This is a genomic window from Clostridium sp. AF02-29 (assembly GCF_934835585.1).
GTDB classification, from domain to species: domain Bacteria; phylum Bacillota; class Clostridia; order Lachnospirales; family Lachnospiraceae; genus Otoolea; species Otoolea fessa.
This window is the reverse complement of the sequence record NZ_CAKVZK010000010.1, coordinates 1-57671: the sequence shown is the minus strand read 5'-3', so window position 1 is coordinate 57671 and position 57671 is coordinate 1. Positions and strand designations below refer to the sequence as shown.

Below are 57671 nucleotides of genomic sequence, written 5' to 3'. Positions count from 1 at the left end.
CTGCGAACTGAAGCGGGTCGATGCCGTAAGCATCACGGTAAGCAGTTACGAAGTCCTGGCTGGACTCCTCGTCTACGGAGAACGGAGTCAGAAGCATCAGACCTTCTGCTAAGGACTTATCAAAGCCATCAACGCTCAGGATACCGTCCATACCATCACAGCCGAAGAACTGCGGATGGAAATCTTTATCGTTTGCCTGTTTCAGGATAACAGATGCCTCCTGATAGTAGATCGGCAGGAATACCAGATCAGCGCCGGACTCTTTTGCTTTATCAAGCTGTACGGAGAAATCGGTATTGTTATCAGATGTAAATGCCTCGCTGGCTACTACCTCCAGACCCTGATTCGGTGCCTCTGCTACGAAGGACTCGCGGATACCATCGGAGTACTCGCTGGAGCTGTCGTAGATGATAGCGATCTTGGTTGCCAGTTTGTGCTCGCCGATGTACTGAGCGGATGCACGTCCCTGATCCGGATCAGAATAGCATACGCGGAATGCGTTGTCGCCGGAAATACTCTCAACAGCAGATCCGGACGGAGTCAGCTGGAACAGGTTATCTGCTGCTGTCTCTGCTACAACTGCGATACACGGCTTGGAAGTAACGGTACCAAGAAGCATCTGCATGTTCCAGTCTTTTAAGGTATTGTATGCGTTGATCGCCTTCTCCGGATCATTCTCATCATCCTGGAAGTTGAACGCTACCTGGTAACCATTGATACCGCCAGCCTCGTTGATCTCATTGATTGCCAGCTCAGTACCATTCTTTACAGCCTCGCCGTAAGCGCCAGCCGCACCGGTGATCGGTCCGATACCGCCAATTTTAAATACTTCGCCGTCAGCTCCCTCTGCGCCCTGTGCGTCTTCTGCCGCTGATTCAGAAGTGCTCGCATTTCCAGAGCCACCGCAAGCGGTCATAGACATCGCCATCATGGCTGCCAGTCCAAGACTAACTACTCTTTTTTTCATAATATTCTCCTCCAATTCTATGCTGCAATGGAATACAGCAACTATTTGAATGAGGCAATTATAAATTTTACCCCTCTAATTGTCAATACAAAAACCACTTAAAAAAGAGGGAATTTAGCGGATTTTCGACTTTTTGCGCTAAATTCTCTCTTTTCCAGATCTTGTAGTTATATTAGATATTCTTACGGGTTATAGTAAACACTTTTCACAAGTTTTGTCCGTCTGACACAGACACCTGCATTTTCCAGAAAAACATAGTAGATCTCATTGCTATTTTTCCGAATTTTATCACTCAAATTCAGAAAAACGGCTGCCGCCTGAATTATCCTTCCCACGGAAGATCGCTCGATTCGATCCGCGGATCGCGCATCATCAGATCCGCCAGCGCCTCTTTCGGAGATTTTCCGTCAAACAGCACCTGATTGACCTGGGAAACGATCGGCATATCGCAGCCGTATTTCTGTGCCAGCAGAAGACCGGCTTTCGCAGAATAAACGCCCTCGACAACCATCTGCACTTCCTTCATCGCCTCATCCATCGTGTATCCCTTTCCAATCAGGATACCCGCCCGGCGGTTGCGGCTGTGCATGCTCGCACAGGTTACGATCAAATCACCGATGCCGGATAATCCGTAGAAGGTCTGCTGTTTTCCGCCCATTGCAATACCCAGACGGGCAATCTCCGCAATTCCGCGGGTGATCAGCGCCGCCTTCGTGTTATCGCCGCATCCCAGCCCATCCGCTGTACCGGCTGCCAGCGCAATGACATTTTTAAGAGCCGCACCAATCTCGACGCCCAGCATGTCCGGGCTGGTGTAAATGCGGAACACCGGACTCATGAACACACTCTGCATGAACTCGGCAGTCTTTTTGCGGTGCGCCGCTGCCACACAGGTAGTCGGAAGTCCCCGGCTCACCTCCTCGGCATGGCTCGGTCCGGAAAGGACGGCTACCTCCGCCAACGGAAGTTCCTCCTCGATGACCTGCGACATCGTCATAAGACTCTGCTCCTCGATTCCCTTCGCCACATCCACGACAATCTGACCGTAACGCAGGTATTCCTTCATCTTCGCCGCCGTACTGCGGACATAGACGGACGGAACCGCCATAATCAGCATATCCTTCTCCGCCATCGCGGTGCGCAGATCAGCTGTCATCTGGATCGGATCCGGAAGTACAACCTCCGGCAGATTTTTGTGCCGTCTGGTGCGGCTCATTTCCTGGATCTCTGTATCAAATGCGGACCAGATTGTCACATCCTGCCCATTATTGTTCAGAAGCACCGCCAGGGCTGTGCCCCAGGTTCCGGCTCCGATAATTCCTACTGCTGCCATCCTGATACCTCCCGACCTGCTTTTCTCTCTTCTTCTCTCTACAGGTCAATGTTATTTGGAAATTTTTATACATTCCCACTACTTATGACGTTACTGTTCATGCATACGTGCCCAGTAACGGAATTTGCCGTGGCTTCGCATTTAAATACGGCAAATTCCTGCTGCCACCACGTTTTCTTACGGCACTTTCGGTTCCAAAAGTGCCCACCTGTGAACAATTACCTTATGGCAACTATGTAAAGTGTTGTTAAACTTCTCTCATGATTTCTTCGCGCCCAGTTTGTTTTCTGTGCCGGACAACAGACGCCCAATATTGCTCCGATGGCGCCAGATCGCCATGCACATCAGAATCGCGCCCAGTGCATAGAACTGGATGCGGTTCGGCGTGCTTACCCGGTAGGAACCCATGCTCTCAAAGATCACAAGCTCTGCAAAAAAGGTGATCGACACAAGAATCGAACCAAGCGATACATAGCGGGTCAGGAACACCGTCACGGAGAAAATCACGAAACAGGTCAGCGTAATCCGCAGATCCATCGCTGTCATGATGCCCGCCATGCAGGCAATTCCCTTGCCGCCCTTGAATTTCAGGTAAAACGGGAAATTGTGACCGAGTGTGACTCCCAGACCCGCATACAATGCAAGAAGATCCACGTCCGCATTTTCCTTAAACAGCAGACGGCAGACTGCCATTGCAAACACTGCCTTGAAAAAGTCCCCTAAAAATACGATCGCGCCCGCTTTCTTTCCCATCACACGCAGGACGTTCGTAGAACCGGCATTTCCGCTGCCGTACTGGCGGATATCCATATGATTCGCCTTTCCATACAGATAGCCGGACTGGATCAGACCAAAGATATAGCCAATCACAATACAGATGAGACGTTCCATTATTGATCCTTCCCCTTTCTCTCGCGGATCAGGAATTTTAAGGAAGTTCCCTTGAATCCGAATGCGTCACGGATCTTGTTCTCGAGATACCGTGTATATGAGAAATGCATCAGTTCCTTATCATTGACAAACACAACGAATGTCGGCGGTTTGACCGCTACCTGTGTCATATAGTAGAGCTTTAAACGCTTGCCCTTGTCAGACGGCGGCTGCTGCAGTGCCACTGCCTCTGCCAGGATCTCATTGAGAACGCCGGTTGCAATACGCAGTGTCTGATTTTCGCGCACCATGTCGATCATCTCAAACAGCTTATTCATACGCTGTCCGGTCAGTGCGGATACGAACACGAACTCCGCATACGGAATAAAGGACAGAACGGTCTTAATCTTATTGGTGTACTCATAAATAGTCTTATCGGTCTTATCGATCGCATCCCATTTATTTACTACGATGATAATACCTTTTCCACGCTCATGTGCGATACCGGCAATCTTTGCATCCTGCTCGGTTACTCCCTCTTTCGCGTCGATGACCATCAGAACCACATCAGCTCTCTCAACCGCCGTTACGGTACGGATGATGCTGTAGCGCTCCAGCTCCTCCTTGATCTTGCTCTTGCGGCGCAGACCTGCCGTATCGATAAAGACATACTCGGTACCGTTGCGGACAATCTCTGTATCGACTGCATCGCGGGTCGTACCGGCGATATCCGATACGATGACGCGGTTCTCACCCAGAAGCTTATTTATAATAGAAGATTTACCTACGTTTGGTTTTCCGACAATCGCCACTCTCGGACGGTCATCCTCTTCCTCGTCGCCGCTTCCCTCCGGGAAATGTGCCACAACTTCATCCAGCAGATCGCCCAGTCCCAGACGGGAGGCTGCCGAGATCGCTACCGGATCACCGATACCGAGGTTGTAGAACTCATAGACATCATTGCCAAATTTCGCCGGATTGTCTACTTTATTGACCGCCAGAACAACCGGTTTTCTCGATTTACGCAGCATATCCGCCACCTTGGAATCCGAATCGGTCATGCCCTGACGCACATCTACGATAAACAGGATCACATCCGCCGTCGCGATCGCGATCTCCGCCTGCTCACGCATCTGGGACAGGATAATATCCTTCGTATCCGGCTCGATACCGCCAGTATCGATCAGGGTAAAAGCATGGTCTAACCAGGTACAGTCCGCGTAAATACGGTCACGCGTTACACCTGGAGTATCTTTTACAATCGAAATCATATCGCCCGCAAGGACGTTGAAAAGGGTGGATTTTCCCACGTTTGGACGTCCAACGACCGCCACCACCGGTTTCTTTTTCATATTTATGCCTCCATTTATTTTCATGCTCCGCAGCTGGTTTGTAAATCCACAGCTGCTATTTTTATTGTCCAGTTACTTGTTTCATTCATTGTGATGCATTTCACATCCAGACGCTTTCTTTCTGTGTGTCCGAAAGCACGTTTTCCTCTATATTTCCAGCCATCACATTTCTTTCTCATCCTCCAGATCTGAGTCTTCCTCTTCAAAACAAACGACTTCGTCCGGGGCATCCTAATCCAGGTCTTCCGGCTCATATGCGTACACCTGTACGCCATCCAGATCTTCTTCCTGCCAGTTATCATCCATCTGAGCGGCAAATTCCTCCGGATCCGGCTCATACTCACCATGCCTGGAGCTTTCCTCCTTCACAGGAGCCAGAATTGCTTCCACAAAATCACGTCCGCTTGATTTTACAATATCCACCGGAACTTGTAAAGCATTTTGTACATCCGTGCGGGTCAGATCATCCAGAAATGTCTCCTCGCCGCTTCGGAACATGGCGCTTGGAAGCAGCAGGCGGCTGCCAAGCGGCTGTTCCTTTAACTGTGCAATCAGATCCTTTGCCGTGATCAGCCCCGCCACCGTGATCCGCTCACCAAAGAAGTCATTGCGGATCGCATATACATGTACCTTTTTCCCCGGGAACTGGCGGCACACGCGCTCTACATACTGCTCAATATACGGGGCAGCCAGCCGTCCCGTTGCAATCGAAATCTCCTCCGGGCACACCTCGCCAGCCTCTCCCGGATGCAGCTGCTCCAGCGCCTCGGCTATCTCCTCCTCCATCAGGCGAATCATGCCGACCCCATTTTCCAGCTGGATATAGCCATCATAGCGATCCGCTTCCGGAAGCGGGCGCCCGGCGCCCATGTAAAACTCATCGCTGGCGTGAATGAAGTGAATACCGTGTTCCGCATAGATCTTCTTCTGCCATTTCTCTATCAAATCAATGGTATCGCCCAACTGCTCCGGTGTAAACGGCTCAAGCGGATACAGACCATCGCGGTACTTCGAGAGACCGACCGGCACGACCGAAACACTCTGCATCGCCGGAATGTATTTCGTCAGATCACGGATCGAACGGTCTAACTCCGCCCCGTCATTGACGCCCCGGCATAAAACGATCTGACCATTCATCGGGATATCCGCCTCATACAGGCGGTCGATTTTCTGGAGTGCCTCACCGGCAAAGCGGTTATGAAGCATCTTGCAGCGCAGCTCCGGATTTGTCGTCTGTACTGAAATATTGATCGGCGCCAGCTTAAACCGGATAATCCGCTCAATATCCTTATCCTTCATATTCGTCAGCGTGATATAGTTGCCCTGCAGGAACGAAAGTCTGGAATCATCGTCCTTAAAATACAGTGTCTCACGCATGCCCGGCGGCATCTGGTCGATGAAACAGAAGATGCACTTATTCCTGCAGGAACGATAATCGCTCATCAGACCATTTTCAAAGGTAATCCCCAGATCCTGATACTCATTTACGATATCCAGTTCCCACTCCTCGCCGTTCTTCTTGCGGACCAGCAGCGTAATCTCCTCACTGTTTATCTTATATTCATAATCAAAAATATCCTCTATCTCATCTCCATCGATCGTCAGAAGGACGTCCCCCGGCTCCAGCTCCATTTCCTCCGCAATCGAGCCCGGATCGACCGATTTTATCAGATGACCTTTTTTCATTTATAAAATCCTCATTTCAAATATTTTTAAACCCTAAGAATCCAGTATTATATTAACAGTAATCAGCTTTTTTGTAAAGTTGTGCTTCTGATTCGCAGATGTGGATTTTATTTCATAGGAAAATGCGTCCTATGAAATAAAAAACGCTCCGCGAGGATGCGCACTCGCGCGAAGCAGAAACATGTCGCAAGCGACCGCGCTCGGCGCGAGAATGTGCTAAGGCACATTCTTTTTCAAAAGCAAGCCAAATATTTGATTTTTTTTGTAATTTTCTCATTTGCTATTGACGTTTCTTATCGTAAAATGGTATAAAATAGTTGTATTATGTCCTGCAAATGGCAGACAAACTTGTACGCTCTGCCCGCATGCATCGAAGGACCTACACTGTTTGGAGGTATAATCATGTCGAATGACTACGTGTTTAATGACACGCTTCCGGTTGCGCCGCTTAAAATTGCCGCACTGGAGAGCTGCCGGGATCTGGCTGAGAAAGTCAACTCCCACATTATCAATTTCCGCCGCAACGATATTGAAGTCCTGAAAAAGCGTCAGGAAAATTTACAGTACCGCGGCTATGATGCTGATTCCTACATGCTTGACTGCGCGTGCCCGCGTTTCGGAAGCGGTGAAGCAAAAGGCATCGTCAATGAGTCTGTCCGTGGTACCGATATTTACGCCATGGTCGATGTAACCAACTACAGCCTGACCTACAAAATGAGCGGATTTACCAATCATATGTCCCCGGACGACCATTATCAGGATTTAAAACGTATCATCGGCGCATCCATTGCTACCGCACATCGTGTCAATGTTATCATGCCGTTCTTATATGAAGGACGCCAGCACAAGCGCAGCGGTCGTGAATCCCTTGACTGCGCGATGATGCTCGAAGAACTGATTCAGATGGGCGTAAGCAACATCATTACTTTCGATGCACATGACCCGCGTGTACAGAACTCCATTCCGTTAAGCGGTTTTGATAATTTCATGCCGACCTACCAGTTTATCAAGGCATTACTGAACCATGACAAAACCTTAAAGATCGACAAGGACAACCTGATGGTTATCAGCCCGGACGAGGGCGCTATGTCCCGCGCCGTATATCTGGCAAACAACCTGGGTGTTGACATGGGTATGTTCTACAAACGCCGCGATTACTCCCGTGTTGTCAATGGACGTAACCCGATCGTTGCCCATGAGTTCTTAGGTTCTTCCGTTGAAGGAAAGACCGTTCTCATCATCGATGACATGATCTCCTCCGGCGAGAGCATGCTGGACACCTGCCGCGCCCTCAAAGAGCGCAAGGCAAAACGCGTCGTTGTATGCGCTACCTTCGGTCTGTTCACCAACGGACTTGAGAAATTCGACGAATTTTTCGCAAAAGGTTACCTCGACTGCGTCGTAACCACCAACTTAAACTACCACACGCCGGAACTTCTTAAACGTGACTGGTATGTAGAAGCTGATATGAGCAAGTTTATCGCTGCAATCATCAACTCCCTGAACCATAACGTATCTCTGGAGAACGCACTGACACCGACTGCGAAGATCCAGAAGCTGATTAAGCGGTATAACGAGGGACAGATGTAATGAGAATTGACGGCTGATAAACGGCTGTAAATTTCAAAAAACTCCTGCATAAACAGATAAATCTTCATTCTGTGTATGCAGGAGTTTTTCTGATTTCATAGGAAATTGCGTCCTATGAAACAAAAAATTATTAATCTACTTAACCCGCGATTTGCAATTCAACCCATACCCGATCATTCCGCCAATCATTCCCCCTATAATATGAGTCATATGGGAAATATTGTCCCGAATCGTAATACCATCCCAGACCTGCTGCCCTATAAACAGAACCGCCACCAGAATGAACGTAACCGGTATTTCACCCTCGCGAAAATTTGTAAACGAAGATAATAGTATAAAGGCAAACACAACTCCACTGGCACCGCACAATGCGGTCGCCGGAAAAAGGATATAATTCGCCAGTCCAGTCACAAACGCTGTCACAAAGATAACCTCCAGAAGAACCCTCGATGAATATTTTTCTTCCAGCATCGGTCCAAGTAATAGCAGATAACTCATATTACCGATTAAATGTGACCAGTCCGCATGTCCAAATATATGTGCAAACATCCGGATCCACGTCATCGGTGACAGGAGGGAAGAATGGTATGTCATAAATAGAAGCATCCCGCTTCTTCCGCCCGTGAGGTAGTTTAATAACGTGGCAGCAAAACTCACAGCCACTATGCTCAGCACAACCGGAGCATTCCATGTAATTCGTAAATGTTTCTTCATAAGCATCCTACCTGGAACCCGCTTTTAATAACGCGTCCTTTAACTCTGTCTCAATCTTGACAAGTTCTTCCTGTGCCTCTACGCGCTTCTGGGAACCTTCTTCATGAATTTTTACAACTTCATTGATCGATGTAATAATGTCCTCATTGATCTTTTTCAGCGTCTCCACATCTACAATGCTGCGCTCAGACGCCAATGCCGCATCGATCGCCCCCTGTTTCAGCGTTTCCACATTTTTTCTAAACAGTTCATTCGTCATTTCATCCAATGCATTCTGCGCATTTAATGCCCTGGTCGTATGCTCAATCCCCAGCGCCAGAACCATCTGGTTTCTCCATGCCGGAATTGTATTCAGAATATCCGAGCGGAGCTTATCCACCACTTCCTGATCCGCATTCTGCAGCAGGCGGATCTGCGGGGCCATCTCTTCAGATGTTGCTGATAATGCAATCTCACATGGGAACTTTGTACTTTCGTATGCTGCCGCCTGCTTTACGAGTGGATGCATCTGTGTTAAGAACGTAACATCTCGCTCATCTTTTGCAGTTGTACTATCAAATGTAACCTTTAATAGCGGAGCACTTGATTTCAAGTATACATTCCATAATTTTAAAGCACTATTGGTATTTACAACCTCAACCGTCTGAAGATTTTCTAAGAGTTGCTGTCTCTTTTCTCCAGACAAACGAAGTGTTTTCACTTCTGATTTTCCTCGAATATATTCCTCTTCTCCAAGTAAATCATCCATAAAAATGTTAACCATATCATAGATGCCTGATTTCCGCGACCCCCAGCTATCACAAATTCACCTTCTCCCATCCTCTCTCTAAATACCCATTCATCTTCCGTTTCAGTTCCTGATTCTCCTCCGCCTCCAACAGCGGATCTTTATCCATTAATTTCTTCACTTCATCCGAAACTGCCTTCAATATATCTGCATCTGCAAATATATCTGCTAAATGGAATTCGAGATCACCGCTCTGGCGGACGCCAAATAGGTCGCCGGGGCCGCGCAGTTTCAGGTCTTCGGAGGCAATGTAAAAGCCGTCGTTTGACTTGTTGAGAATATCCAGCCGCTTTCCGGCGTCTTCTTCGCCGGAGGCGTTGACCATGATACAGTAGGACTGGTCTTTTCCTCGACCGACACGGCCGCGGAGCTGATGGAGCTGCGCCAGACCGAAACGCTCGGCATTTTCGATCATCATAACGGTGGCATTCGGGACATTGATTCCGACCTCGATGACCGTGGTGGATACCAGTACATGAATCTCATTTGCCGCAAATGCTTCCATGATCGCATTTTTTTCTTTTCCCTTCATCTTTCCGTGCAGATATTCCACCCGGATCGACGGGGACAGGGCGCGGCGCAGCTCTTCGGTATAATCGATGACGTTCTCTGCCTCCAGCATCTCGCTCGGCTCGACCATCGGGCAGATGACGTATGCCTGACGGCCGGCGCGGACTTCATTTTCGATGAAACGGTAGGCATTCGGGCGAAATTCACGGTTCACGACACAGTTCTTGATCGGCTGCCGGTTTGCCGGAAGTTCATCGATGATGGAAATATCAAGATCCCCATATAAAATAATCGCCAGCGTCCGCGGGATCGGCGTCGCACTCATGACAAGCACATGCGGCTCGCCGCCTTTTTTGCTCAGCATTTCCCGCTGTGCCACTCCAAAACGGTGCTGTTCATCCGTGATTACCAATGCCAGATTGTCGTACACCACTTTTTCCTGAATCAGCGCGTGGGTTCCAATCACGATATCTGCCTCATGATTTTCAATCGACTCTCTGGCAAGCCGTTTTTCCTTCGCTGTCATCGAACCGGTCAGAAGCACCGGACGATATGTGATTCCCAGCGACGCAAACAATTCGGTCATCGACTCGTAATGCTGGCGCGCCAGTACCTCCGTCGGCACCATCAGCGCCCCCTGATATCCATTTGCCGCCGCCTGCAGCAACGCCAGAATCGCCACAATCGTCTTACCCGAACCAACGTCGCCCTGAATCAATCGGGTCATGATATGCCCGCCGGACAAATCGGCGTACACCTCCCGGATTACCTTTTTCTGTGCCCCGGTCAAAGCATATGGGAGGCGCTCTTCCACCGACGCCATTTCCCCAGAAAACGTAAATGGATATGCGCTCTTTTTATCTTCTTTTTTGTCTTTGAGCAGGCGCACTGACATCAGGAATATGAAAAATTCATCAAACACAAGACGTTTCCGGGAAAACATCAGTTCTTCCCGGTTTGCCGGAAAATGGATGTGCTCCAGCGCATAGTTGATTTCCGCCAATCCGTACTTTTCCCGCAGACCAGCCGGCAGATATTCCCGTTCCATCTGGCGCATCGTGAGGGCTTCCGTGACTGCCTTTGCGATCGTCTTATTGCCAAGTCCCTTCGTCTGTCCGTAAACCGGCTGCATAGACGACACGACTTTCGCATACTGTTCCGGGCGGTAGATCTCCGGCTGCTCCATCGTAAGTCTTCCCCGTTTTTTTACCACACGGCCACGGAAAATAAAGCGTTCCCCCGCCTTGAGCGTCCCGCGCAGATAGGGCATATTGTACCATGCCAGCGCCAGTGTGCCTCCGCTATCCCGCAATCCAGCCGTCGTAACCTGCAGGCGCGCTCCATACCGCACCACATCCGCCGTTTTTGCCAGGATTCCGCTGACTGCCGCGATCGTATCTTCCTTCAGTTCCGCGATCGGCTGCGGTTCCTTAAACTCATCATAAGCACGCGGATAATAATGGAGCAGTTCTTCCACCGTTTCCACGCCTATTTTTTGAAATAGCTTTGCCGTCTTTTCACCGATGCCCTTGACAGCGGTTATATTCTGCTGTTCCATTTATCTCCTCCTGCTTTTCAGAATATTCTCCGGAAAATCAGCCACGCGGACAGTTACCGGACAAAAAATCCGGGAATACATTGGAATGAAAGAGAGGCAGGACGCAGGGATCTCTCCCCTGACCTGCCTCATTTCATACTTATGAATTATTTTGTTTTATACGTCAAATGTTTTATCTGCGCTATCACATAGAAAATTCATTTTCTCGTTATCTGCATTTTCTCAGCCAATAGTGCAGATTCATTTAACGCATTTCAATCACTTTAAACGACCTAAATCTACTCTACCGAAATCATATAATAGTAAATCGGCTGCCCGCCATTCTGGCATTCAAATTCGCAGGATGTAAATTCTTTGCGGGCTTTCTCACAGAATGCCTCTGCGTCCTCTTCCGTGACATCCTCACCATAATAGATCGTCACAAGCTCAGACTCATCATCTACCATCTTACGAAGTGACTCCATCGCGGTCTCCTCGATATTCTTGCCAACTGCCAGCATGCCGCTGTCGCCGATCCCCATGATATCGCCCTCTGCGATCTCCATACCATCGATCGATGTATTGCGGACTGCGTAGGTAATCTGACCGGTCTTAACGTGGCTCATCTCCTCGGTCATCTGTTCCATATTTTCTTCCGCCGTCAGATCCGGAGCAAAATTAATCAGCGCCGTGATACCCTGCGGAACCGTCTTGGACGGAACTACATATACCTTGGTATCTTCTGACAAGCTCTTTGCCTGCTCTGCCGCCAGAATAATATTTTTATTGTTCGGCAGAATGTAAACTGTCTCGGCATGGACTTTTTCGATTGCTTCCAGCATATCCTCCGTACTCGGATTCATCGTTTGTCCGCCCTCGATGATATAGTCAGCGCCGATGCCCTTGAAAATCTCAGAAAGACCTTCTCCGACCGATACGGCGATAAATCCATATTTCTTGCGTGGTTCTTCCTTCTTCTCTTTGGCTTCCTCTTCTGCCTTCTGCTGTGCCGCCAGACGTTCGGAATCTTTGATCAGTTTCTCCTGATGTTCCTCACGCATATTGTCAATCTTGATGCGGGACAGGGAACCGTAGGTCAGTGCTTTCTGAATCGCCAGACCTGGATCGTTTGTATGAACGTGAATCTTGACAATATCATCATCTGCCACAACTACCAGGGAGTCGCCGATCGTGCTCAGATAATCTTTCAGTTCCTGCTCTGTCGTCTCATCCGCCGGTTTTTCTGCATTGATAATAAATTCCGTACAATAACCAAAACGGATATCCGCTGCCTGCGTGCTTCCGGCGCCTGTTGCTGTTTTTGCCGCTCTATTTCCCGATACAGACGGAGTAACTGCCGCGTCGATATCCACGACTTTTCCTTTTAAGCCCTCAATACAGCCCTTGATAACCTGAATCAGACCCTGTCCGCCAGAATCCACTACACCTGCCTCTTTCAGAACCGGAAGCATCTCCGGTGTCTGGCTTAAAACATATTCGCCGTACTCCAATACTTTCTCTGAAAATTCAAGTACGTCCTCGGTCTGCGGTGCCAGTTCTGCCGCTTTATCCGCCATTCCCTTGGCAACCGTCAGAATCGTACCTTCCTTCGGCTTCATAACTGCCTTATAAGCTGTCTCCGTCGCACGGTTAAATGCGTCTGAGAGAACACTCGTCGTAATGACATCTACCGTCTTAATCTCTTTCGTAAATCCGCGGAAGAGCTGTGAAAGGATAACGCCGGAATTGCCTCGTGCGCCACGCAGGGAACCGGAGGAAATCGCTCTCGCCAGCGCCTCCATCGTCGGATTTTCAACGGCTGCCACTTCTCTGGCGGCTGACAGAATCGTCATCGTCATGTTCGTACCGGTATCTCCATCTGGAACAGGAAATACGTTCAGCTCATTGATCCATTCCTTGTTGGCCTCCAGGCCCTTTGCTCCAGCCAGAAATGCATTCTTTAACATCCCGGCATCTATATAATTCATGCCCACAGGGTTTGTTCCTCCTTAATCTATCACTCTTACGCCTTCAACATAAATGCTGATTTTCTCAACCTTCATGCCAGTAAACTCTTCTACTTTATATTTTACACTCTCGATCAGGTTGTCCGCAACGGTAGAGATGCTGACCCCGTATGCCACGATTACGTGGAAATCGATGCTGAGTGCATTGTCCTTGATGGCTACGTTGATGCCGTGTGTCAGGCTTTCTCTTTTAAGCAGTCTTACCAGACCATCTTTCATACTGACAGCCGCCATGCCAACGATACCGAAGCATTCTACTGCTGTCGTTCCGGCGTACATTGCAATTACTTCCGGATCGATCTGGATCGAACCCATTTTATTGTCGATGCGTCCTTTCATATTGACAGCCTCCGTTTCTTTACTTGTTTTTGTTTGATTCGAATTTTATGCCATGATTTTTTACGGGCTGGACATGCGGAGCCGGAACGGCTCCTGTGTCGGCGCGTGGGATGAAATATATGCGTCTCTCTACCCCGTCATGCAGCTCGATTCCGCTTCGCTCCATCTCGCTCACGGGCTTCGCCCTATGGATAAAAATGTCTGAAATACGGCTTATGTGCAAGCACAACACCGTTTTTCAGCCTTTTTTATCCGCATGACTCATGGCTTACGCGTATATTATACACCACCCACGTTAAAAAGGAAATAGAAAATAGACATCTGTCGAAAACTTTTTTTATTTTTTTTGGTTTTTCACTTGCATATTTTCCTATTTTCTGCTATTATACCTTTGTTATGGATTTTAATAGGAAGTCCAATGATCGGTTAAGGAGGTGCTACGATGGCTAAGTGTGCAATCTGCGAGAAAGCTGCTCATTTTGGTAATGCAGTGAGTCATTCACATAGAAGATCTAACAAAATGTGGAAAGCTAACGTTAAGTCTGTTAAGGTTAAAACTAATGGCGGAGCTCAGAAGATGTATGTATGTACTTCTTGCTTAAGATCCGGTTTAGTTGAAAGAGCCTAAATCGAGTTTAACTGGCCTCAGGTGTCTGCCTGAGGCTTTTTTCTTGTCCTTAGCATAATGAACGACAAAAAATGTTGGAAATATGCTTTTTGAGCACATTCCAACATTTTATATAAAACTTTTCCTTCAAAACACCTTAAAACAAGTTCAGCAGCGTTCCATACAGCTTCTCATTTCCCATCACCACCAGCGCCAGTTCTTCTTTTGCCTCGCTGAGCTGATAAAAAAGAGGTCTCACATCGCGCTCTGTCGAGCGCAGATATCCCATTTCATCATAATAATATCGCCCATCCAGCCGATGCACCATGCGATCGACTTCTCGCGTATGGCGAGATTGTATTTCTACGGCAGAATCGGATTGCTTTTCCAGTTTTTCCTGCCAATCGGATTCCTGGCACTCATATCCCTGACGGATGTAATCATTCAGCAAATTAGCTGCTTCTGACTCATCGTTGGCATAAACCACCGCGACATGGGGATAGTGCCGCATTCCGCGTCCGTGCGGCAGGTGCATCATATTTTGTATAAAATAGGAAAGTTCTGCATTCGCACGGATCCGATTCGTCAGGTGGAATGTCTGGATTCCCGGCTGCTCCCCCAAGAGCTTTATTGCACCCAGATCCAATTCTTCCGGCGAAATCATATCCTCACAGTTACTGGAAAAAATAACCGGACGCGTTTTGCCGATCTCCAGCAAAATTTCCAATGTATTGGGCGACAGAAGGTGTGCCTCATCTACTAAGATCGCGCTGTATGCTTCAAACCTGATTTCCGCTCCCGTTTGAACACTATCCTCCGCCAGGTACTCCACCCGCCGCAGCCGCTCGTGCAGCACCTTCCACTCTTTTCCCGCTTCACCGCAGTGGATCATGCACACCCGCTGCCGCCCGGAGAGTTTCATCGCAATATCATATAAAAGCAGCGTTTTTCCCGTCCCCGGAAGCCCGGTAAACCAGAAATATCCCGTCCGGTCTGCCCGGATTTTCTTTAAAATCTGGCGTTCAATATCCCTCTGCTGGTATGTCAGGAAATATTCTTTCTTTAAGAACCGTCCCGGCTCTGTGAGCGGCGAAATCAGGTACAGCTCCGCCTGAAACAGGTCTTCGATATCGCCTGGATAATCAGCACTCTCCTGTTGCAAATCCCGGCAGAGCTGTTCCCAGTCCGCCTCCACAATGCGGTCATGATTCGTCAGACGCACCAGACGGTTCTGGCTGCTAATATAAGTGTACGAACGAATCGGCTTTCCCAGCGCCGCCAGATAATACCGGTTTTGTATGAGCTGCTTGCGGATCGCCTCATCCGACACCTGTCCGCTCTTTAATTCAAGGTTTAAAATTTGTTCTTCCTTGATCTGAAGCAGATCAAACTCTTTCCCCAGTCTCGGAATCTGAAACGAATAGAAAAAACGCAGTGCGTACACCGCCTGCATATGTCTCTCCAACTCCGAAACAAGCGCTTTCATGCTGTCCAGCTCCCATTCCCGTATTTTCAGAAATACATCCCGCCCCGAAAGCTGTCGTTCCAGCTTTTGAAGGTATTCCGTATTCTGATTTCGGGTAATCGTGTAAATAGAGATTGCTTTCATACCTGTACCGCCTGCGTTCCTTTTCGCCCTTTCCAAACTTTATAGATCCCTCTTTTTGCCGCAGCACTCCATGAGCGCCGCCAGCACCTTATCCATCTGCAGTGGTTTTGCCAGATGCACATTCATCCCAGCTGCCAAGCACTGCCTGGCATCCTCTTCAAAGGCATTTGCCGTCATGGCAAGAATCGGAATCTGCCTTGCATCCGCCCGTGGAATCGCCCGGATCGCGCGTGTCGCAGCCAGACCATCCATCACCGGCATCATCACATCCATGAGAATCGCATCGAACGTCCCCGGAGGTGCCGCCTCAAAGCAGTCTACTGCCTTCTTCCCGTTCTTCACAATCGTGACATGGGCACCCGCATCGGTCAGAAGTGTTTCCGCGATGTCTGCATTCAACTCATTGTCCTCCGCCAAAAGCAGCTTCAAACCGTGAATATCTCCTGACGGCGCTGCTTCTTTAACCGGGAACTCCTCCGGCGGCGGTGCAATCTCAAATGGAATTTCCACCACAAACGTCGTTCCAATGCCGACCTCACTCGTCACTTCGATGTTTCCGTGCATCTGTTCAATCAGCCCTTTGACGATCGTCATGCCAAGCCCAGTTCCCTGGTAAACACTACGCGCATCATTTTTCTCCTGTGCAAACGGGTCAAAGATGTGATCCAGAAATTCCTGGCTCATGCCAACTCCCGTGTCCGAGATCGTCCACCTATAGACGCACCAGCCGTCCCGTACATCCTGCGCCTCCACCCTGGTACTGATTTTTCCGCCCGGACGATTATATTTGATGCAGTTTCCATAAATATTCAGGAAAATCTGGCGCAGATGGAGCTGGCTGCCATAAATATACGGATACGGAATCTCCGCTTTTCTTTTATCATACTCCCATTGAATGCCCGCATCTACCGCGCGCTCGATGATGATGCTCACGATATCGCGCGTCATCTCTGCCAATGAAATATAATCATGTGCCAGAATGATCTTTCCCTCTTCCAGCTTGCTCATCTGCAGCACATCATTGATGAGGGACAGCAGATGCCCCGCCGCCACCTGCATTTTCCGGTGATTTTCCATCACCATCTCCTTATCATCAAAATGTGCCTCATCGATTTTTAAAAGCCCGATAATGCCATTGAGCGGTGTCCGGATATCGTGACTCATGCGGCTTAAGAAATCTGTTTTCGCCCGGTTTGCCGTCCGCATTTCATCAAATGCCGCCTGCAGGCGCGCGTGCTCCTGTTCATCCCGCGCGTGCATCTGCGACGTATCCTGCAGAAGAATGATCGCATGAACCACCGGCATCTCACAAGAAAGCTCCGTATCAAACACGATCGTCTGCGTCATCAGAACTGTTTTCTGTACCCAGCAGATCGTTCCATCTTCCTCCTGGATACAGTATTCCACGGAAATATGTTTCTCCCCTGCCTCAAACCGCTTCAACAGCTTAGCCGGATCATCTGCCAGACGATAGCTTCCCAAGGTCTCCTGGGTGACCATCTTCATATATTCACTGCAATAATCACGGTAAGAACACGGCAACGGATAGTCCATAAATAGCTCCCGGCATTCCTCGTCTTTTCCATTCAGGACAACACTCTTCTCCAGAATATCCTTTGTCAAATTAACTGTATATATCATATCCGACAGATCCAGGAGTGCATCCACATAGCTGTCATTTTCCAGAATCGACTGTTTGAGCTGTTCATAATAAAGCGTCAGCTGTTCCTTCGCATCTGCCCGCCCTTCTGAACTTTTCCGGATCGTCTCAAATGCCAGCAGGAAATGATGCAGCTTTCCTTCCTCATCCCAATCTACCGGGATCAGCGTCAGGCGGCTGTAGAGTCCCTGACCGTTCGTGTCATACTGCAATTCGAGTAGATCTCCCTCCGCCTGCAGCTTCCCGGAAAGCTCTGAAACCTGCAGGCTCTGGCGGATGTTGGCGCGGTCAGCACGAGCCACCCGTTCCGCTGCTATCTGCTCCGCCGCACCGGAATAGCTTCCGTCTGACGCCAGAAAGAAATCAGCACTGGCACGGAGTGCCCGGTAGGTATCCATGTGCGCGTCGCAGTAGAGACAATCCGAAAAGTTTCTCCCGTACCGGTTTAAAAGCTTGAGCAGGTGGAAATCCAGCCGTTTTTCCGCTGCCGCTTCCTCGCGCTTTACATGGTTTTTGTTGATATACATATTTTTATCGGCAAAACTGAAAAGCTCCCGCATCGTGCTGCCCGGAAAATCACTGGCAAGTGCATACCCGGCCGCATAGCTGAGCGGCATATCCGGATGTCCCTTTGACTCCTCTGTCATCGCCTCCCGCACATGGGTGAGGCATTCCCGCATGGCCTCCTCATCCAGACCATGCGTAACGGCAATAAATTCATCGCCGCCGTCCCGCCCTACGAACTGTTCCGCAGGCATGGACGCGCGCAGGCAGACGGCGAACCGCCTGATGTAGGCATCCCCCGCCTCATGCCCCATGCTGTTGTTGATTCGGCGGAGATTATTCAGGTCAAAACTGCATACTCCCACATTCTCTGCCGCCGGTTCCGGATCGTCCAGCAATTCTTCGCATTTATTCTTATTGGGAAGTCCGGTCGCCTTGTCCAAATACACCTTTTTCTGCAGCGCGCGGTTCATCGCCGCAAAGCGCACCGCCTTGATAAATTCATATCCAATCAGAAGCATCAGAACAATAATATCAATCGTGATATATTTTTCAATTACCGTCAGCGAGGATGCCTTCCTCTGGGAATACGCCTCCGCCAGTCCCGTCGCCTCATCACAGATTTCAAAGAACCGCTCGCTCTTATCAATGATCTCTGTATTCTCATAGCCGACTTCCCGGACACGCAGGATTTCATAGTGAAGCGCGGCAAAGTACTCCTCCAACTCCTGCATCTTACTCTGAAACGCCCCGTCATCAAGGCGCACCAGCCCCAGTTCGCCATTGCCATTCCGCAGACCATCGACGAAGGCCTCAATATCCTGAATCATACCATCCTCCGGCTGACCGGAAATTTCCAATTTAATGATACGCTGTGTCTTTCCGCGCACCAGTCCCGCATAATTGACCACACGCGCCGTTCCCTGAATACTGGAGACAATTCCCATCATCACGATAATCAGTGCCGCCAGCACAACCGCCAGCACGCCGATGCAGATCTGTATTATGTTTGAAGTCTTTTTCCTCTTACTCTTATTCGCATTCTCGGAATCCATCGCTCCGTCCTCCCGTGAAAAAGAATGTGCCTTGGCACATTCTCGCGCCAAGCGCGGTCGCTTGCGATATGTTTCTGGTACGCCCTTTTTCCTGCACCTGCCATCTTGTTATTTTACATCTTATATCCCAGAAAGCATCCATCCTCATGCGACTCAATCCGCCCGACCGCCTGCAGATACGAATAAATAATCACCGTCCCGGCAAACTTCATCCCACGCTTTTTGAGATCTGCCGACACTGCATCTGAGAGCGGCGAACTGACTTTGCCTGTCTCATGAATCACCGCGTCTCCTGTCCAGTGAGTCAGATACGCGTCAAAACTCCCATATTCATTCTGAATTTCCCGGAATATCCGTGCATTCGTGACAGCGGCATGAATTTTCAGCCGGTTATGTACAATTCCCGGGGCGGTCCGGAGTGCTTCCTCCTTCGCCTCGTCGTAACCGCACACCTTGTCCAGGTCAAATTCATCGAACGCGGCGCGGAACGCCTCCCGCTTATTGAGGATGCACTCCCACGAAAGCCCTGCCTGAAAGCATTCAAGGATCAGCATCTCAAAGAGCTTCGCATCATCCCGAACCAGCTTTCCCCACTCCTCGTCGTGGTAACGGATATACAATTCATTCTTTGGATTCGCCCAGCGGCAGCGGTGTCTTCCATCGTGCCATTCCATACGTTTATCTCTCCCTGTTCGTCATTTGCTCTCACATTTTTTGCTTATTTATCCTTGTTTTTCATTCAAGAAAACATAAATATGCCATATCTCTCGTTTTGAAGTTCTACATAAGCGGCGCCAGAATCCGCAGTGCCTTCCCCGCAAACCGCCGGATAAACGGATACTTCCGACAGTTTTCCAGAGTAATCCGCTCGCTCTTTGCAAGTGTTTTCTGGAAATCTTCTTCCACATCCATCACAACCGCATTGCGGAAGAAATAGGACGCGCACTCAAAATGCAGATACAGGCTTCTGAAATCAAGGTTGATCGTTCCGACCACCGCCTTCTCATCGTCGCTCGTAAACATCTTCGCATGGATAAAGCCCGGCGTGTATTCATAGATCTGAACACCAGCCCGCAGAAGCTCCGCGTAGTAGCTGCGCGCCAGCAGGTACGCATATAACTTATCCGGTATATGCGGCATGATAATAATGACCTCCACGCCGCGCTTTGCCGCAAACTTGAGCGCCGCCAGCGTCGTATCGTCGAGAATCAGATACGGAGTCGTGATGTGCACATACCGGCGTGAACGCCCTAAAATATCGAGGTACACCGACTCGCCGACATTTTCCCCGTCGAGCGGGCTGTCCGCATATGGCATCACAAAGCCGCCATAGTCCATGCCCTCCGGCATATGAAATGTCTCCGGACACAGAAAACGGCGATATTCTTCCGCATCCCGTTCCGTCACATCCCAGAGCTGCAAAAACATCATTGTAAAACTGTCTACAGCTTTTCCCTTGAGCATGACCGCCGTGTCCTTCCAGTGTCCGAAGCGCACCCGCTGGTTAATATATTCATCTGCCAGGTTCACGCCCCCGGTAAACGCGGTATGACCATCGATCACACAGATTTTCCGGTGATCGCGGTTATTCTGGTAACTCGAGAGAGCCGGACGCACCGGCGCAAAAATCTTGCACTGGATACCTTTCTCCTGCATCGCTTTCTCATAGCCGTGCGGCAACGTGAAGAGATTTCCCATGCCGTCATACATAAACCGGACTTCCACGCCCTCGGCGACCTTCGTCTCTAACACCTGTAAAATCGCATCCCACATCACTCCGTGTTCTACGATAAAATATTCCATAAATATAAAATGTTCCGCTTTTTTGAGTTCTTCCAATAATACTGGAAACATATCATCTCCCAGTGGGAAATAGCGTACCCCCGTATTTTCATACGCCGGGAAACGTCCGTACTGGTTCATATAGCGGACGAGATTGCCGCCGCTGGCGCTGATGCTCTCATAGTGTGCCAGCACCTCCGGATCCTGTAAAAGGTACGGACGCAGTTTTGTCCCAACCTCCTCGATCCGCCGGTTAATGCGGCGCGTGCCCGGCTGCAGCGTCAAAAACAGATAAAACAGCGTTCCAAACACCGGAAATATCAATATCGGCACTACCCAGGACAGCTTGATCGTGCTGTTTCCCTCATCGCTGATAATATAGATCAAAACCAGCGCACTGAGCATCGCAGATCCGCCGTACATATAGATCAGGTACTCTCTAAACCAGTTAAACCCGGCAAAGAGCACAAGAATCTGTATCAGCAGAAACAGCGTTCCCAGCGTGGTACGCCCGAAAATCAGACGCAGCAGTTTTTTCAATTTTTTAAGTATTTTCTCCATTTTCTACCAGTCCATTTCTCTGCCTCATTCATCAGACACCTGCCGTATCATTGAAAACTACAGTGCCATCTCTCATAGTATGGCAGATTTTTGCAAATAAAACAAGAGGTCAGCCGGAGACTGACACAGATTTATGTGTCATCCCGACTGACCTGTCGTTGTAAGCGCTCATTTTAACAACCGCATTGAAACATCTCACGGATACCCGGCATAAAGCTGTTATATCGCCATTCCTGGCATTTTAGTCCTCCAGCGCCTGACGGATATCCTCGATGATATCATCCACATTCTCAATTCCGACACTCAAACGGATCAGGCTTGGATCAACGCCTGCCTCCCTGAGCTGCTCATCGGAGAGCTGACGGTGAGTATGGCTTGCCGGATGCAGAACGCAGGTTCTCGCATCGGCAACATGGGTTACGATGGCTGCCAGTTTCAGCTTATCCATGAACTCGCCAGCTGCCTGACGACCGCCCTTTAAGCCGAAAGAAATAACGCCGCATGTACCGTTCGGCATATATTTCTGCGCCAGTGCATGGTATTTATCATTTTCAAGTCCCGGATAATTGATCCAAGCCACATCTTCACGGCTCTGTAAATACTCTGCTACCTTCTGTGCATTCTCACAATGGCGCGGCATACGCAGATGCAGCGTCTCCAGACCGATATTCAATAAGAAGGAATTCTGCGGGGACGGGATGGAACCGAGATCACGCATTACCTGTGCGGTTGCCTTGGTGATATAAGCCGCCTTACCGAATTTCTTCGTGTAAATAATGCCGTGGTAAGACTCATCCGGCGTCGTCAGACCCGGGAATTTGTCTGCATGTGCTTCCCAGTCAAAATTGCCACTGTCCACGATGCAGCCACCGACGGTCATCGCATGTCCATCCATATATTTTGTAGTAGAATGCGTTACAATATCTGCGCCCCACTCGAACGGACGGCAGTTGATCGGAGTTGCAAACGTATTATCTACAATAAATGGAATACCATTTCTGTGTGCAATCCGGGCAAATTTTTCCAGATCCAGCACTACCAGAGCCGGGTTTGCGATCGACTCACCGAAGATACACTTTGTGTTCGGGCGGATCGCCTTCTCGATCTCCTCTTCCGGCGCATCCGGGTCAACTAACGTAACATCGACGCCCATTTTTTTCATCGTAACGACAAACAGGTTCGATGTGCCGCCGTATACGGTTGCCGAGCAGACCAGATGATCGCCCGCGCCACAGATATTAAATACCGCATAAAAGTTTGCCGCCTGTCCGGAGGATGTCAGCATTGCTGCCGCGCCGCCCTCCAGCTCACGGATCTTATCTGCGACTGCATCATTGGTCGGGTTTGCCAGACGGGTATAAAAATATCCGTTTTCCTCCAGATCGAAGAGTCTTCCCATCTGCTCACTGGTTGAATACTTAAAAGTCGTGCTCTGGTAGATCGGCAGAATTCTCGGCTCTCCATTTTTCGGCTGCCATCCGCCCTGGATGCACGTTGTTTCCATTGAACGTTTCATTTTTCTTCTCCTTCATATGTTTATTTTTAAATAATTATATAGTAATTGAGCCCATTTTTTAGTACGGCTCTTTTACATCACCATATCAAACAGCGAAAGCTGATTGCTCTCCGGCAGCCCCGTCAGAATTCCCAGCTCTGCCATCAGATCACACACCGTCTTCGTAACCTTGGTACGGTTGATAAAGTCCTCTTTCGACAAGAACTTTCCGTCCTCCGCCGCAAAAACAATCGCGTCTGCCGCTTTCTCTCCGAGTCCGTCGATACTGCTTAACGACGGCATCAGCTTTCCGTCTATGATCTGGAAATTGCGGGCTTTTGCCCGGTAAATATCGATCGGCATGAACTCAAATCCGCGCGCGTACATTTCCTGTACGATACGCATATCGCGCAGCGTGTCCTGCTCTTTCTTGGAAAGAGAATCCGACCGGCTCTTGTATTCCGCCAGATGATACTCCAGCTTATCGCGCCCCTGGCACATCAGCTTGTAGGTAAATCCACTCGCACGGATGCTGAAATATGCCGCATAGTACGCCAGCGGGTAAAATACCTTACAGTACGCCACACGCCACGCCATCATAACGTAAGCCGCCGCGTGCGCCTTCGGGAACATATACTTGATTTTCAGGCAGGAATCGATATACCACTGCGGCACATCGTGAGCTTTCATCTCTTCAATCCACTCCGGTTTCAGTCCTTTTCCTTTTCGGACAGACTCCATGATAGTGAAGGAGAGTCCCTCTTCGAGTCCTTTCTGAATCAGATAAATCATAATATCGTCTCGACAACAGATCGCCGTCTGAATCGTCGCCTGTCCGCTCAGGATAAGGTCTTTCGCGTTTCCTAACCATACATCCGTACCGTGGGACAGACCGGAAATCCGCACCAAATCCGAAAAATATTTCGGTTTGGCATCGATCAACATCTGCATCGCGAAGTCTGTACCAAACTCCGGAATGCCAAGCGCCCCGAGCTTACAGCCGCCGAGATCCTCCGGAGTGACACCGAGCGCCTCCGTGTTCTGGAAGAGACTCATGACCTCCTTCGAATCCAGTGGAATATCCTTAACCGGGTCGAGTCCCGTCAAATCCTGCAGCATACGAATCATGGTCGGATCATCGTGTCCGAGAATATCGAGTTTCAACAAGTTGTGGTCGATCGAGTGGTAATCGAAATGCGTCGTGACGGTACGTGTCGTCATATCGTCCGCCGGGTGCTGCACCGGTGTAAACGTGTCAATCTCCTCTCCGAGGGGCAGTACGATGATACCGCCCGGATGCTGTCCGGTGGTACGCCGCACGCCGACGCAGCCGGACACGATGCGCTCAATCTCGCACCGGCGCTTACGGATTCCTTTATCCTCATAATAATGCGCCACAAAACCATACGCTGTCTTATCCGCCAGCGTACCGATCGTCCCCGCACGGAAGGTCTGTCCTTTTCCGAAGATGACCTCCGTATAGCTGTGCGCCCGGCTCTGGTACTCGCCGGAGAAGTTTAAGTCGATATCCGGCTCCTTATCGCCCTTGAATCCCAGGAACGTCTCAAACGGGATGTCGAACCCGTCTTTTTTCAGCGGTTTTCCGCACTTTGGACATATCTTATCCGGCATATCACAGCCCGCCATACCCGAAAACTTCTTTACGTCTTCGGAATCAAAATCGTAATAATGGCAGTTCGGGCAGTAATAATGCGGGCTCAGCGGATTTACCTCCGTGATACCAGACATCGTCGCCGCCAGCGAGGAACCAACGGATCCTCGCGAACCAACCAGATATCCATCCTCATTCGACTTCCAAACCAGCTTCTGCGCGATGATATACATAACGGCGAATCCATTGGAAATGATCGAGTGAAGTTCACGCTCCAACCGATCGACTACCACCTTCGGCAGCTTATCGCCGTACATATCATGCGCGTGGTTGTAGCAGATGGTACGCAGCGTATCATCCGAATTCGGAATAACCGGCGGACACTTGTCCGGGCGTACCGGGGAAATGCGCTCGCACATCGCCGCAATCTTGCGCGTGTTTGTGATAACGATCTCCTCCGCCTTATCGCTGCCTAAATATTCAAATTCCCCCAGCATTTCCTCGGTGGTCCGCAGATACAGTGGTGCCTGATCGTCTGCATCCTTAAAGCCCTTGCTCGCCATGATGATACGGCGGTAGACCTCATCCTCCGGATCGAGAAAATGTACGTCGCAGGTCGCGCAGACCAGCTTGTTCCACTGTTCGCCAAGTTCAATCACTTTGCGGTTCAGATCCTGCAGATCCTCCCAGGTGTTGACCGAACTTTTCTCATCCCGCAGCATAAATGCGTTGTTTCCAAGCGGCTGCACTTCCAGATAATCGTAGAAATTCGCTATTTTTCCCAGTTCCTCCTCCGGAACCCCGCGCAGGATCGCCTGAAACAGCTCGCCCGCCTCGCACGCCGATCCAAGAATCAGCCCCTCGCGGTGGCTCGCCAGCAGACTCTTCGGAATCCGCGGACGTTTTGCAAAATACGTCAGGTTTGACTGGGAAATCAGCCGGTACAGGTTGATTCGCCCGACATCATTCTTCGCCAGAATAATAATATGGTAGGTCGGCATCTTCCGGATCATTTCCGGCGTCATTTTGCTGAGTTCGTTGAGCTGCGTCAGATTTTCGATATCACGAGCCTTTAACATCTCGATAAACTTGACAAAAATCTCTGCCGTCGCCCCCGCATCATCGACCGCCCGGTGATGGTTTTCGAGGGAAATTTTAAGCTCTTTCGCTACCGTGTCGAGCTTGAAGCGGTTCAGGTTCGGCAGCAGAACACGCGCCAGCGAAACCGTATCGAGAACCGTCGGCTGGAATGTGAGTCCCTGCCGTCTCGCATTTTCTTTGATGAAACTGATATCAAACGACGCGTTGTGCGCGACCATGACCGCCCCCTCGCAGAATGCCAGAAATTCCGGCAGAACCTCTTCGATCGTCGGCGCGCTGATTACCATGCCGTCGTTGATGCTTGTCAGCTGTTCAATGTCATAGGGGATTGGCACTTCCGGATTGACAAATGTGCTGAATTTGTCCACTATCTTTCCATCCGTCACGCGCACCGCACCGATCTCAATGATATGGTTCTTGATCGGGCTGAAGCCGGTCGTCTCGATATCGAATACAACGCAGGTGTGGTCTAAAGTCTGCCCTTTCTCATTCTCCGCCAGTTCCTTCATATCATCGACGAGATAGCCCTCAACGCCATAGAGGATCTTGAAGTTTTCGCCCTTATCGACCGCATGGTTCGCATCCGGAAACGCCTGCACACAACCGTGATCGGTAACAGCGATCGCATCCATGCCCCATTGTTTGGCGCGCTTGATGATATCCTTGACCTCGGAAACACCATCCATATCGCTCATCTTCGTGTGGCAGTGAAGTTCCACGCGCTTGACCGGACTGTTGTCCATCCGCTTGCTGGTGAAATCTTCGCATTTCTTGATGCCGGAAACCGAACCGATCGTCAGCTCGCCGTCAAATTTATCAATATTGGCAACACCCTTAATGCGGACAAACTGTCCCGCCTTGGTCGCTGTCTTCAAATCATCCAGCGTATCTTCCCGTGCAAAGATCTTGACGCCGATCGTGTCGGTAAAGTCGGTCACCGAAAATAAAAAAAGCGTGTTTCCGCTGCGGAGCTCCCTTAGCTCGCAGGTCAGGATCTTTCCGCGGATGACAACCTGCCCAACCTCGCCTTCCAGCTCCTCGATCGGGCTCGCCTCCTCATCGAAATCGCGCCCAAACAGCACATCCGGATTGTCGGATTTCTTCATATAGCCCGAACGGCGGTACTCGCCGCCCTTGCCAGATCCAGCATTTGCGCTGCCTGCCTGGTTTCTGCCTCCTGCCGGATTCCCCCCGGCTTTCAGCTTACCAACCGGTTTTAAAACAGTCTTTCCCTCGTCAAATGGCAGATCGACACCGCCAGAGGCAGGTTCTGCCCCCGACGGTTCCATATACGCCTCATTGGCACCTGCTGCTCCGGCAGCCGCGCCGCTTCCGCCTGCCGCCTGCGGCTTCATGTAGATGATCTCCGGCTCAGTATTCTTCTTCTCAACCGGACGGTAGGAAGTCTTCACAACCATCGGCACATTGCAGCGCTCGGTGAAGATTTTCTCCAGAATCCGCACCAGTTCCGGTGCCTTATCGCGCACGATCATCGTGTCCTCCAGCGACAGCTTCAGGTATCCTTCTTCTTCAAAATCCATCTCCGCCTTACGGAACATATTATAAAGAAGGATACTGTAATTTTTCAGCTCCATCAAAATACTGTCCCGGTACACATTCATGAGTTTTTCCGGCGTATACTGGCTGGACAGATGGTATTTCTCCAAAATCTTGATCGTTACCCGTTTGCCCGGAAACAACTGCTCCTTGATGCCTTTTTCCAGATCGTAGATACTCTGCTTGTGCATCAGGCGCGGGCTGTCGATGTAGACGCGGATCACGCTCCGGTCACGGTTCGTCGAGATCTTCTCGATCCCGACCATTTCAAGCAGTCCCCGCACATTTTCCGCAATATGTAAATCTGGAAATACCTCCAGAAATGTTTTCATTCTATCATTCCTTTGCTTTTTTCTCTTCCACCATCCGGTCAAGCTCCGCTTTGAGCGCCGGTAAAAGTTCACTCTCCGGCAGTTTTTTCACAATCTCGCCCTTGCGTATCAGAAGTCCTTCGCCGATACCGCCGGCTACGCCGAGATCGGCTTCCTTCGCCTCGCCCGGTCCGTTGACCACGCAGCCCATGACGGCAACCTTGATATCCAGCGGATATCCCTGTACCAGCGTCTCCACCTGGTTTGCCAGACCGATGAGATCGATCTGCGTGCGTCCGCAGGTCGGACATGAAACAACTTCCACGCCACCCCGACGAAGGCCCAGCGTCTTCAAAATCAGCTTTGCCGACTTGATCTCCTCCAGCGGGCTGCCTGTCAGGGACACGCGGATCGTATCACCGATTCCCTGACTCAAAATCAGTCCCAGACCGACCGCTGACTTGATATTGCCCGCAATCACAGTTCCCGCCTCTGTGATACCGACATGCAGCGGATAATGAGTCTTTTTTGCAATTAGTTCATGTGCTTTTACACACATCATAACATCCGAAGATTTGATGCTGATAACCAGATTGTCATAACCCATCTGCTCAATCAGGGCAACCTTATCCAGCGCACTCTCAACGAGCCCTTCCGCTGTCACGCCGCCATATTTCTCTACCAATGGCTTTTCCAAAGAACCGCTGTTGACGCCGACACGAATCGGCACGCCATACTCTTTTGCCTTGTCAACCACCGCCTGGATCCGCTCTCTGGAACCGATATTTCCCGGATTGATACGGATTTTGTCCGCGCCGCACTCGATCGCCGCGATCGCGAGACGATAGTCAAAATGAATATCCGCCACCAATGGAATATGTATCTGGCGTTTAATCTCCGTCAGGGCAGCCGCCGCCTCCATTGTCGGCACTGCCACACGGATAATATCGCAGCCCGCGTGCTCCAGCGCCAGAATCTGCTCGACGGTCGCCTTCACATCCTCTGTTTTCGTATTACACATCGACTGGATCAGAATCGGATTGCCGCCGCCGATCTGTCGTTTTCCAATCTGCACCACTTTCGTCTCGTCCCGGTATCCCATATCGTTCCTCCCAAACCATTCTTCTCCGACACAAAATTTCCGGCCTTTTTCGAGCGAATCTTTCATGCCTTTGAATCAAATGAATTATCATTACATTAAATTTCTAATATCGTTAAACAATACAAATAACATCAGCGTCATCAACGCCGCCATGCCCGCCATATGGACCATGCCCTCTTTTTCCGGATCAACCGGCTTGCCGCGCAGCATCTCCAGAATGATAAATACAAGCCGTCCGCCGTCCAGCGCCGGAATCGGAAGCAGGTTCATGACACCCAGATTGGCGCTGAGCAGAATACACATATTGGCCAAATTGACAAGCACAATCATAAGTCCGTAGCTCTGGCTCTCCTTGACCGTCGTGCCGATCATCGACACAATCCGCACCGGACCCGCGATATCATTCGAGCTGACCTGCCGCTTCAGAATCATGCCAAGGCTGCTGAACGTCACACGGATCCAATAGCGCACTTCATAGAAGCTATACTGCGCCGTCTGAATCACGGACGCCGGTTTCTGGTAAACGCCGCCGCTGATTCCAATAAGATAGCGTCCCACTTCCTCAGAATAGCGCGGAACCATCTGCGTCGTGTAGGATTTCCCATCCCGCACATACTCCACCGTGGCACTCTTTCCCGGATGAAACTGCAGATACGTCTGCACATCGCGGTACAGATAGGTGCGCGTACCATTTAAACGCTCGATCGTATCGCCCGCCTGCAGCCCCGCCTCCTGTGCCGGATAGCCGTCCTCAACACTGACAACCGACGCCGGATCAAATCCCACACAGCTGATCACGAAAAAGGCGCAAAACCACGCCAGAATGAAGTTGAATACAGGTCCTGCCACCACTACTTTAAAACGTGTCCAGGCAGAAACCGCATTAAAATAAGTCCCTGTTGCGCCCGGAGGCAGCAGGAGCCGATCCGTTTTTCCATCTGTCAGACTCTGGTTCTGATCGCAGGAACTCCCTTTTTCCGTCTCACCCGGCGCATCATACCCTTCATCTTCCCCCAGCATCATACAAGAACCGCCAAACGGAAGCAGCTTCAGCGAGTACCGCGTCCCGCCTTTCACAAAACTGAAAAGTCTAGGACCCATGCCGAGCGAAAACTCAACGACGCAGATTCCGCCCCGTTTTGCCAATAAAAAATGTCCAAATTCGTGAAACAGCACAATCAGGCTGAATACAATCAGCGCCGCCAGCAAACTTATCAATCTACCACCTGCTCTCTATAAAATCATAGGTTTCCTGTTCTGCTGCCAGAATCTCTTCGACCGTCGGATTCTCTTTCACGGTGTGGTGTTCCATCGCCGCCTCAATCATATCAGTGATGGTCAGATATCCGATCTCGCGATCGAGGAATTTCTGGACTGCCCGCTCATTTGCCGCGTTGAACACGGTCGGAAGCGTGCCGCCGCGCCGTCCGGCTTTGTATGCCAGGGAAAGTCCGTGGAAATTCTCAAAATCCGGCGCTTCAAAGGTAATCTGTGCCAGCTTTGCAAAATCCAGCCGGTCGCCCGCCAGGAAGCGGCGTTCCGGATAATACAGCGCATACTGGATCGGAAGCTTCATATCCGGCGTGCCGAGCTGCGCTATCACCGCGCCGTCCTCGTATTCTACCATTGAATGAATCACACTCTGCGGCTGCACAACCACCTGCACCTGATCCATCTCCACGCCAAAGAGCCATCTTGCCTCCATAACTTCCAGACCTTTGTTTACCATCGTGGAACTGTCGATCGTGATCTTGCGTCCCATCGTCCAGTTCGGATGTTTCAGCGCATCTTCGACCTGCACACCCTTCATCTGCTCTCTCGTCCATCCGCGGAACGGTCCGCCGGACGCTGTCAGGAGAATCTTGTGGATCTTATTTCCCGTCTCGCCGTTCAAACTCTGGAAAATCGCGCTATGCTCGCTGTCCACCGGCAGAATGCGGACATGCTTCTCCTTTGCCAGCGACATAATGATATGCCCGGCCGTTACCAGGGTCTCTTTGTTTGCAAGTGCAATATCTTTTCCAGCATTCATCGCTGCGATCGTCGGGCGGATACCGATCATTCCGACTACCGCTGTCACCACAATCTCCGCACCCAGCTCCGTTGCCACTGCGAGAAGTCCATCCATGCCGCTCTCGACACGGATATCCAGATCGCGCACACGGTCTTTCAGTTCTTTTGCTTTTTCCTCGTTCCAGACCGCCGCGATCTTCGGAGAAAACTCCCGGATCTGTTTCTCCAGAAGATCAATATTGCTGCCAGCCGCCAGAGCCGTTACTTCTATATCTTTATTCGCCCGGACCACTTCCAATGTCTGTGTTCCGATCGATCCGGTTGATCCAAGTATCGCAATTTTTTTCATTTCTTATTCTCCTGTTTCTGTATTTTCATACATGCTTTCGTTTTATCGTAAAAACGTCAGTGCAAAATAAATCGCCGGTGCCGTAAAAATCATGCTGTCGAACCGATCCAGCACGCCGCCGTGTCCCGGAATCAGGTTTCCGTAATCCTTGACATTGTGGTTCCGCTTGATCGCCGACGCCGCCAGATCCCCGATCTGGGAAATGACCGCCGCAATCGCACACGCCACCGCACATGCCACCATCGGATTGCTGACCTCGTCCATCTTCGCACCGAAGAAATACGCATAAATGCAGCCTAACAGAGCCGATCCGACCACACCGCCGACGGCGCCCTCGATCGATTTTTTCGGGCTTAAAACCGGTGCCAGACGGTGTTTTCCAAGGAGCATTCCCGCGCAGTATGCGCAGGTGTCACAGCCCCAGGAGCTTAAAAAGATCAGCCAGACAAGGTATTTTCCGTCCGCCATTGCCCGCACCTGATACAGGTAGGAAAGCATAATTCCCAGATAAAAAATGCCGAAAAATGCTACTGTAATCTGCTCGGTCCCATATTTCGGAAACGTGAACACGTAAATGCTCATCAGCACCATCAGGGCTGCAATCGCAAGCAGCGTCACATAATGCTGCCCTTCAAACCACACCAGCCCATAATATCCCAGACATGCCAGATACCCGGCGATGCCTGGCGCTTTTTTCTCAATCCCCATAACCCGGTAAAGCTCAAACATACCGATCAGGGAGATCGCGGCGGTCACACAGTACAGAAGGACACCGCCCTTTGTAACCAGTAAAATCGCGAGTGCTACAAGCACAATCCCGCTTATCAGCCTCGTTCTGAACATGGCAACTCCTCCTTATGCCTTGACTCCGCCAAAGCGTCTGTCTCTTTGATTGAACTGCTCAATTGCCTTTATAAGCTCGTCGCGGTTGAAATCCGGCCACAGGCAGTCCGTGATATAAATCTCACTGTAGGCAAGCTGCCACAGCAGATAATTGGACAGGCGAATCTCGCCGCTGGTGCGGATCAGAAGATCCGGATCCGGGATGCCCGCCGTATCTAAATAGGACGCAACGGTCTGCTCTGTCACGTCCTCCGGCACCAGCTTTCCGTCCTGACAGTCCATCATCATATGGCGCACCGCGCGCGTGATCTCATCTCTGCCGCCGTAGTTGACTGCGATCACAAAGGTCATGCCCGTGTTTGCCGCCGTCTCGTCTTCCAGGCGATTGATGCCCTCGATGATATCGCTGTCAAATCGCGTGCGGTCGCCGATCATTTTGACTCTTACATTATTTTTCTTGGCAATCTTTAAAAGCCGTTTCAGATAAAAACGGAAGAGCTGCATCAGCGCCCCTACTTCTTCAGCAGAACGCTTCCAGTTTTCCGTTGAAAAACCATATACCGTCAGATAACGGATTCCCAGTCTCGCTGCATCCTCAACCGTCTGTTCAACCGTCACACACCCCTGTTTATGACCTACGGTTCTCGGAAGACCTCTCTTCTTCGCCCATCTGCCGTTGCCATCCAGAATGAGGGCGACATGCTGCGGAATTACCAGGTTTTCGATGTCCCTTTCCATCCAGTTTTCCTCCATAATATTCCCTTAATAGCCAGAAAACAGGACCAGCCGGCCATCCGCATCTGCAATGCCGGCCAGCCCTGCTTGAGGCAGCCTGATTTTTACATTTAAACTCTATTGTATTTTTATACAGTCATGATCTCAGCTGTTTTTTCTTCTACTGCTTTATCAACCTTTGCGATCATCTTGTCAGTCAGCTTCTGGATCTGATCCTCGCCATCTGCCAGCTCGTCCTCGGTGATCTCGCCGCCTTTTTCCAGCTTCTTTAACAGGTCGTTTGCATCACGGCGGATATTGCGGACTGCAACCTTCGCGCCCTCGCCCTTTTTCTTAACATCCTTTGCCAGATCTTTACGGCGTTCCTCAGTAAGCTCCGGGAAAATCAGGCGGACTGCACTTCCATCGTTGTTCGGGTTGATACCCAGATCGGAAGTCAGGATCGCTTTCTCGATGTCCTTAATGAGCTTCTTCTCCCACGGCTGGATCAGAATCATACGCGGCTCCGGCACAGAGATATTTGCCACCTGCTGTAACGGGGTCGGTGCGCCGTAGTAATCTACTTTGATTTTGTCCAGTACATGCGGGTTCGCACGTCCAGCACGAATGGATGTATACTCATTCAGCAGTGCGTCATAGGACTTATTCATCTTCTCTTCGTAAACTTTTAATCTCTCCTGCATAAAATCCTCCTAGTTATGCGGTAACCACTGTACCGTTAATTTTTCCGCGCATTGCATTTACAATTCCGTCTTTTTCATTCAGGCTGAATACTGCCATCGGAACGTGATTTTCCATACACATGATGGAAGCTGTGAGGTCTACGACCGCCAGCTGCTTGTCGATCACCTCCTGAATCGTGATCGTATCATACTTCTTTGCATCCGGGTTGATCTTCGGATCGCTGTCATAGACGCCGTCGATCGCCTTAGCCAGAAGAATGCAGTCTGCATCCATCTCAATCGCACGCAGCGCTACGCCAGTATCAGTTGAGAAATACGGATGACCTGTACCGCCTGCAAAAAATACGACCATACCCTTTGAGAAATATTTATTGGCTCTGTCCTTTGAAAACAGCTTCGTCATGGAGCCGCACTCAAATGGTGTCAGAATCTGTGTCATCATGCCTTCGCTCCGGAAGATCTCCGACACGTAAATACAGTTCATGACCGTTGCCAGCATTCCGATCTGATCCGCCTTGGTCCGATCGATTGCATTGCTCTGGCGACCTCTCCAGAAGTTTCCGCCGCCGATCACGATACCTACTTCGATTCCGTCATCGACCGCCGTCTTAACCTGTCTGGCTACTTCCTTGACCGTTGCTTCATCAAACCCGGTTTTCTTGTCGCCTGCCAGCGCTTCTCCGCTCAGCTTCAGTAATACCCGCTTTAATTCCATAATTCGGTTCTCCCTGTCTATATGTACGTTCTGATGTACATTTTATCTGTGATGACCGTAAAAAGCCGCGTCACCTTATCAAAGATATTCTACCACAAAAAATCCGAATGTGCGATAGAATTTTCGTAAATCCTGTGCATCCTTTCATCCTTTTCCCCAAACGCCTTTCTGTATACGGATTCTTCGCCCTGTTTTTCATTTTTTTCTCAAATTTTAGCGCCCGTTTTACTTTTTTCTATTTCACCTTTTCCCGCCGCTCTCATTCTGCCCCCAGCTTCTCATTATTTATCTGCACTTATCCTCTGCAATCTTTTTCTGTGCATTATTTAACAACCTTTCTGGGTGCAATCCATGTATGTGCATTATTTTATTGGATATGCATTTTATAACATTGCAAATTTGAATCATTATATTGTTTGATAAAAATCAATTTCCAGCTACAATAGTTATATCAGTTGTAATTATTTATTATCTCTGAAATAACAATAACGCATGATTCTTTCGGATCGGGGAGGCACTTGAAAAATATGACAGCAATCGATCAAAAACAAATTAACAAGCAGCAGACAAACCGTTATGAAAAATATTACCGTCAGATAGGTCTCAACATCGCTTATTACCGCAAACTCCGCGGCATGAGCCAGATGGCTTTAGCAGAGGCGACCGATTTAAGCCGGACTCATATATCTAACATCGAGGCACCGAACATGAAAACGAGTCTTTCCTTAGAGAGTCTCTTTGATATTGCAGGTGTTCTGCAGGTTGCACCGCGCGCCCTGCTCGATTTCCGTGATGAGAAACCGCAGGATTTTCATGAATAAATCATGATAGAGCACGTAGATTCATGAATTTCTTTAAAGCATGACATTTTAGGGTTCCAAAGATAGATTGGAACCCTTTTTGTGTAATAGGAAATTCCTTGGAATTCCCTATTACACAAAAAGGCACTAACGTGCCAATGATGCGCACTCGCGCGAAGCAGAAATATGTCGCAAGCGACCGCGCTCGGCGCGAGAATGTGCTAAGGCACATTCTTTTTTATGATGTTCAAAAGTCAAAAACATGGTGATCATTTTCCACCTATTTATTCGTCTTCCGGTTAATAAACTCCGTCCTCGTCTTCGAGTAGATAAATTTCTGACTCGCATACAGGCTGTAATAACCAGAGAAACTAAAGCTGACTGCAATCACCAGCACGAAAAACGGCATCGCCTCATAGCCAAAAAGCTCAAAGCCCAGCAGAAGCGTTGAGATCGGGCAGTTTGTGACTCCCACGAAGAGTCCCAGCATACCGCAGGCGGTCATAAGACCGACCGGCTGTCCAAAGAGAAATGCAAAGAAACTGCCAAACGCCGCGCCGATCGTCAGGGTCGGCACGATCTCGCCTCCCTTGAAGCCTGCCTCCAGCGTAACCGTCGTAAAGAGAATTTTTATCAGGAAATCCCATGGAAGTCCCTCACCCTCAAAACATTTTTCAATCAGGGAGACGCCGCTTCCGTTGTAGCGGGTCGAACCGGTCAGAAGCGTCAAAACAATCACAATCGCCGCGCCGGATAAAATCCGCCAGACCGGCGAGGGAAGATATTTTTTGTAGAGATGTTCCGTTGTGTGAAGCGCGATGCAGAAAAGCTCCGACACCAGTGCGCAGCCAGCCGCCAGACCGACAGCCACGATCGCTGTTTCAATACTCCACGCCGGAACCGCACCAATCGCAAACCGCTCCGGCATCAGTCCCCAGAACCTCGCCAGCGCCGCCGCCGTAAAGGCAGAAAAGACACACGGAACCAGCGCTGCATAGTACATAACACCGATGCTGATAACCTCCATTGAAAAGATCGCCGCCGCCATCGGTGTGCCAAACAAGGCGGCAAATACACCGCTCATGCCGCACATGACCGCAATCTTCTTATCTTTCTCATCAAATTTCAGCCATTTTCCGATCTGGGTTCCGATGCTTCCTCCCATCTGCAGCGCCGCGCCCTCGCGTCCGGCAGAACCGCCGCCCAAATGCGTCAGAAGCGTTCCTGCAAAGACTGCCGGGGCAGTCGCAAAACTGATCTCTGTGTTCGAATAGATCGATTCAATCACCATATTGGTGCCCCGGTTATTATCCTCTCCCAGCGCATGGTAAACGCCCAGAACCAGAAGACCGCTGAGCGGCAGCAGAAAGACCATCCACGGGTGGCTCTGAAAGAATGCCGACACCCATAGGACGCATTTTCCAAATGCCGTGCCGATGCAGCCGCTCACAATTCCAATCACAATCGCGCCTTCCGCCCATTTTATAAAATAGGAAATATTTTTTAACACCGGCTCATATTTCTCCCGCTTCATTTCAATTCTCCCCTGTCTGCTCTATCTACACTGCTTTTCATTTCCACCTTAGACATCATAGATATTTTTGGATTTTACCAGCTTCGGACGGTAGCCTGCTTCCTTGAGCGCTTCCACTATCTTATTCTTGTGATCCGTACCAAACGCCTCAACGGTGATCCGCAGCTCCACTGCTGCGTTGCGGTTAATGCTGACAAACTGGTTATGCTCCAATTTGATGACATTGCCCTGTTCTTCTGCCATCAGGGTTGCGACTTTTGCAAGTTCGCCTGGCTTATCCGGCAGCAGTACCGATACGGTAAATACGCGGTCTCTCTGGATCAGACCATGTTGTACGATGGATGCCATTGTGATCACGTCCATGTTGCCGCCGCTCAGGATGGATACGACTTTTTTCTTCTTCACATTCAGGTGTTTCAGAGCAGCCACAGTCAGAAGACCGGAGTTCTCAACGATCATCTTGTGGTTTTCTACCATATCAAGGAATGCCACGATCAGCTCGGAGTCCTCGATGGTGATGATATCATCCACATTGATCTGGATGTACGGGAACAGCAGATCGCCCGGGCGTTTAACTGCAGTACCATCCGCGATTGTGTTGACGCTCGGAAGAGTCACTACTTTTCCTTCTTTCAGGGATTCCTGCATACAATTTGCGCCTGCCGGTTCTACACCGATCACTTTGATCTTCGGATTCAGCAGTTTTGCCAGCGTTGCAACACCGGTACAGAGTCCGCCGCCGCCAATCGGAACCAGAATATAATCAACGGTCGGAAGCTCTTTGATGATCTCCATCGCGATGGTTCCCTGACCGGTGGCTACGTCCAGATCGTTGAACGGATGGATAAAGGTATATCCGTGCTCCGCTGCCAGCTCATTTGCATATGCCAGCGCCTCATCGAATACATCGCCGTGAAGAACCACCTCTGCGCCATAGCTTCTGGTACGGTTTACCTTCATGAGCGGCGTGGTCGTCGGCATAACAACCGTTGCCTTGCAGCCAGCCAGTTTTGCCGCGTATGCAACGCCCTGTGCATGGTTTCCAGCCGATGCGGTGATCAGACCGCGCTGTTTCTCCTCATCGCTCAGGGTGCTGATCTTATAAAATGCACCTCTTACCTTGTAAGCACCTGTATACTGCATATTTTCCGGTTTTAAATATACTTTATTGCCGGTCAAATTCGAAAAATATTCACTGTAAACCAGTTTTGTCTCGGAAATAACCTTGCTGACAACCTCAGTTGCTTCTTCGAATTTCTCCAGCGTCAGTCCCTGCGGCTCAGCCTGTACTGCCTCTGCTGTCTCTTCCTTTATTGTCTCACTCATTGTCTTTCCTCCATTTATCCGTATTTCTCAGAATGCGCCCTGCTTTTGCCGGTTCTCTGACCAGACAGTCTGCCGGGTGTGTCCTGTTTATCTGAATCTGCGGCTTAAGCAGATTTGTTCTCCGCCAAACCAGTTTCAGCCGTGGCATGCTCAGCTATTTTTAGCTTTATTCATTCTCTGTCAATGCTTCATTTCTCTTAAACAGTGCATTGACGAAATCATTCGCATCGAATTTCTGTAAATCGTCGATCTTTTCGCCGATTCCGACGTATTTAACCGGAATACCAAGCTCGGACTGGATCGCAACCGCGATACCGCCCTTTGCCGTGCCATCCAGCTTCGTCAGGATGATGCCGGTGATATCCGCCACCTCCATAAACTGTTTTGCCTGTGCAAGCGCGTTCTGACCGGTCGTTCCGTCAAGAACAACCAATGTCTCACGGTAGGCGTCTGGATATTCTTTGTCGATGATCCGGTTGATCTTCTTTAACTCTTCCATCAGGTTTTTCTTGTTGTGCAGACGACCTGCCGTGTCGCAGATCAGCACATCGGCATTTCTTGATTTTGCCGCCGCGATCGCATCGTAGATAACAGCTGCCGGATCAGAACCTTCCTGCTGGGCGATGAGCTCAACGCCCGCGCGTCCTGCCCACTCCGTCAGCTGCTCAATCGCTGCCGCACGGAATGTATCCGCCGCCGCCAGAATGACCTTCTTGCCCTGATCCTTTAACTGACCCGCCAGCTTGCCGACCGAGGTCGTCTTCCCGACGCCGTTAACGCCGATCACCAGCACAACCGACTTGCGGTTTTCAAATTCGTAGGCATTTTCGCCCAGATCCATCTGTTCCTTGATGCTGGCAATCAGAAGATCCTTGCACTCTGCCGGATCCTTGATGTGGTTTTCTTTTACCTTTTTCCGGAGATCCTCGACGATCGCCATCGTCGTCTGGATACCTAGATCGCCCATGATAAGCGTCTCTTCGATCTCCTCATAGAAATCATCATCGATCGCGGAAAAACCGCTGAATACGGAATCAATTCCGCTTACAATGGAATCTCTCGTTTTCGTCAGCCCTTCTACCAGACGGCCGAAAAAACCCTTTTTCTTATCTCCCATGGCTGCGCCTCCTTTTCTATTTCTGAACTCTTTTTTGCAATTATAATTCTGCTTTTTCCTCTTCCCGCTCCATCTGCGCCTCGATCAGGCTGACCGATACCAGCGTGGACACACCTTTTTCCTGCATCGTGATACCATACAGGCGGTCTGCCGACACCATCGTGCCTCTTCGGTGGGTGATGACGATAAACTGCGTGTAGCGCGTCAGCTTATGCAGGTACCCGGAAAACCGGTCTACGTTGGAATCGTCGAGTGCCGCCTCAATCTCATCAAGCAGGCAGAATGGCGACGGTTTTAAGTTCTGAATTGCAAAAAGCAGTGCGATCGCCGTCAATGCTTTCTCCCCACCGGAGAGCTGCATCATATTCTGCAGTTTTTTGCCCGGCGGCTGTGAAATAATCTGGATGCCTGCCTCCAGAATATCTTCTTCCTGCGACAGCTCCAGCGTACCCGTTCCGCCTCCAAATAATTCCTTAAATACTTTATCAAACTCGCGGCGAATCTCACCAAATTTTTCCCGGAACTGACGCCGCATTCCTTCATCGAGCTCCTCGATAATTTTTTCCAGCGCCGCCTGTGCCGCTACCAGATCTTCATGCTGGTTTTTCATAAATTCGTAGCGGCCGGATATCTCCTTGTAGTCCTCGATCGCGTTGACATTGACATTCCCAAGGGCGCGGATCTCCATCTTTTTCTCATTGATCGACCGCTTCATTTCTGGAATCGAGGTCAGCTCTTCCTTCCGCAGCTCTTCCGCGCGCGAATACGTAAGCTCATACTCACTCCACATATAATCGACCTGCGACTCCAGGCGCTCATTCAGGCGTTCTCTCTGATTCTGGAGACGGAAGTTCTCGCGGTCTAAAAGCTGGAGACGTTCGTTCAGCTCTTCCTTTTTATCAAAGAAAGTTTTCTGCCGCCCCGCCTTTTCTTCCTTCTCACGCTGCTTGTTCTGGATTACCAGTTCCATCTGCGTCCGCTTGTCCCCGGACGCCTGTATCTCGGCTTCCAGCGCTGCAATCTCGCGCTCTCTGGCAGCGATCGTCTCGCTGCTGTCCGCGTGACCGCCGGAAAGTTTCTCTTTCTCTGCCCGGAGACGTTCCTGCTCCTGCAATACACGGCGCAGATTTTCCTCGATAAACGCACCCTTCTGCTCCGCCTGGGAATGCCCAAGCTGTATCTCCGAAAGGGCTGCCGCCGCTTCCCCACGCTGCTTTTTCGCCGTCTCAAGACCTGTCTGCTGCTCTTCCACGTACTGGTTCTTCTCATTGCTTAGCGTTTCAAGCTTCGTCTCTTCGGTCTGCAGCTCCCGCAGCGCCCCGCGCAGATCGCCTACCTGCAGTTCAAGTTCCTGATTTTCTGAAGACAGATCCTGCGAAGAATCTGCAATCTCCTGCCGTCTCGCCTCTAACTGGCAGATCGTCAGTTCCAACGTATTCTGCTGGATCTGCATCTGCTGGCGCCTCTCCTGGACGGATGCCAGTGTTCTCTTCGCTTCCGTCAGCCTGCGCCCCGTCTCTGCCAGCTCCTTCTGTACCGCTTCCACCTGTTCCAATACCTTTTTGCAGGCAGCTTCCAGTTCTTCGATCTCACGGCGGCGTCCCAGCAGATTGCTGCTGTTCTTGAATGCACCACCGGTCATCGAACCGCCAGGGCTTAAAAGCTCGCCATCCAGCGTCACGATCCGGAGAGAATAGCGGTATTTCTTTGCCAGCGCAATCGCATGATCGATCTGATCCACCACGACCACGCGTCCCAGCAGATAGGACACCAGCCCGCTGTATTTCTCATCCGCAGAGACCAGTTCGCTTGCCAGTCCAAGAACACCCATTTCTTTCAGCGCCCCCGGCTGTCCAAAACTCTGGCGGCGTTCCATGCTGGTCAGCGGCAGAAACGTTGCACGGCCATACCGATTCTCTTTCAGATGATCAATCAGGCGTTTCGCCGTCTCCTCGGAATCCGTCACAATGTTCTGGATGCTGCCGCCAAGTGCCGTCTCGATCGCCGTCTCATATTTCTTCGTCGTGCTGATCAAATCCGCCACAACGCCATGAATACCCGGAACGCAGTTCCTGACTTCCATCACGCGGCGGATACTGCCGCCGTAGCCCTCGTAGCGCTCCGCCAGATTCCGCATTGATTCCAGCCTCGTCCGGTTCGTGTGGTAATCCTGCTGAAGGCTCGAAAGTTTCTGGTTCAGGCGGCGTTCCTGTTCTTCCTCCGTGCGCGTCTGCTCCTGCAGCTCTTTTTCCTGCACCGAAAACGCTTCCAGACATTCCCGCACCTTCCCTAATTTGGCTTCTTCTTCTTTTTTCTGCTCTTCCTGAACCGACTCATCGCTCTTGAATTTCAAAAGCTTCTGCGTCACTTCCGCCCGGCGCACATCCGCCTGCTCCAGCATCGTCTCATAGCGCTGACGGTGGGCGGCAAGTTCCGCTTTCTGGTTCAGAGCGTCCATGATCTCGGCTTTTGCCGTCTCGATCAAGGTTTCCGTCCGGCTGACCGCCTCGTCCATCGAACGGACTGCTGCCTCCGCTTCCTGCTGTTTTGCTTCGATCGTCTGCACCGATGCATTTAGTGCCTGTTTTTCAGACTCATATTCCGCCTGTTCTTCCTCTTTCTGATGCATTTCGCCATCGATCGACGCCATCCGGCTGCGGATATGTTCTTCGTTCATCTGCTCCGTCCGGATCTGCTCTCTGAGAACTCCGATCCGTCCGGTCTTCTCCTGGCGTTCCAGGTCTTCCCGGCTGCACGCCTCACGATCCGCGGCAATCGTCGCATCCAGCGCATCCAGCTCGGTTCCGAGCAATTCGTACTCCGATTTCAGTGTCTCCGATTCCGCCCGCACACTCTCCTGATCGCCGGTCAGAATCATCTCCTTCTGCTCCACTTCCCGGATCTGGCGCTTCAATTCCTCCGATTCTGCCAAAAACAGGTTGGCGTCCAGGCAACGCAGCTCTTCCCGCAGACGCAGATACTCCTTCGCCTCCTCCGACTGCCGTTCCAACGGTCCTACCTGTTTTTCCAGCTCGGACAAAATATCCGTCACGCGGATCAGGTTCTGTTTTTCATCTTCCAGCTTCTTCTGTGCGATCGCCTTGCGCCGCTTGAATTTCACGATTCCAGCCGCCTCGTCAAATAGCTCGCGCCGTTCCTCCGGCCGCCCGCTTAAAATCTGATCAATCTGTCCCTGTCCGATGATGGAATATCCCTCTTTACCGATACCCGTATCATAAAAGAGCTCGTTGATATCTTTTAGACGGCAGCTCGTTCCATTAATCTTATATTCACTCTCACCAGAACGGTAAAGACGTCTTGAAACCGTGACTTCGTCGTACTCGATCGGAAGTTTGTGATCGGCATTATCCAGTGTGATCGCCACGTAGGCAAATCCCTGCGGTTTTCGAAGCTCCGTACCAGCAAAAATAACGTCCTGCATCGTGCCGCCGCGCAGCTGCCTGCTTCTCTGCTCACCGAGCACCCAGCGCACTGCATCGGCGACATTGCTCTTGCCGCTGCCGTTTGGCCCGACGATGCCCGTGATTCCGTTGTGGAACTCAAACAGAATTTTATTGGCAAATGACTTAAAACCCTGTATTTCAATACTCTTTAAATACATACCTACTCCTGCGGTTTTCTGATAGTGAGGATCCCACGGTACGCCGCACGCTGTTCCGCTGATTTTTTCGTCCGTCCGATGCCGCGCCCGATCTCCTGACCGTCCAGCATCGCAGACACTTCGAAGCTCTTATTGTGATCCGGTCCTTCTTCTTTCAGAAGAACGTATGTAAGTGTCTCGTCCGTATGTCCCTGCACAATCTCCTGCAAGATAGTCTTGCTATCATAAAAGAGCTTTTTGTGTTCCATATCGTTCAGAATAAATCGATGAATAAACTCTTTTGCATTAGCAAAACCACCGTCCAGATAAATCGCACCGATCAGTGCCTCCATCGCATCCGACACCACCGAATCGCGCCCCCGTCCACCGGTCGCATCCTCGCCTTTTCCAAGCAGCAAAAATCCACCCAGATCGATCTCCTGTGCGCAGAATGCAAGCGTCGGCTCGCAGACCAGACTCGCACGTGTCTTTGTCATATCGCCCTCCGGCATCTCCGGAAACGTGCGGAACAGGAAATCACTCGATACCACTTCCAGCACTGCGTCGCCTAAAAATTCAAGGCGCTCGTTACATCCCAGTTTTCCAAGATGGTGCTCATTGGCATACGAACTATGTATCATCGCGTGTTCCAGAAGCTTCTTGTCCTGAAACGAATAGCCAATCCGTTTTTCCAATTCATTTAATGTATACTCCATATATTTCTCTCTTTCCAGCCTGTCCTGCTGCTGACTGATTCCGGCAATCATTGCTATTTGTGCCTGTGAGCCAGAGTCAAACATCCGTTCTTTTTGGAAAGGAGCTGTCGCGATCCTGCCCTTCGGCAGCCCGCCCAGCCCCTTTGCCTGACAGACTTCTCTATAACTTTTTAACAAACATTGAATTAGTTCAGTGCGTTCTTGATCTGCTCTACTGCATCGCCCACAGATACAATCTTTTCTGCCTCCTCAGTCGGGATTTCGATATCAAACTCCTCCTCGATCCCCATGATAATCTGAAAAATATCCAGCGAATCAGCGCCCAGATCATCCACAAACGTCGTATTTAACGTAATTTCATCTGCTTCAACATTCAGTACCTCCGCGATAATGTTCTGTAATTTTTCAAATTCCATAATTTTCTTCCTTTCTATGAACTTATTTTAAAATATTTAGAATTTTAGATTGATTAAAAACATATCGTTTTTTCGCTACATTTTATAATTTCACGAAAGTTTCACAGACTTTCCTTGATCTTTTCATTAATCGCCTGCTCTTTAAAGGTCACACACTGAAGAATCGAATTGCACACCTCGGTGCGCTTGGAATTTCCGTGCGTCTTGACAACCAGCCCTTTGAGTCCCAGAAGCGGTGCGCCGCCGTACTGGCTCGCATCGAATGCTTTGAGCGTCGTCTTCAACGCCGGTTTTACAAGCAATGCGCCGATCTTTGAGCGCAGGCTCGTCATCATGCCCTGTTTTACCATGGAAATCAGGGTTGCACCGACACCTTCATAAAGTTTCAGGATGACATTTCCGACAAATGCCTCGGAAACGATGACATCCGCGCCGCCGTGCGGAATCTCGCGTGCCTCGATGCTGCCGATGAAATTAATGTCCTTACATTCTTTTAAGAGTGGGAATGTCTCTTTCACCAGCGCATTGCCCTTCTCTTCCTCCGCACCAATGTTGACGATCGCCACACGCGGATTCTTGATGCCAACCACGTGTTCCATGTAGATGGATCCCATCTTTGCAAACTGTACCAGATGGGACGGTCTTGCATCGACATTGGCGCCGCAGTCGATCAGCAGGGACACGCCCTTTTCTGTCGGAATCAATGGAGCCAGTGGCGGACGTTCAACGCCCTTGATTCTGCCGACGATCACCTGTCCGCCGACCAGAATCGCGCCGGAGCTGCCTGCGGAACAGAACGCGTCCGCCTCGCCCCTGCGGACCATATTCATGCCGACCACGATGGACGAATCTTTCTTCGTGCGGATCGCATTGACCGGCGGTTCCTCCGTCTCGATGACCTCAGTCGCATTGACAACCTCGATCTGTTCTTTCTTATATGTATGCTTTTTTAATTCTTCTGATACGACTTCTTCCTTGCCGATCAGGAAAATCTGAATATCTTCCCTCGACTGGGCTGCCATCACGGCACCTGCCACGATCTCACCCGGTGCGTTGTCGCCCCCCATGGCATCTACTGCTATCTTAACCATTGCGTGTTCTCCTTCTATCATTTATAGCGATACACATACCAAACCTGTCTTCCGCCACTGCGGCATATGTGGTCCGAACGAATCGCTCTTTCATCGTCACGCTGCAGCTGTCCCGCTTTTTATTGTCCACAGCCACATTACATCAATCTTTACTATACTAGAGATCAATCTATAAATCAATAAGATTTGAACCAATTTTCCATTGCATGCATCTGATTGGCAGCATCCTTCCTGCCGATATCATACGTCTCCTGCAATTTTTCAACACTATGTTCGGTTCTGCCGATTGGAAGCGCCACACTCGGACGGATAACAAAAATTTTTCCCTCTTGTTCGAGGCGATCGATCCATTCCACCGTCTTATTATAGAAATAATAGCGGCTGCGAAGCGCCCTCACGAACGCCGGATATTTGTGATATGCCGCCTCCGGCAGCCAGAAATTGCCCGGTTTCTTGCGGTAGCCCGCTGGACGGGTCAGCACAACGACGCATTTTTTATAGCCCATCTTAGCGAACGCACGCAACGGAATGCTGTCCGTGCAGCCGCCGTCCAGAAGCTTCATTCCACCAACCTCGACCATATGGGACACATACGGAAGGGATGCCGTCGCACGGAAATATTCGACATCTTTGAACATATCTTTGATCTCCAGATACTCTGCTTTCCCTGTCTCCACATTGCTGCATGCCACATAAAACCGTGTATCTCCCCGGTCAAATGCCTCGTAATCATACGGATCCAGCCGTTCCGGTATATCATGGAAGCAGAACTGCTCGTCCACCAGATTTCCCGTCCGCAGCCAGTTTTTAAAGCTCATAAAACGCTTGTCATTGCAGTATTTTTTATAATAGCGGATGCTCCGCTCCTTCTGCCCCGACACAAACGAAGCCCCATGCACTGCCCCCGCCGAGACGCCGATCACGCCGTCAAATGAAATATCATGATCCAAAAACACATCCAGGACGCCCGCTGTGTAAATACCGCGCATCCCGCCGCCCTCCAGAACGAGACCGGTCTTTTTTTCTTCTTTTAACTCTGTCATATATCATCAAACTCCTATTAAATATTTTATATACTATAAAACAAGATCGAACCGATAGCAAATACGATTTTTCTATCTAATTCCATATTTTTTAGTATAACGTTACTGTTCACGCATACATACCCAGTAACGGAATTTGCCATGGCTTCGCATTTAAATACGGCAAATTCCTGCTGCCACCACGTTTTCTTACGGCACTTTTGCTTCCAAAAGTGCCTCCCCGGGAACAGTAACAGTATAACACCTCGGCAGGAAAAGGGGGACGTGCGCCGCCTATGCACACGTTCCCCTTTCTCTTTTCCTTCGATATCTCTATTATTTTATTTCTGCATCGCGTCCATCCGCGCCTGCACATACTCCTCCAGCATCTTCGTCGTTCCCTCAATTCCCAGCCGGCTGCTGTTGATCGAAAGGTCATAATTTCTGGAATCCCCCCAGCGTCCGCGGCTGTAACAGTTGTGGTAGGATTTCCGCCGCCAGTCCTTCGTCTTTACCAGGCGTTTCGCCTCGTCCTCTGAAAGTCCGTGCAGCTGCTCAATTCTCTTCACCCGTGTTTCCTCATCGCCCAGCACAAAGATCGTGATCAGTCCGTCATATTCCTTTAAAACCGTCTCCGCACATCGTCCAACTACCACAAACGATTCCCCCGAATCGGCCTTGTCTTTCAGGTAACTGAACTGCATCTGCGCCAGATTGTTCTCCAGAGAGCTTGAAAATCCGCTGACATTGCGCGCCAGAAAACGGTTTAGCGGCTTCTCGTCGTATTTTTCCAGCACACGCGGATCCACACCCTTTTCCTTGGCAATACTGTCCAGCATCCTATGATCATAAATCGGAAGTTCAAAATGCTCTGCCAGCGCTTCCGCTATCTTGTGTCCGCCGCTGCCAAACTGTCTGCTGACCGAGATGATCACTCTGTTTTTCCTCTCCTCCATATAAAAGCCCCCTTAAAAGTATCTCGCATATATACAAACCATGGAAATCAGGATTACCAGCACCGTCGCCGGAGCTGCATACCGGCAATATTTCCCCCAGCCGATAAAATGTCCGTTTTTCGCTGCCACTGAGATACCAACTACGTTTGCCGAGGCTCCGATCGGAGTTCCGCAGCCGCCAATATCCGTACCCATCGAAAGCGCCCACGCCAGAACCGAGAGATCCATGCCGCCTGCCTGCGCCAGACTCCGGATAACCGGGATCATCGTCGCCGCAAATGGGATATTGTCCACAAATGCACTCGCAAGCGCCGACAGCCACAGCACAATCGCTACTACCCATTTTACATTATTTCCACTGACTGCGTCAATGATCCCTGCTAAAGAATTTAGGACGCCCGTCTGCTCCATGCCGCCGACCACGACAAAAAGACCAATGAAGAATAGCAGCGTCTTATAGTCAAGCTTCTTAATCATGCTGAGCACCTCACCGCCGGATGCCAGCAACGAAAAAGCACCGATAAATACGCCGATCGTCGCAACTGTCAGTCCCGTCTGTGCATGCGTCACCAGCATCACGATCGCCGCCGCAAAGATCACCACACTGACCACAAACCGTTTCTGATCCGCGATCGCCTCCTGTGGGGATGGATATGTAACCGCTTCGTCATGCTTTTCACTCGCCTTTAATTCTTTCCTAAAGGAAAAATAGAAAAACAGCACGACAAAAATCAGCGAAACCCCCGCCATCATACCTGTATTTAAAATAAAATCTTTAAATGAATATCCGAGCGAGGTTCCGATGATGATATTCGGCGGATCGCCGCACATCGTCGCAGAGCCGCCCAGATTCGAACAGAAGATCTCTGAAATGATCATCGGAATCGGATCAAAATGCAGAAGATGCGCCAGCTCTACCGTGACCGCTGCCAAAAAAAGAATAACGGTAATACTGTCGATAAACATCGCCAGAAACGCCGACATCAGCATAAATGAAATAAAAATCGGGATCGTCTTATAATGTACCGCCTTGGCGATTGTCAGGCACAGCCACCGGAAAAATCCCGCGCGCTCCATGCCCTCCACCATCAGCATCATACCGGCAATAAAAAGAATCGTCGCCCAGTTGATGCCGCTCGAGGACTCTGCCGCCGCCTCGGTCTGAAACCAGAAGTTCGGAACCATGAAGCTACGCAGGCTCAGTGTCTCCGCCGCTGCCACCTCACTGTGCATACAGACGCCAAACACCAGCACCAGCGTCAGAAGCCCGCATCCGAGCGATACGATATGCCTCTCAATGTGATCCCAGATGATAAGTCCAAACATTACAATAAAAATAATCACAGCCAAAATTTGTGCTGCCATCTTTGTGCCCCTCCTTTGTCAGTCCTTTTTTTGCCATCCTCCATACTGGCTTAGAACCCCTTGCAGTCTCTTCTCAGACCGCCCCTTCCCCTAGATTGTTAAAAAATAGGCAGTCATGAGATACCACCTCTATCTTACTACTTATTTCACAATATGCAAGTATTCTTTTTGTTAATTTTTTTATTCCACCAGAAATAACTGCCAGCTTGTCCTTCAGCACTCTTTTCATGTATGTATTTTCATTCTATCATCGTTCTCTTTGCAAATATTCTCTTTATTTTTCTCTGTTTTTAAATGTAAAAGAGACAGACCGCATATTCCGTGCAATCTGCCTCTTCTCACATCTATTTTACAATTCTGTCTCCATCTTCCCTGACGGATTTTCATCAAAATTGTTTCTTAAAAATTTTACAGAAGCGCCCCATCTTCCCCGACCTGCTTGCCGTCCGGCGTCGTCGTATTAACTAACATCGCGCCGTTTACGTCCAGATAATACCATTTTCCATTCCAGAACACCCAGGTATTCGTCTTGCAATATGCATTTTCATCGAAGAAATACCACACACCGCCGATCTGCTGCCAGTTATTGGTCACATAGCTTCCATCGGAATTGCGGTACTTATATCCAAGCGCATCCTGTTCCCACGCACCGGCTGCCGGACCGCTGCCTGCTTCCTTGAATACAAGCGTCTTCTGAATTTCCTGCGCCTGCTCCGCCGTGATTGTGAAGGAATCCGATGTCTGCCATTCGCCGTGCCGTGAATCGCTGTAAACCGCGCGCACATCAAACGTGTAGGTTCCCGCCTGCGTAAGATAACGTCCAAGATTGTATTTCGTTTCTTTTCCCGGTTTTACCGTACTTAAAAATTTCTCATCCCGGTAAACGCGCAGCTCATAGTATTTCGCATCCTCACTGCCGTTCCACTCTGCAACGCCATCCATCTGATCCCACTCTGCCTCATCAACATCCAGGCTGTAATCACTGGAGGTTCCTTTTAAAGCTTTCAGGGTGATCACGACCCGGAGTTCCTCATCGCCCTTGCGCTTGATGGAAGTAACCGTCGCACTGTCACCGCTCAGAGTCACATTCTTTTTCGCATAACCAGATTTAAAATAATAATCATCGTCCGCCTCCAGAGTAACCTCCAGCTTTGGCTTATCCTTGTCCACCCATTTGCCGGACGGCTCGTTGATCACATCAACATTGGAAATATCGCAGTCACCGAAATCGAGCGAAACATCCACATCTGAACTCTCATCACCGACATGGATCGAGGACGAAACATTTAAGCCGATCGAGCCAACCGGGCTGCGGTCCTCCGTATCCTTCGACGCAAATGCCTGAAATGGGATCGCCGCCAGAAGCGCGGCGGCTGTGACGGTCAAAAGTAAATATTTTCCCTTTTTCATATGTAAAACCTCCTAACGTGATATTCATAAAACATTATCCCTCTTTTTTCCTTCTTCTCTATATTAACAAAAAATAGCGGCATTGTACACCTTTTTGCATACAACACCGCCATCTACATAGTATCTCAGTTACTGTACACGCATACGTGAACAGCAACTATCTCACAACACTTTTTATTTCAAACACATTCAAATATACTGCCCACAAACAGCACCTCTGCCTGAACAGCCATTTTACTTCTCTAACCTTCTCTCCGGGAACGGATCATCCACCGCTCTTACCGTATGGAAATCGCCGCGCTCTGCCCGCGCCATCTGAAGGAGAACCGAACCGATACCTGCCGCACCGTCGAGAAAACCAATCGGCGTGCTCAGGCGTTCCGGTGCTACGCGGTCAAGCGCAAATTTCCAGCTTGCCTGTCCGCCGTCCGCACCATCTTCGAAGACCGCCGTATCCATCAGCACCTTTGCACAGCGTCTCGCATACTCCAGATCGTGCTCTTCGCCAAATGCCGCCCAGAGTCCCAAGTACATATTTAAGAGACCCGCGGTTCCGCAGCAGATATTTTCCGTATTCCAGTATCCAGCCGAACGTTTCTCCGGTGCACCGGTCGCCTCAAGTCCTTTGACAAGCTCCTCGATCTCATGGCGGTATTTCGCATCGCCGCTGAATTTGTACAGCTCATAGTAGAAACGGTTGGTTCCTGCCGGTCCGTGGCAGTAGCCCAGATAAAAGAGATCCGGACGATCCGGGAGCGCATGCGGAAGCAATTTTCCAGCACGCATCTTGACTGCCACCGTGTCCATATACTCCGGCACGCCCTTGACCGCATCCAGAAATTCCTCCTTTCCGCTGACTTCGTAAAGCTTCAGCATCAGGAATCCGATTCCGCCGGTTCCCATCGGGAAATTCGGGTCGATATAATCTTTTCCAGCGCCAAAGTAAGTCGGATCGACGCCCGTGTAGCAGATCATTCCATTTCCCATATCGCGTCCCCTTGTCAGGAAATAGCGTCCTGCTTTGACCGCAAACTCCTTCCAGTCCTCGCGTCCCAATTTCTCAGCCGCATTTAAGATAACGAGAATGGTTCCCGCGGTTCCGACGATGCCCGGATATGTGGACCAGTAATAGCCCTCGCCTTCTTTGACCGGGATTGCATCCCGAACCGCCTGGTCGAGAATCTCCTCTACCAGCGTGCGGTAATGTTCGTCCTTCGTTACAAGATACATCTGAAGCAAGGCAAACGAGGCGCCGCCCCATCCGGTTGAAAATGCATACGGGGAGAAATTGCGTTTCAGTTCGCGTCTCTTTCTCCAACGGTATTCCAGATAACAGCCCGCTTCTTTCGCCTCATCCAGATATGCCGCATCCTGCGTATCTTCATACAGAGACAGAAGAAAACAGATAATGCCCGAAGCACCTGCGTACATGCATATTTCGTCATAATAGCTCGGCTTTCCCGCCGCCGCATCTGCAAGCGTCCAGTAGATACCTTCCTCATCCGTTCTCTTTCTTGTGTTGATAAAATTCATGGCTGCCTTCGCAGCATCTAAATATTTTTCTGCTGTTCCCACGTATTTGAACCTCTCTTCTATAGCAAGCATGCTATATACCTGATTTTCCCATATACAATAGGCTTCCATGCAGGTGATATAGCACAGTTGTTCTTTTTCTCACACAGACTCTATTATAAATTCTTTTTTATCGTCTGTCATGTATGTACGCCAAAAATCTATTCTTTTTTATTTCCCAGAATTGCCGTCTTCAATCACGACTCCATCTGCCGCCAGCTCTTCGTCTGTCTCATGCCTCATTCCCCATCCAGAGAGAATTGCAAACCAGAAAACCAGCGTCAGCGCCATGCTGTGGAAGTTGTAGCCGACAAAAGATACCGCGTTATAGCCCTCGGACACAACGCCGCTGGCAACCGCGATCGCCGCCAGGTTCAGGCATCCCGGATTTGTCGGAACCAGATAGCCGACGCCACATCCAAGACCATCCAGGAAGTTAGCCGCACGGGCACGGTCAATTTTGAATGGGCGGAGCAGCTTGCGGATGATCGGACCACAGAAAGAAATGGCGGAAGTACCGCTGCTGATGACGATACCCATGACGCTGACCATCGCACCGGCTGCAATTTCTGCCGACTTCTCAGATTTCGCATATTTACGCATCCATACAAGAATCGCATCCAGCACACCTGCCTCGCTGATCAGGCTGACCATAACGAAGATAAACAGGATGAAAATGATGGAACTTAACATACCGTCAAACGCATTCGCAATCAGACCGTCTTTCGCAACCAGCTCTGCCGGTGTCAGATAACCAAATGCAAAGAGTAAAACAAAACCAGCCATCTCACTGACTAACAGAGAAGTAAAGAGTCCGCTGCCACGCAGCATCAGCACAACCACCAGAACCGGGATAATCAGGAATACGATGCTGGAAGCGTAGGTTGCGTCAACCGCCGCCATCTCAGCAGAAACACCATTTCCAGCATCCATAAAGCCAAATACCAGATAGCCAACCACAGAAATAGCACCTGCGATCAGTGCATATTTAAAACGGGAACGGACAACCTTCATGACATCGACCTCCTGGGACAGAGAGGATGCAATCGTCGTGTCCGAGATCGGTGCGAGGTTATCACCGAAACAGCTGCCTGCCAGAATCGCACCGCAGATCAGGTTGACATTACAGCCCATTCCGACGGAAAGCGGAATCAGAAGAGGTCCGGCTGTATTTAACGCACCCGCCGCACTGCCGGTTGCACTGGAAAGCACCACACAGATAAAGAAACAGATGATCGGCATCAGTGCCGGTGACATGTTGATCTTTGTCATTACATATAAAAGTGCTTCGATCAGATGCGACGCTGTCAGAATCTTCGACATCACGCCCGCAAATAAGAAACAGGCGATCATAAATGCAAAAATATTGTCGCGCACGCCGTCGATCAGCGCTTTCTGAAATGCTTTCTTATCCTTATATACAAGAAATCCAGCCAAAACAGCAAAATAACCAGCCGACCAGAAATTTTTGGTAGAACGCATTCCAAAGGCAACCATGAAGATCATCGTTCCCATCATGATAATCAGCGGGAGAACTGCTCCTGCCATTCCTCCATACGTTTCCGCATACTTTTTCGTCTCGTTTGTCATAACTCCTCCGTCTGTTTTCATTTCATTTTCTTTGTGGGAGTAATGTGTTAAATCCATCTTTCCGACTGTTTTAGTGGGTTTGTATAATAAAAAAATAAAACCATTCCGCTAAAAATAACTTGCAACGCATTTAAATAAGAAAATGAAAGATATTTTACAACTACAAAAGCAATCAAAGTGCTCTTGCAGACTTATCCCTAATACATATTATGCAAGTAGGATATTGGCTTGTACATAAGGGTTAGGTCTTTACGACCTAACCCCTGATATTAAAGTATTGAATTAGTCTTCTACTTTAACGATTTCTTTCTTGTTGTAGCTTCCGCAAGCTTTGCACACTCTGTGAGGCATCATCAGAGCACCGCACTTGCTGCACTTTACTAAGTTCGGAGCACTCATTTTCCAGTTAGCTCTGCGGCTGTCTCTTCTTGCTTTGGAAGATTTGTTCTTAGGACAGATAGACATGGTTACACCTCCTTAAATTCATTGAATATCTCCTGGATAACCGACATCCTTGGATCGAGCGACCTAGTGTCACAGGTACAAGTCCGAAGATTAAGATTTGTACCACATCTATTGCAAATCCCCTTGCAGTCTTCTCTGCACAGGACTTTCATAGGCAAGCTCAGTAGCAGTTCGTTGCAAACCAACTGGTCTACATCCAGATTGTACCCCTTCATAAAGGGTTCATCATCTAAACTCTCCTCCTGACCGTCCTGCACCTCAAACTCTCGTCCAAAATCCAGTTCGCAGTCGAAAGATACTGGCTCCAGACAACGCGCACAGTGACCTCCCACCGTCAGCGTCGCATGACCACTCATCGTATACTTATGCCGTGTCTTAGCCATCAGTTCCAGTTCAAAAGGCTCAGCCTTCTCAATCTGAAACGTCTCTCCGTCAAAATCAACAGAGTCCAGCGCAGTCTCGACTGTATAGACTTTCTTTCTACCCTCGCAGTTAAAAAGTTCCGATAAATGAATCAGCATACTAATCTCCTAATACGCACTTTGATATTATACAAAGGTCGAGCGCGTTTGTCAATGATTAATTTTACATATTTTTGCAAATTTTAATTCATATTTAATTATTTTACCAGTGCAAGAGTCTCGCGGGCGATAGCCAGCTCTTCGTTGGTCGGAACCAGGAGAACCTGAACCTTGGAGTCGTCAGCAGAGATGATTCTCTCCTCACCTCTTACGTTGTTCTTCTCCTCATCCAGTTTAACGCCTAAGTAGGTCAGGCTGCTGCAAACATCTTTTCTCATCTTGATGTTGTTCTCGCCGATACCAGCGGTAAATGCGATTGCATCTACACCGTTCATAGCTGCTGCGTATGCACCGATATATTTGATTACGCGGTAGTCGAATACGTCCAGGGCCAGCTGTGCTCTCTTGTTGCCAGTCTCAGCTGCTGCTTCCAGATCACGACCATCGCTGGATACGCCGGAGATACCGAGCATACCGGATTTCTTATTCAGGACTTCGTTCATCTCATCCAGGGACAGACCTTCTTTTTTACCTACGAAATCGATGATAGCCGGATCGAGGTCACCAGAACGTGTTCCCATAACCAGACCTTCCAGTGGAGTCAGACCCATGCTGGTGTCTACAGATTTGCCGCAGTTTACAGCGGAGATGCTGGCGCCGTTACCCAGGTGGCAAACGATGATCTTCATCTGATCATACGGTTTTCCAACGATCTCAGCGGTTCTCTTAGATACGTAGCTGTGGGAAGTACCATGGAAGCCGTAACGTCTAACTTTGTATTTCTCATAGTATTCATACGGAATACCGTAGGTGTAAGCAACATCCGGCATGGTCTGATGAAAAGCGGTATCAAATACAGCTACCATCGGTACGCCTGGCATAAGTTCCTGGCAGGCACGGATACCGATCAGGTTTGCCGGGTTGTGAAGCGGTGCCAGATCGTTGCACTCTTCGATCGCTTTCATGGACTCGTCGTTGATTAAGCAGGAAGAAGTAAATTTCTCGCCGCCGTGTACGACACGATGTCCAACTGCACCTACCTCAGACAGGCTCTTGATAACGCCGCTCTTCTCGTTAGTCAGGGCTGCCAGAACTGCGTTGATAGCCTCTGTATGGGTTGGCATAGCGATCTCAGATTTCTCTTTTTCGCCGCCCTCCGGCTGGTAAGTCAGCATACCGTCGATACCGATTCTCTCGCAAAGACCCTTAGCCAGAACGCCCTCTGTCTCAGAGTTGATTAACTGATACTTTAAGGAAGAACTTCCGCAGTTAATAACTAAAATATTCATGGTAATAGATTCCTTTCTTTATAACATCACAATTCAGCCGCAGGTATTCTCTATATGCGGTTCACACGGAAGCATCTGCAAAAACGTCTGCACTGCCCTGTTGTGAACTGCAGGATTATGTATGAATACCGGGCTGAACTGTAATTATCACTTTTAATTCTTAATTAAACGGATTTAAGATTCTCTGACGCGGTGCCAGTTCTCCATCCATTTGATTCCAATTGGTATTAATTATGCCTGCTGAGCCTGTACAGCTGTGATAGCTACTACGCCTACGATATCGTCTGCGAAGCATCCTCTGGACAGATCGTTTACCGGCATGGACAGACCCTGAAGAACCGGACCATAAGCGCCAGCTTTTGCAAGTCTCTGAACCAGTTTGTAACCAATGTTGCCTGCTTCCAGGGACGGGAATACTAAGGTGTTAGCATGTCCAGCTACGGAGCTGCCCGGTGCCTTAGCCTCGCCTACAGACGGAACCAGTGCTGCATCAAGCTGAAGCTCGCCATCCAGTTTCAGTTCCGGGAACTTCTCATGAGCAATCTTAACTGCATCTGCTACCTTGGTAACATCATCATGTTTAGCGGAACCCATAGAAGAATAGGACAGCATAGCTACCTTCGGCTCTGCGCCAACCAGCATCTTGAAGCTCTCTGCGGACAGACCAGCGATCTCAGCCAGCTTGTTGGAATCGAAGTCAGTGTTTACTGCACAGTCAGCGAATACGAACAGACCGTTCTCACCGAACTCGCAATCCGGAACTTCCATCAGGAAGAAGCCAGATACAGAGCTGATACCCGGTTTGGTCTTCAGAAGCTGCAGAGCCGGACGAATGGTGTTGCCGGTAGAATGGCATGCACCAGATACAGCGCCGTCAGCATCGCCGCACTTGCACATCAGGCAAGCATAGTACATATAGTCTTTCTCCATCTGCTCTTTTGCGACTTCCGGAGTAACACCTTTTTTGCCTCTTAATTCAACGAACTTGTCGATGTATTTCTGCTTATTCGGATCATTGTACGGGTCAACGATGGTGGCACCGGAAATGTCGAAGCCTTTGCCGTTTTTCTCAATCTCTTCCGGAGTACCGATGATGATCAGGTTTGCGATACCCTCTTTCAGAATTTTCTCAGCTGCCTCGTATGTTCTCTTGTCCATTGACTCTGGAAGAACGATGGTTTTTTTGTCTGCTTTTGCTCTTTCCTTAATTTTGTCAATAAATGCCATGGTTATAAAACCCCTTTCATAAGTGTGTGTCTATTACTGCTAACATTATATACCAGTTGTTTATTGTATACAAGAGCGATTTTTAAATTTTTGATTAATTAAATTTTTAACAAGATGCACTATAATTTGCCCTTTACGCTCCCGCACTTCCACTATATAATGTAAATGAAGCAGAAAATGGCTGCTATTTTTTACAGATTTTTCTGCCGCAACAGCAACAGTCTTCTATTTTTACTTTTATAATAAAAGGCTGCTACAAAATTCTTCGCAAAAATGCAAAAAACAGGATTGAAATTTATGAAAATCGTTGGTTTAATCACCGAATATAACCCGTTCCATGCCGGACATCTGTATCATATGCAGCAGGCAAGGGAACTGACCGGCGCGGACTACTGTGTCGTCCTGATGAGCGGCAGCTTCGTCCAGCGCGGCGAACCCGCCATCTTTGATAAATATCTCCGCACGAAAACCGCCCTTCTAGCCGGTGCTGACCTGGTACTTGAGATACCGGCCGCCTTCTCCACCGCCTCGGCGCATGAATTTGCCGCCTATGGGGTTGCGCTTCTGTCGGCGATCGGTGTGGATGCCGTTGTGTTCGGCAGTGAATGCGGGCAGATTGAAATCCTTAAGCAGGCTGCTTATGCGCTGAATCATGAATCGGCGGAATTTCAGGAACGGCTGCGGAAAGGGTTGAAGGCGGGACTGACTTATCCGCAGGCACGGGCGAAGGCGCTGGGAGAAACACAGGCGGGCGGGACAAGAGTTGAAAATGTGGAAGATTTTCACGCAAATACAGATGTGTCGAACTCTCATATATGGTCTTCCATTTTAAACTCCCCTAATAATATCCTTGGGATTGAATATCTGCGGGCGGCGGAAGATCTGCACAGCCCGATGGAATTTTATACAATTTCGCGGGAGGGAAGCGGATATCATGAGGATACACTGGCAGATGCTAACTTTCCATCGGCTTCGGCAATTCGCGGGATAATTCGAAACTCACTTTCAAAAGACAAAGATTTGCTCGATATTCTGGCATCTCACTTGCCAGCCGTAACACATCCCGCATATACAGGTGCGGTTCCAGTTTTTGTGGATGATTTTTCAGGGCTTTTGAATGCTACTGTTTTACAGATGCAGGCGACATTCTCTATCGCAGATCTCTCTCCGGAGCTTGCCGCCCGCCTTACAAAACCACCTTACTTTCCTCTCTCTTTTGAAGAACGGATTCAGGCGTTAAAGACGCGCCAGCTTACCTACACGCGTGTCAGCCGAGCGCTTCTGCATCTGGTACTCGGTATGCGCGAGGAAGATATTTCCCGGTGGAAGGACGAGGGCTATGCACTCTATGCACGGATTCTCGGTTTTCGCAGGCAGAGCAGCCCTCTGCTCTCCTGTCTGCATAAAAAAAGCAGCATCCCCCTCATCACTAAAATGGCAGATGCCGCCCAGAGCCTCGCCCCGTCGGCGCTCGCGCTGCTGGAGCAGGAGGTGTACGCCTCGCATTTATACCAGACGGTGCGGATAAAGCGCGGCGGCGTATTTCAAAATGAATATACAGAAGGACTTGTTTTTGTATAAAAATGAACCAATTTTCAAGTCGAACGTCCGTGAGACTTGGCGCGTGATTCTGGTCAGCGAAGCTGA

The 57671-nt window shown here is 49.7% G+C and carries 44 protein-coding genes (1 of these 44 running past the window's edge); 4 read left to right on the top strand and 40 right to left on the bottom strand.

The window, feature by feature from the left end:
• The 5 genes from PUQ60_RS04285 to PUQ60_RS04265 all read right to left on the bottom strand — a co-directional run.
• A protein-coding gene (locus PUQ60_RS04285) for an ABC transporter substrate-binding protein (RefSeq protein ID WP_273381411.1) crosses the window boundary here: on the bottom strand, positions 1 to 967 show its 5' portion. The gene continues 227 nt to the left of window position 1, outside the view; only the first 967 of its 1194 coding nucleotides appear in the window; it begins with the start codon at positions 965 to 967; its stop codon lies beyond the left edge, outside the window.
• Positions 968 to 1289: 322 nt separating this feature from the next.
• Positions 1290 to 2300 (bottom strand): NAD(P)H-dependent glycerol-3-phosphate dehydrogenase, encoded by a 1011-nt coding sequence (locus PUQ60_RS04280; RefSeq protein WP_022359709.1) that lies wholly within the window; start codon positions 2298 to 2300, stop codon positions 1290 to 1292.
• Between the two features lie 258 nt (positions 2301 to 2558).
• Positions 2559 to 3191, bottom strand: coding sequence for a glycerol-3-phosphate 1-O-acyltransferase PlsY (plsY, locus tag PUQ60_RS04275; protein WP_118684394.1), 633 nt, complete (start codon positions 3189 to 3191; stop codon positions 2559 to 2561).
• Complete coding sequence (gene der / locus PUQ60_RS04270) at positions 3191 to 4522, bottom strand: ribosome biogenesis GTPase Der (protein ID WP_118472304.1); 1332 nt, start codon at positions 4520 to 4522, stop codon at positions 3191 to 3193. The genes plsY and der overlap by 1 nt, the downstream gene beginning before the upstream one ends.
• Before the next feature lie 231 nt (positions 4523 to 4753).
• On the bottom strand, positions 4754 to 6208 hold the full coding sequence (locus tag PUQ60_RS04265; RefSeq protein WP_118467626.1) for a DUF512 domain-containing protein: 1455 nt from the start codon (positions 6206 to 6208) through the stop codon (positions 4754 to 4756).
• 402 nt (positions 6209 to 6610) lie between these two features.
• On the opposite strand from PUQ60_RS04265, the gene PUQ60_RS04260 reads away from it, so the two are divergent.
• Positions 6611 to 7798 carry a ribose-phosphate pyrophosphokinase gene (locus tag PUQ60_RS04260; RefSeq protein ID WP_022359714.1) on the top strand — a complete coding sequence of 396 codons (1188 nt, stop codon included), beginning with the start codon at positions 6611 to 6613 and terminating at the stop codon, positions 7796 to 7798.
• Between the two features lie 135 nt (positions 7799 to 7933).
• On the opposite strand, the gene PUQ60_RS04255 is transcribed toward PUQ60_RS04260, so the two are convergent.
• The 5 genes from PUQ60_RS04255 to PUQ60_RS04235 form a co-directional block, all read right to left on the bottom strand.
• Entirely contained in the window at positions 7934 to 8512 is a 579-nt protein-coding gene (locus PUQ60_RS04255) for a rhomboid family intramembrane serine protease (RefSeq protein WP_273381089.1), read from the bottom strand.
• 7 nt (positions 8513 to 8519) lie between these two features.
• Positions 8520 to 9275 (bottom strand): toxic anion resistance protein, encoded by a 756-nt coding sequence (locus PUQ60_RS04250; protein WP_273381087.1) that lies wholly within the window; start codon positions 9273 to 9275, stop codon positions 8520 to 8522.
• A gap of 34 nt (positions 9276 to 9309) precedes the next feature.
• Positions 9310 to 11367: an ATP-dependent DNA helicase RecG gene (gene recG / locus PUQ60_RS04245; RefSeq protein WP_273381085.1), complete on the bottom strand. Its 2058-nt coding sequence runs from the start codon at positions 11365 to 11367 to the stop codon at positions 9310 to 9312.
• A gap of 278 nt (positions 11368 to 11645) precedes the next feature.
• Complete coding sequence (locus PUQ60_RS04240) at positions 11646 to 13340, bottom strand: DAK2 domain-containing protein (RefSeq protein ID WP_270231980.1); 1695 nt, start codon at positions 13338 to 13340, stop codon at positions 11646 to 11648.
• A 15-nt stretch (positions 13341 to 13355) separates the two neighbouring features.
• Complete coding sequence (locus PUQ60_RS04235) at positions 13356 to 13712, bottom strand: Asp23/Gls24 family envelope stress response protein (RefSeq protein ID WP_022359718.1); 357 nt, start codon at positions 13710 to 13712, stop codon at positions 13356 to 13358.
• Positions 13713 to 14154: 442 nt separating this feature from the next.
• Here PUQ60_RS04235 and rpmB point away from each other — a divergent pair, with 442 nt between their 5' ends.
• A complete protein-coding gene (rpmB, locus tag PUQ60_RS04230) occupies positions 14155 to 14340 on the top strand; it encodes a 50S ribosomal protein L28 (protein WP_003504147.1) in 186 nt (61 codons plus the stop codon).
• Positions 14341 to 14476: 136 nt separating this feature from the next.
• Here rpmB and PUQ60_RS04225 read toward each other — a convergent pair whose 3' ends face one another.
• From PUQ60_RS04225 to pyrH, 13 genes are all read right to left on the bottom strand, one after another.
• Entirely contained in the window at positions 14477 to 15928 is a 1452-nt protein-coding gene (locus tag PUQ60_RS04225) for an AAA family ATPase (protein ID WP_273380167.1), read from the bottom strand.
• 39 nt (positions 15929 to 15967) lie between these two features.
• Positions 15968 to 19147, bottom strand: a complete 3180-nt coding sequence (locus tag PUQ60_RS04220) for an ATP-binding protein (RefSeq protein WP_273380169.1) — start codon at positions 19145 to 19147, stop codon at positions 15968 to 15970.
• A 113-nt stretch (positions 19148 to 19260) separates the two neighbouring features.
• Complete coding sequence (locus PUQ60_RS04215) at positions 19261 to 19821, bottom strand: DNA-3-methyladenine glycosylase I (protein ID WP_118637429.1); 561 nt, start codon at positions 19819 to 19821, stop codon at positions 19261 to 19263.
• A 106-nt stretch (positions 19822 to 19927) separates the two neighbouring features.
• A complete protein-coding gene (cls, locus tag PUQ60_RS04210) occupies positions 19928 to 21469 on the bottom strand; it encodes a cardiolipin synthase (RefSeq protein ID WP_337636196.1) in 1542 nt (513 codons plus the stop codon).
• 262 nt (positions 21470 to 21731) lie between these two features.
• Positions 21732 to 23006 (bottom strand): aminotransferase class I/II-fold pyridoxal phosphate-dependent enzyme, encoded by a 1275-nt coding sequence (locus PUQ60_RS04205; RefSeq protein ID WP_022360468.1) that lies wholly within the window; start codon positions 23004 to 23006, stop codon positions 21732 to 21734.
• Positions 23007 to 23078: 72 nt separating this feature from the next.
• The gene (locus PUQ60_RS04200) at positions 23079 to 27587 is read right to left on the bottom strand and encodes a PolC-type DNA polymerase III (protein WP_273380173.1); all 4509 of its coding nucleotides are present in this window, start codon (positions 27585 to 27587) and stop codon (positions 23079 to 23081) included.
• Between the two features lie 4 nt (positions 27588 to 27591).
• The gene (ispG, locus tag PUQ60_RS04195; RefSeq protein ID WP_117795284.1) at positions 27592 to 28668 is read right to left on the bottom strand and encodes a flavodoxin-dependent (E)-4-hydroxy-3-methylbut-2-enyl-diphosphate synthase; all 1077 of its coding nucleotides are present in this window, start codon (positions 28666 to 28668) and stop codon (positions 27592 to 27594) included.
• A 90-nt stretch (positions 28669 to 28758) separates the two neighbouring features.
• Entirely contained in the window at positions 28759 to 29886 is a 1128-nt protein-coding gene (rseP, locus tag PUQ60_RS04190) for an RIP metalloprotease RseP (protein ID WP_337800098.1), read from the bottom strand.
• Between the two features lies 1 nt (position 29887).
• A complete protein-coding gene (locus PUQ60_RS04185; RefSeq protein ID WP_022360463.1) occupies positions 29888 to 31030 on the bottom strand; it encodes a 1-deoxy-D-xylulose-5-phosphate reductoisomerase in 1143 nt (380 codons plus the stop codon).
• Between the two features lie 42 nt (positions 31031 to 31072).
• Complete coding sequence (locus PUQ60_RS04180; RefSeq protein WP_106999776.1) at positions 31073 to 31873, bottom strand: phosphatidate cytidylyltransferase; 801 nt, start codon at positions 31871 to 31873, stop codon at positions 31073 to 31075.
• A 12-nt stretch (positions 31874 to 31885) separates the two neighbouring features.
• Positions 31886 to 32611: an isoprenyl transferase gene (locus PUQ60_RS04175; RefSeq protein ID WP_118293664.1), complete on the bottom strand. Its 726-nt coding sequence runs from the start codon at positions 32609 to 32611 to the stop codon at positions 31886 to 31888.
• A gap of 125 nt (positions 32612 to 32736) precedes the next feature.
• Positions 32737 to 33291 carry a ribosome recycling factor gene (gene frr / locus PUQ60_RS04170; protein ID WP_022360460.1) on the bottom strand — a complete coding sequence of 185 codons (555 nt, stop codon included), beginning with the start codon at positions 33289 to 33291 and terminating at the stop codon, positions 32737 to 32739.
• A 13-nt stretch (positions 33292 to 33304) separates the two neighbouring features.
• Positions 33305 to 34006 (bottom strand): UMP kinase, encoded by a 702-nt coding sequence (gene pyrH / locus PUQ60_RS04165; RefSeq protein ID WP_106999774.1) that lies wholly within the window; start codon positions 34004 to 34006, stop codon positions 33305 to 33307.
• Between the two features lie 527 nt (positions 34007 to 34533).
• On the opposite strand from pyrH, the gene PUQ60_RS04160 reads away from it, so the two are divergent.
• Positions 34534 to 34827 (top strand): helix-turn-helix transcriptional regulator, encoded by a 294-nt coding sequence (locus tag PUQ60_RS04160; protein ID WP_022360458.1) that lies wholly within the window; start codon positions 34534 to 34536, stop codon positions 34825 to 34827.
• A gap of 259 nt (positions 34828 to 35086) precedes the next feature.
• On the opposite strand, the gene PUQ60_RS04155 is transcribed toward PUQ60_RS04160, so the two are convergent.
• From PUQ60_RS04155 to pta, 17 genes are all read right to left on the bottom strand, one after another.
• Positions 35087 to 36340, bottom strand: a complete 1254-nt coding sequence (locus PUQ60_RS04155) for a chloride channel protein (protein ID WP_273380179.1) — start codon at positions 36338 to 36340, stop codon at positions 35087 to 35089.
• A 48-nt stretch (positions 36341 to 36388) separates the two neighbouring features.
• On the bottom strand, positions 36389 to 37666 hold the full coding sequence (ilvA, locus tag PUQ60_RS04150; protein ID WP_022360456.1) for a threonine ammonia-lyase: 1278 nt from the start codon (positions 37664 to 37666) through the stop codon (positions 36389 to 36391).
• 166 nt (positions 37667 to 37832) lie between these two features.
• Positions 37833 to 38783: a signal recognition particle-docking protein FtsY gene (ftsY, locus tag PUQ60_RS04145; RefSeq protein WP_270487052.1), complete on the bottom strand. Its 951-nt coding sequence runs from the start codon at positions 38781 to 38783 to the stop codon at positions 37833 to 37835.
• 40 nt (positions 38784 to 38823) lie between these two features.
• Entirely contained in the window at positions 38824 to 42405 is a 3582-nt protein-coding gene (smc, locus tag PUQ60_RS04140; protein WP_273380182.1) for a chromosome segregation protein SMC, read from the bottom strand.
• Between the two features lie 2 nt (positions 42406 to 42407).
• On the bottom strand, positions 42408 to 43100 hold the full coding sequence (gene rnc, locus PUQ60_RS04135; RefSeq protein WP_270497351.1) for a ribonuclease III: 693 nt from the start codon (positions 43098 to 43100) through the stop codon (positions 42408 to 42410).
• A 185-nt stretch (positions 43101 to 43285) separates the two neighbouring features.
• Positions 43286 to 43516 carry an acyl carrier protein gene (gene acpP, locus PUQ60_RS04130; RefSeq protein WP_022360452.1) on the bottom strand — a complete coding sequence of 77 codons (231 nt, stop codon included), beginning with the start codon at positions 43514 to 43516 and terminating at the stop codon, positions 43286 to 43288.
• A gap of 101 nt (positions 43517 to 43617) precedes the next feature.
• Entirely contained in the window at positions 43618 to 44607 is a 990-nt protein-coding gene (plsX, locus tag PUQ60_RS04125; RefSeq protein ID WP_022360451.1) for a phosphate acyltransferase PlsX, read from the bottom strand.
• Positions 44608 to 44783: 176 nt separating this feature from the next.
• On the bottom strand, positions 44784 to 45650 hold the full coding sequence (locus tag PUQ60_RS04120) for a patatin family protein (protein ID WP_022360450.1): 867 nt from the start codon (positions 45648 to 45650) through the stop codon (positions 44784 to 44786).
• 320 nt (positions 45651 to 45970) lie between these two features.
• Complete coding sequence (locus PUQ60_RS04115; RefSeq protein WP_118293659.1) at positions 45971 to 46585, bottom strand: cytidylate kinase-like family protein; 615 nt, start codon at positions 46583 to 46585, stop codon at positions 45971 to 45973.
• Positions 46586 to 46597: 12 nt separating this feature from the next.
• Entirely contained in the window at positions 46598 to 47950 is a 1353-nt protein-coding gene (locus PUQ60_RS04110) for an SLC13 family permease (RefSeq protein WP_273381296.1), read from the bottom strand.
• A gap of 408 nt (positions 47951 to 48358) precedes the next feature.
• Positions 48359 to 49360 carry a hypothetical protein gene (locus tag PUQ60_RS04105; protein WP_022360446.1) on the bottom strand — a complete coding sequence of 334 codons (1002 nt, stop codon included), beginning with the start codon at positions 49358 to 49360 and terminating at the stop codon, positions 48359 to 48361.
• 234 nt (positions 49361 to 49594) lie between these two features.
• Complete coding sequence (locus PUQ60_RS04100; RefSeq protein WP_273381298.1) at positions 49595 to 50935, bottom strand: lanthionine synthetase LanC family protein; 1341 nt, start codon at positions 50933 to 50935, stop codon at positions 49595 to 49597.
• Positions 50936 to 51103: 168 nt separating this feature from the next.
• Entirely contained in the window at positions 51104 to 52579 is a 1476-nt protein-coding gene (locus PUQ60_RS04095) for a Na+/H+ antiporter NhaC family protein (RefSeq protein ID WP_273417064.1), read from the bottom strand.
• A gap of 225 nt (positions 52580 to 52804) precedes the next feature.
• Positions 52805 to 52987 (bottom strand): 50S ribosomal protein L32, encoded by a 183-nt coding sequence (gene rpmF, locus PUQ60_RS04090; RefSeq protein WP_003499726.1) that lies wholly within the window; start codon positions 52985 to 52987, stop codon positions 52805 to 52807.
• Positions 52988 to 52989: 2 nt separating this feature from the next.
• A complete protein-coding gene (locus PUQ60_RS04085) occupies positions 52990 to 53508 on the bottom strand; it encodes a DUF177 domain-containing protein (protein WP_273381438.1) in 519 nt (172 codons plus the stop codon).
• 98 nt (positions 53509 to 53606) lie between these two features.
• Positions 53607 to 54797, bottom strand: a complete 1191-nt coding sequence (locus PUQ60_RS04080) for an acetate kinase (protein WP_022360442.1) — start codon at positions 54795 to 54797, stop codon at positions 53607 to 53609.
• A 231-nt stretch (positions 54798 to 55028) separates the two neighbouring features.
• Positions 55029 to 56024, bottom strand: coding sequence for a phosphate acetyltransferase (pta, locus tag PUQ60_RS04075; protein ID WP_022360441.1), 996 nt, complete (start codon positions 56022 to 56024; stop codon positions 55029 to 55031).
• Positions 56025 to 56321: 297 nt separating this feature from the next.
• Between pta and PUQ60_RS04070 the strand changes: the two genes are divergently transcribed.
• Positions 56322 to 57605, top strand: a complete 1284-nt coding sequence (locus PUQ60_RS04070) for a nucleotidyltransferase family protein (RefSeq protein ID WP_273381434.1) — start codon at positions 56322 to 56324, stop codon at positions 57603 to 57605.
• Positions 57606 to 57671 lie beyond the last annotated feature (66 nt).

What these genes read in the sequence shown, in the direction of transcription:
- pta (WP_022360441.1), bottom strand. Translation starts at nt 56,024, where the DNA reads ATGGCATTTATTGACAAAATTAAGGAAAGAGCAAAAGCAGACAAAAAA.
- PUQ60_RS04205 (WP_022360468.1), bottom strand. Translation starts at nt 23,006, where the DNA reads ATGAAACGTTCAATGGAAACAACGTGCATCCAGGGCGGATGGCAGCCG.
- acpP (WP_022360452.1), bottom strand. Translation starts at nt 43,516, where the DNA reads ATGGAATTTGAAAAATTACAGAACATTATCGCGGAGGTACTGAATGTT.
- PUQ60_RS04215 (WP_118637429.1), bottom strand. Translation starts at nt 19,821, where the DNA reads ATGGAATGGCACGATGGAAGACACCGCTGCCGCTGGGCGAATCCAAAG.
- PUQ60_RS04280 (WP_022359709.1), bottom strand. Translation starts at nt 2,300, where the DNA reads ATGGCAGCAGTAGGAATTATCGGAGCCGGAACCTGGGGCACAGCCCTG.
- PUQ60_RS04175 (WP_118293664.1), bottom strand. Translation starts at nt 32,611, where the DNA reads ATGGAAAGGGACATCGAAAACCTGGTAATTCCGCAGCATGTCGCCCTC.
- PUQ60_RS04200 (WP_273380173.1), bottom strand. Translation starts at nt 27,587, where the DNA reads ATGAAAACATTTCTGGAGGTATTTCCAGATTTACATATTGCGGAAAAT.
- PUQ60_RS04115 (WP_118293659.1), bottom strand. Translation starts at nt 46,585, where the DNA reads ATGGAGGAGAGGAAAAACAGAGTGATCATCTCGGTCAGCAGACAGTTT.
- PUQ60_RS04260 (WP_022359714.1), top strand. Translation starts at nt 6,611, where the DNA reads ATGTCGAATGACTACGTGTTTAATGACACGCTTCCGGTTGCGCCGCTT.
- plsY (WP_118684394.1), bottom strand. Translation starts at nt 3,191, where the DNA reads ATGGAACGTCTCATCTGTATTGTGATTGGCTATATCTTTGGTCTGATC.
- PUQ60_RS04110 (WP_273381296.1), bottom strand. Translation starts at nt 47,950, where the DNA reads ATGGCAGCACAAATTTTGGCTGTGATTATTTTTATTGTAATGTTTGGA.
- PUQ60_RS04095 (WP_273417064.1), bottom strand. Translation starts at nt 52,579, where the DNA reads ATGGATTTAACACATTACTCCCACAAAGAAAATGAAATGAAAACAGAC.
- PUQ60_RS04250 (WP_273381087.1), bottom strand. Translation starts at nt 9,275, where the DNA reads ATGGTTAACATTTTTATGGATGATTTACTTGGAGAAGAGGAATATATT.
- PUQ60_RS04120 (WP_022360450.1), bottom strand. Translation starts at nt 45,650, where the DNA reads ATGACAGAGTTAAAAGAAGAAAAAAAGACCGGTCTCGTTCTGGAGGGC.
- smc (WP_273380182.1), bottom strand. Translation starts at nt 42,405, where the DNA reads ATGTATTTAAAGAGTATTGAAATACAGGGTTTTAAGTCATTTGCCAAT.
- recG (WP_273381085.1), bottom strand. Translation starts at nt 11,367, where the DNA reads ATGGAACAGCAGAATATAACCGCTGTCAAGGGCATCGGTGAAAAGACG.
- frr (WP_022360460.1), bottom strand. Translation starts at nt 33,291, where the DNA reads ATGCAGGAGAGATTAAAAGTTTACGAAGAGAAGATGAATAAGTCCTAT.
- pyrH (WP_106999774.1), bottom strand. Translation starts at nt 34,006, where the DNA reads ATGGAATTAAAGCGGGTATTACTGAAGCTGAGCGGAGAAGCGCTGGCA.
- PUQ60_RS04085 (WP_273381438.1), bottom strand. Translation starts at nt 53,508, where the DNA reads ATGCTGATTCATTTATCGGAACTTTTTAACTGCGAGGGTAGAAAGAAA.
- PUQ60_RS04220 (WP_273380169.1), bottom strand. Translation starts at nt 19,147, where the DNA reads ATGGATTCCGAGAATGCGAATAAGAGTAAGAGGAAAAAGACTTCAAAC.
- PUQ60_RS04070 (WP_273381434.1), top strand. Translation starts at nt 56,322, where the DNA reads ATGAAAATCGTTGGTTTAATCACCGAATATAACCCGTTCCATGCCGGA.
- ispG (WP_117795284.1), bottom strand. Translation starts at nt 28,668, where the DNA reads ATGGGATACCGGGACGAGACGAAAGTGGTGCAGATTGGAAAACGACAG.
- der (WP_118472304.1), bottom strand. Translation starts at nt 4,522, where the DNA reads ATGAAAAAGAAACCGGTGGTGGCGGTCGTTGGACGTCCAAACGTGGGA.
- PUQ60_RS04185 (WP_022360463.1), bottom strand. Translation starts at nt 31,030, where the DNA reads ATGAAAAAAATTGCGATACTTGGATCAACCGGATCGATCGGAACACAG.
- plsX (WP_022360451.1), bottom strand. Translation starts at nt 44,607, where the DNA reads ATGGTTAAGATAGCAGTAGATGCCATGGGGGGCGACAACGCACCGGGT.
- ilvA (WP_022360456.1), bottom strand. Translation starts at nt 37,666, where the DNA reads ATGAGTGAGACAATAAAGGAAGAGACAGCAGAGGCAGTACAGGCTGAG.
- rpmB (WP_003504147.1), top strand. Translation starts at nt 14,155, where the DNA reads ATGGCTAAGTGTGCAATCTGCGAGAAAGCTGCTCATTTTGGTAATGCA.
- rpmF (WP_003499726.1), bottom strand. Translation starts at nt 52,987, where the DNA reads ATGTCTATCTGTCCTAAGAACAAATCTTCCAAAGCAAGAAGAGACAGC.
- PUQ60_RS04105 (WP_022360446.1), bottom strand. Translation starts at nt 49,360, where the DNA reads ATGAAAAAGGGAAAATATTTACTTTTGACCGTCACAGCCGCCGCGCTT.
- rnc (WP_270497351.1), bottom strand. Translation starts at nt 43,100, where the DNA reads ATGGAGTATACATTAAATGAATTGGAAAAACGGATTGGCTATTCGTTT.
- PUQ60_RS04265 (WP_118467626.1), bottom strand. Translation starts at nt 6,208, where the DNA reads ATGAAAAAAGGTCATCTGATAAAATCGGTCGATCCGGGCTCGATTGCG.
- PUQ60_RS04155 (WP_273380179.1), bottom strand. Translation starts at nt 36,340, where the DNA reads ATGAAGCGGGAGAAATATGAGCCGGTGTTAAAAAATATTTCCTATTTT.
- PUQ60_RS04180 (WP_106999776.1), bottom strand. Translation starts at nt 31,873, where the DNA reads ATGTTCAGAACGAGGCTGATAAGCGGGATTGTGCTTGTAGCACTCGCG.
- PUQ60_RS04080 (WP_022360442.1), bottom strand. Translation starts at nt 54,797, where the DNA reads ATGAATATTTTAGTTATTAACTGCGGAAGTTCTTCCTTAAAGTATCAG.
- PUQ60_RS04255 (WP_273381089.1), bottom strand. Translation starts at nt 8,512, where the DNA reads ATGAAGAAACATTTACGAATTACATGGAATGCTCCGGTTGTGCTGAGC.
- PUQ60_RS04160 (WP_022360458.1), top strand. Translation starts at nt 34,534, where the DNA reads ATGACAGCAATCGATCAAAAACAAATTAACAAGCAGCAGACAAACCGT.
- ftsY (WP_270487052.1), bottom strand. Translation starts at nt 38,783, where the DNA reads ATGGGAGATAAGAAAAAGGGTTTTTTCGGCCGTCTGGTAGAAGGGCTG.
- PUQ60_RS04235 (WP_022359718.1), bottom strand. Translation starts at nt 13,712, where the DNA reads ATGAAAGGACGCATCGACAATAAAATGGGTTCGATCCAGATCGATCCG.
- PUQ60_RS04225 (WP_273380167.1), bottom strand. Translation starts at nt 15,928, where the DNA reads ATGAAAGCAATCTCTATTTACACGATTACCCGAAATCAGAATACGGAA.